This window comes from Streptomyces sp. NPDC006197 (assembly GCF_040613865.1).
GTDB lineage: Bacteria > Actinomycetota > Actinomycetes > Streptomycetales > Streptomycetaceae > Streptomyces.
This window is the reverse complement of record NZ_JBEXSZ010000009.1, coordinates 55966-105565: the sequence shown is the minus strand read 5'-3', so window position 1 is coordinate 105565 and position 49600 is coordinate 55966. Positions and strand designations below refer to the sequence as shown.

53 protein-coding genes and 1 tRNA gene (1 of these 54 cut by a window edge) are annotated in these 49600 nt (G+C 73.5%); 25 read left to right on the top strand and 29 right to left on the bottom strand.

Annotation, left to right across the window (positions count from 1 at the left end; all coding sequences use genetic code 11):
* On the bottom strand, window positions 1-370 hold a 370-nt coding region (locus ABZ318_RS04875), incomplete at its 3' end, for a hypothetical protein (protein ID WP_356901073.1).
* Between the two features lie 344 nt (window positions 371-714).
* Here ABZ318_RS04875 and ABZ318_RS04870 point away from each other — a divergent pair.
* Window positions 715-1449 (top strand): MerR family transcriptional regulator, encoded by a 735-nt coding sequence (locus ABZ318_RS04870; RefSeq protein ID WP_356901072.1) that lies wholly within the window; start codon window positions 715-717, stop codon window positions 1447-1449.
* Here ABZ318_RS04870 and ABZ318_RS04865 read toward each other — a convergent pair.
* The 4 genes from ABZ318_RS04865 to ABZ318_RS04850 are packed head-to-tail and all read right to left on the bottom strand — an operon-like array spanning window position 1436 to window position 7208.
* Window positions 1436-3610, bottom strand: coding sequence for a 3-hydroxyacyl-CoA dehydrogenase NAD-binding domain-containing protein (locus tag ABZ318_RS04865; RefSeq protein ID WP_356901071.1), 2175 nt, complete (start codon window positions 3608-3610; stop codon window positions 1436-1438). The genes ABZ318_RS04870 and ABZ318_RS04865 overlap by 14 nt on opposite strands.
* Before the next feature lie 40 nt (window positions 3611-3650).
* Window positions 3651-4865 carry an acetyl-CoA C-acetyltransferase gene (locus ABZ318_RS04860; RefSeq protein ID WP_356901070.1) on the bottom strand — a complete coding sequence of 405 codons (1215 nt, stop codon included), beginning with the start codon at window positions 4863-4865 and terminating at the stop codon, window positions 3651-3653.
* 46 nt (window positions 4866-4911) lie between these two features.
* Window positions 4912-6063, bottom strand: a complete 1152-nt coding sequence (locus ABZ318_RS04855; protein ID WP_356901069.1) for an acyl-CoA dehydrogenase family protein — start codon at window positions 6061-6063, stop codon at window positions 4912-4914.
* Window positions 6060-7208: a CaiB/BaiF CoA-transferase family protein gene (locus tag ABZ318_RS04850; RefSeq protein WP_356901068.1), complete on the bottom strand. Its 1149-nt coding sequence runs from the start codon at window positions 7206-7208 to the stop codon at window positions 6060-6062. The genes ABZ318_RS04855 and ABZ318_RS04850 overlap by 4 nt, the downstream gene beginning before the upstream one ends.
* 233 nt (window positions 7209-7441) lie before the next feature.
* Between ABZ318_RS04850 and ABZ318_RS04845 the strand changes: the two genes are divergently transcribed.
* On the top strand, window positions 7442-8647 hold the full coding sequence (locus ABZ318_RS04845) for a saccharopine dehydrogenase NADP-binding domain-containing protein (protein ID WP_356901067.1): 1206 nt from the start codon (window positions 7442-7444) through the stop codon (window positions 8645-8647).
* 76 nt (window positions 8648-8723) lie between these two features.
* Here the strand turns inward: ABZ318_RS04845 and ABZ318_RS04840 are convergent, their stop codons facing one another.
* Window positions 8724-9092, bottom strand: coding sequence for a VOC family protein (locus ABZ318_RS04840; RefSeq protein WP_356901066.1), 369 nt, complete (start codon window positions 9090-9092; stop codon window positions 8724-8726).
* A gap of 178 nt (window positions 9093-9270) precedes the next feature.
* On the bottom strand, window positions 9271-9975 hold the full coding sequence (locus tag ABZ318_RS04835; protein WP_356901065.1) for an endonuclease V: 705 nt from the start codon (window positions 9973-9975) through the stop codon (window positions 9271-9273).
* A gap of 89 nt (window positions 9976-10064) precedes the next feature.
* Between ABZ318_RS04835 and ABZ318_RS04830 the strand changes: the two genes are divergently transcribed.
* On the top strand, window positions 10065-10364 hold the full coding sequence (locus ABZ318_RS04830) for a YciI family protein (protein ID WP_356901064.1): 300 nt from the start codon (window positions 10065-10067) through the stop codon (window positions 10362-10364).
* On the opposite strand, the gene ABZ318_RS04825 is transcribed toward ABZ318_RS04830, so the two are convergent.
* The gene (locus tag ABZ318_RS04825) at window positions 10361-11446 is read right to left on the bottom strand and encodes an oxidoreductase (RefSeq protein WP_356901063.1); all 1086 of its coding nucleotides are present in this window, start codon (window positions 11444-11446) and stop codon (window positions 10361-10363) included. The two genes, ABZ318_RS04830 and ABZ318_RS04825, sit on opposite strands and share 4 nt — an antisense overlap.
* Window positions 11447-11522: 76 nt before the next feature.
* Between ABZ318_RS04825 and ABZ318_RS04820 the strand changes: the two genes are divergently transcribed.
* From ABZ318_RS04820 to ABZ318_RS04805, 4 genes are all read left to right on the top strand, one after another.
* Window positions 11523-12029, top strand: coding sequence for a (4Fe-4S)-binding protein (locus tag ABZ318_RS04820; RefSeq protein WP_356901062.1), 507 nt, complete (start codon window positions 11523-11525; stop codon window positions 12027-12029).
* Window positions 12030-12280: 251 nt separating this feature from the next.
* Window positions 12281-12697 (top strand): SsgA family sporulation/cell division regulator, encoded by a 417-nt coding sequence (locus tag ABZ318_RS04815; protein ID WP_093873203.1) that lies wholly within the window; start codon window positions 12281-12283, stop codon window positions 12695-12697.
* 247 nt (window positions 12698-12944) lie between these two features.
* Window positions 12945-14618, top strand: coding sequence for an ABC-F family ATP-binding cassette domain-containing protein (locus ABZ318_RS04810; RefSeq protein WP_356901061.1), 1674 nt, complete (start codon window positions 12945-12947; stop codon window positions 14616-14618).
* A 290-nt stretch (window positions 14619-14908) separates the two neighbouring features.
* The gene (locus ABZ318_RS04805; protein WP_356901060.1) at window positions 14909-15883 is read left to right on the top strand and encodes an acyl-ACP desaturase; all 975 of its coding nucleotides are present in this window, start codon (window positions 14909-14911) and stop codon (window positions 15881-15883) included.
* Between the two features lie 101 nt (window positions 15884-15984).
* Here the strand turns inward: ABZ318_RS04805 and ABZ318_RS04800 are convergent, their stop codons facing one another.
* Window positions 15985-16236 carry a WhiB family transcriptional regulator gene (locus tag ABZ318_RS04800; RefSeq protein WP_356901059.1) on the bottom strand — a complete coding sequence of 84 codons (252 nt, stop codon included), beginning with the start codon at window positions 16234-16236 and terminating at the stop codon, window positions 15985-15987.
* A 225-nt stretch (window positions 16237-16461) separates the two neighbouring features.
* Between ABZ318_RS04800 and ABZ318_RS04795 the strand changes: the two genes are divergently transcribed.
* Both ABZ318_RS04795 and ABZ318_RS04790 read left to right on the top strand, forming a co-directional pair.
* Window positions 16462-17256, top strand: a complete 795-nt coding sequence (locus ABZ318_RS04795; RefSeq protein WP_356901058.1) for an IclR family transcriptional regulator — start codon at window positions 16462-16464, stop codon at window positions 17254-17256.
* Between the two features lie 55 nt (window positions 17257-17311).
* Window positions 17312-17983 (top strand): TetR/AcrR family transcriptional regulator, encoded by a 672-nt coding sequence (locus ABZ318_RS04790; protein WP_356901057.1) that lies wholly within the window; start codon window positions 17312-17314, stop codon window positions 17981-17983.
* 38 nt (window positions 17984-18021) lie between these two features.
* Here the strand turns inward: ABZ318_RS04790 and ABZ318_RS04785 are convergent, their stop codons facing one another.
* Both ABZ318_RS04785 and ligD read right to left on the bottom strand, forming a co-directional pair.
* Window positions 18022-18924: an alpha/beta hydrolase gene (locus ABZ318_RS04785; RefSeq protein WP_356901056.1), complete on the bottom strand. Its 903-nt coding sequence runs from the start codon at window positions 18922-18924 to the stop codon at window positions 18022-18024.
* Window positions 18925-19041: 117 nt separating this feature from the next.
* Window positions 19042-20088 (bottom strand): non-homologous end-joining DNA ligase, encoded by a 1047-nt coding sequence (ligD, locus tag ABZ318_RS04780; protein ID WP_356901055.1) that lies wholly within the window; start codon window positions 20086-20088, stop codon window positions 19042-19044.
* 52 nt (window positions 20089-20140) lie between these two features.
* On the opposite strand from ligD, the gene ABZ318_RS04775 reads away from it, so the two are divergent.
* The 3 genes from ABZ318_RS04775 (at window position 20141) to ABZ318_RS04765 (ending at window position 23931) form a co-directional block, all read left to right on the top strand.
* Window positions 20141-21199 (top strand): ATP-dependent DNA ligase, encoded by a 1059-nt coding sequence (locus tag ABZ318_RS04775; protein ID WP_356901054.1) that lies wholly within the window; start codon window positions 20141-20143, stop codon window positions 21197-21199.
* Between the two features lie 325 nt (window positions 21200-21524).
* Window positions 21525-21773: a hypothetical protein gene (locus tag ABZ318_RS04770; RefSeq protein ID WP_030686640.1), complete on the top strand. Its 249-nt coding sequence runs from the start codon at window positions 21525-21527 to the stop codon at window positions 21771-21773.
* A 64-nt stretch (window positions 21774-21837) separates the two neighbouring features.
* Window positions 21838-23931: an MDR family MFS transporter gene (locus ABZ318_RS04765; protein WP_356901053.1), complete on the top strand. Its 2094-nt coding sequence runs from the start codon at window positions 21838-21840 to the stop codon at window positions 23929-23931.
* Between the two features lie 13 nt (window positions 23932-23944).
* Here ABZ318_RS04765 and ABZ318_RS04760 read toward each other — a convergent pair whose 3' ends face one another.
* On the bottom strand, window positions 23945-24391 hold the full coding sequence (locus tag ABZ318_RS04760) for a YchJ family metal-binding protein (RefSeq protein WP_356901052.1): 447 nt from the start codon (window positions 24389-24391) through the stop codon (window positions 23945-23947).
* Window positions 24392-24505: 114 nt separating this feature from the next.
* Here ABZ318_RS04760 and ABZ318_RS04755 point away from each other — a divergent pair, with 114 nt between their 5' ends.
* Together ABZ318_RS04755 and ABZ318_RS04750 are read left to right on the top strand one after the other, a co-directional pair.
* A complete protein-coding gene (locus ABZ318_RS04755) occupies window positions 24506-25873 on the top strand; it encodes a 6-phospho-beta-glucosidase (protein WP_356901051.1) in 1368 nt (455 codons plus the stop codon).
* A gap of 45 nt (window positions 25874-25918) precedes the next feature.
* Window positions 25919-27808 carry a M64 family metallopeptidase gene (locus tag ABZ318_RS04750; protein ID WP_356901050.1) on the top strand — a complete coding sequence of 630 codons (1890 nt, stop codon included), beginning with the start codon at window positions 25919-25921 and terminating at the stop codon, window positions 27806-27808.
* Between the two features lie 57 nt (window positions 27809-27865).
* On the opposite strand, the gene ABZ318_RS04745 is transcribed toward ABZ318_RS04750, so the two are convergent.
* The 3 genes from ABZ318_RS04745 to ABZ318_RS04735 form a co-directional block, all read right to left on the bottom strand.
* A complete protein-coding gene (locus ABZ318_RS04745) occupies window positions 27866-28672 on the bottom strand; it encodes an SAM-dependent methyltransferase (protein WP_356901049.1) in 807 nt (268 codons plus the stop codon).
* 73 nt (window positions 28673-28745) lie between these two features.
* Window positions 28746-28982 carry a DUF397 domain-containing protein gene (locus ABZ318_RS04740; protein ID WP_015037566.1) on the bottom strand — a complete coding sequence of 79 codons (237 nt, stop codon included), beginning with the start codon at window positions 28980-28982 and terminating at the stop codon, window positions 28746-28748.
* On the bottom strand, window positions 28983-29858 hold the full coding sequence (locus ABZ318_RS04735; protein ID WP_356901048.1) for a helix-turn-helix transcriptional regulator: 876 nt from the start codon (window positions 29856-29858) through the stop codon (window positions 28983-28985).
* Window positions 29859-30129: 271 nt separating this feature from the next.
* Between ABZ318_RS04735 and ABZ318_RS04730 the strand changes: the two genes are divergently transcribed.
* From ABZ318_RS04730 to ABZ318_RS04720, 3 genes are read left to right on the top strand one after another with little or no spacing between them, the layout of a single operon-like run.
* Window positions 30130-30558 (top strand): ATP-binding protein, encoded by a 429-nt coding sequence (locus tag ABZ318_RS04730; RefSeq protein WP_356901047.1) that lies wholly within the window; start codon window positions 30130-30132, stop codon window positions 30556-30558.
* A gap of 5 nt (window positions 30559-30563) precedes the next feature.
* Window positions 30564-31046 carry a hypothetical protein gene (locus tag ABZ318_RS04725; protein WP_356901046.1) on the top strand — a complete coding sequence of 161 codons (483 nt, stop codon included), beginning with the start codon at window positions 30564-30566 and terminating at the stop codon, window positions 31044-31046.
* A gap of 33 nt (window positions 31047-31079) precedes the next feature.
* Window positions 31080-31790, top strand: a complete 711-nt coding sequence (locus ABZ318_RS04720) for a class I SAM-dependent methyltransferase (protein ID WP_356901045.1) — start codon at window positions 31080-31082, stop codon at window positions 31788-31790.
* A gap of 57 nt (window positions 31791-31847) precedes the next feature.
* Here the strand turns inward: ABZ318_RS04720 and ABZ318_RS04715 are convergent.
* The 4 genes from ABZ318_RS04715 to ABZ318_RS04700 all read right to left on the bottom strand — a co-directional run bounded on the left by ABZ318_RS04715 (window position 31848) and on the right by ABZ318_RS04700 (window position 34738).
* A tRNA-Leu gene (locus ABZ318_RS04715) sits at window positions 31848-31935 on the bottom strand.
* A gap of 218 nt (window positions 31936-32153) precedes the next feature.
* Entirely contained in the window at window positions 32154-32810 is a 657-nt protein-coding gene (locus ABZ318_RS04710) for a class F sortase (RefSeq protein WP_356901044.1), read from the bottom strand.
* 301 nt (window positions 32811-33111) lie between these two features.
* A complete protein-coding gene (locus tag ABZ318_RS04705; RefSeq protein WP_356901043.1) occupies window positions 33112-33648 on the bottom strand; it encodes a hypothetical protein in 537 nt (178 codons plus the stop codon).
* A 145-nt stretch (window positions 33649-33793) separates the two neighbouring features.
* Window positions 33794-34738 (bottom strand): beta-ketoacyl-ACP synthase III, encoded by a 945-nt coding sequence (locus ABZ318_RS04700; protein WP_356901042.1) that lies wholly within the window; start codon window positions 34736-34738, stop codon window positions 33794-33796.
* 245 nt (window positions 34739-34983) lie between these two features.
* Between ABZ318_RS04700 and fdhD the strand changes: the two genes are divergently transcribed.
* The gene (gene fdhD / locus ABZ318_RS04695) at window positions 34984-35811 is read left to right on the top strand and encodes a formate dehydrogenase accessory sulfurtransferase FdhD (protein ID WP_356901078.1); all 828 of its coding nucleotides are present in this window, start codon (window positions 34984-34986) and stop codon (window positions 35809-35811) included.
* A gap of 8 nt (window positions 35812-35819) precedes the next feature.
* Here fdhD and ABZ318_RS04690 read toward each other — a convergent pair whose 3' ends face one another.
* The 3 genes from ABZ318_RS04690 to ABZ318_RS04680 all read right to left on the bottom strand — a co-directional run bounded on the left by ABZ318_RS04690 (window position 35820) and on the right by ABZ318_RS04680 (window position 37904).
* On the bottom strand, window positions 35820-36203 hold the full coding sequence (locus ABZ318_RS04690) for a (2Fe-2S) ferredoxin domain-containing protein (protein WP_356901041.1): 384 nt from the start codon (window positions 36201-36203) through the stop codon (window positions 35820-35822).
* Window positions 36200-36721 carry an isochorismatase family protein gene (locus ABZ318_RS04685; RefSeq protein ID WP_356901040.1) on the bottom strand — a complete coding sequence of 174 codons (522 nt, stop codon included), beginning with the start codon at window positions 36719-36721 and terminating at the stop codon, window positions 36200-36202. Before ABZ318_RS04685 ends, ABZ318_RS04690 begins: the two co-directional genes overlap by 4 nt.
* A 109-nt stretch (window positions 36722-36830) precedes the next feature.
* Window positions 36831-37904: a bile acid:sodium symporter family protein gene (locus tag ABZ318_RS04680; RefSeq protein WP_356901039.1), complete on the bottom strand. Its 1074-nt coding sequence runs from the start codon at window positions 37902-37904 to the stop codon at window positions 36831-36833.
* 123 nt (window positions 37905-38027) lie between these two features.
* Here ABZ318_RS04680 and ABZ318_RS04675 point away from each other — a divergent pair, with 123 nt between their 5' ends.
* Window positions 38028-38894 (top strand): LysR substrate-binding domain-containing protein, encoded by an 867-nt coding sequence (locus ABZ318_RS04675; RefSeq protein WP_356901038.1) that lies wholly within the window; start codon window positions 38028-38030, stop codon window positions 38892-38894.
* 534 nt (window positions 38895-39428) lie between these two features.
* A complete protein-coding gene (locus tag ABZ318_RS04670; protein WP_356901037.1) occupies window positions 39429-41252 on the top strand; it encodes a long-chain fatty acid--CoA ligase in 1824 nt (607 codons plus the stop codon).
* A gap of 82 nt (window positions 41253-41334) precedes the next feature.
* Here ABZ318_RS04670 and ABZ318_RS04665 read toward each other — a convergent pair whose 3' ends face one another.
* Window positions 41335-41541, bottom strand: a complete 207-nt coding sequence (locus tag ABZ318_RS04665) for a hypothetical protein (protein ID WP_356901036.1) — start codon at window positions 41539-41541, stop codon at window positions 41335-41337.
* A 74-nt stretch (window positions 41542-41615) separates the two neighbouring features.
* On the opposite strand from ABZ318_RS04665, the gene ABZ318_RS04660 reads away from it, so the two are divergent.
* A complete protein-coding gene (locus ABZ318_RS04660; RefSeq protein WP_356901077.1) occupies window positions 41616-42410 on the top strand; it encodes an aldo/keto reductase in 795 nt (264 codons plus the stop codon).
* A gap of 129 nt (window positions 42411-42539) precedes the next feature.
* Here the strand turns inward: ABZ318_RS04660 and ABZ318_RS04655 are convergent, their stop codons facing one another.
* A complete protein-coding gene (locus tag ABZ318_RS04655; RefSeq protein WP_356901035.1) occupies window positions 42540-43814 on the bottom strand; it encodes an SUKH-4 family immunity protein in 1275 nt (424 codons plus the stop codon).
* A gap of 138 nt (window positions 43815-43952) precedes the next feature.
* Between ABZ318_RS04655 and ABZ318_RS04650 the strand changes: the two genes are divergently transcribed.
* A complete protein-coding gene (locus tag ABZ318_RS04650) occupies window positions 43953-44417 on the top strand; it encodes an RICIN domain-containing protein (protein WP_356901034.1) in 465 nt (154 codons plus the stop codon).
* Window positions 44418-44435: 18 nt separating this feature from the next.
* Here the strand turns inward: ABZ318_RS04650 and ABZ318_RS04645 are convergent, their stop codons facing one another.
* Complete coding sequence (locus tag ABZ318_RS04645; RefSeq protein WP_356901033.1) at window positions 44436-45344, bottom strand: methyltransferase domain-containing protein; 909 nt, start codon at window positions 45342-45344, stop codon at window positions 44436-44438.
* An 82-nt stretch (window positions 45345-45426) separates the two neighbouring features.
* Complete coding sequence (locus ABZ318_RS04640) at window positions 45427-46359, bottom strand: AraC family transcriptional regulator (protein WP_356901032.1); 933 nt, start codon at window positions 46357-46359, stop codon at window positions 45427-45429.
* Between the two features lie 128 nt (window positions 46360-46487).
* Between ABZ318_RS04640 and ABZ318_RS04635 the strand changes: the two genes are divergently transcribed.
* Together ABZ318_RS04635 and ABZ318_RS04630 are read left to right on the top strand one after the other, a co-directional pair.
* Window positions 46488-47333, top strand: coding sequence for an NmrA family transcriptional regulator (locus tag ABZ318_RS04635; RefSeq protein WP_356901031.1), 846 nt, complete (start codon window positions 46488-46490; stop codon window positions 47331-47333).
* A 6-nt stretch (window positions 47334-47339) separates the two neighbouring features.
* The gene (locus ABZ318_RS04630; protein ID WP_356901030.1) at window positions 47340-47555 is read left to right on the top strand and encodes a hypothetical protein; all 216 of its coding nucleotides are present in this window, start codon (window positions 47340-47342) and stop codon (window positions 47553-47555) included.
* Between the two features lie 33 nt (window positions 47556-47588).
* Here the strand turns inward: ABZ318_RS04630 and ABZ318_RS04625 are convergent, their stop codons facing one another.
* Both ABZ318_RS04625 and ABZ318_RS04620 read right to left on the bottom strand, forming a co-directional pair.
* Entirely contained in the window at window positions 47589-48335 is a 747-nt protein-coding gene (locus tag ABZ318_RS04625; protein WP_356901029.1) for a class I SAM-dependent methyltransferase, read from the bottom strand.
* A gap of 21 nt (window positions 48336-48356) precedes the next feature.
* On the bottom strand, window positions 48357-48662 hold the full coding sequence (locus ABZ318_RS04620) for a 4a-hydroxytetrahydrobiopterin dehydratase (RefSeq protein ID WP_356901028.1): 306 nt from the start codon (window positions 48660-48662) through the stop codon (window positions 48357-48359).
* 100 nt (window positions 48663-48762) lie between these two features.
* Between ABZ318_RS04620 and ABZ318_RS04615 the strand changes: the two genes are divergently transcribed.
* Window positions 48763-49578, top strand: coding sequence for a helix-turn-helix transcriptional regulator (locus tag ABZ318_RS04615; protein ID WP_356901027.1), 816 nt, complete (start codon window positions 48763-48765; stop codon window positions 49576-49578).
* Here the strand turns inward: ABZ318_RS04615 and ABZ318_RS04610 are convergent.
* Window positions 49559-49600 carry the end of a hypothetical protein gene (locus tag ABZ318_RS04610; protein WP_356901026.1) on the bottom strand. Its footprint extends 381 nt past the window's final position, so only the last 42 of its 423 coding nucleotides appear in the window; its start codon lies off the right edge, out of view — the gene reads right to left on this strand; the stop codon is at window positions 49559-49561. The genes ABZ318_RS04615 and ABZ318_RS04610 overlap by 20 nt on opposite strands.

The window sequence follows — 49600 nt, the reverse complement described above, 5'->3', positions numbered from 1 at the left end:
ACCAGTGGCAGGCCGACACCGAGAACGGCACCCTCACCGAGGTCTTCGCCTGCGGCACCGCCGCCGTCATCACCCCGGTCGGACTGGTCACCTCGGCGAGCAGCCGGCGGCAGACGGTCGCCAGCTCCGCCGTCCCGGCCGTCAGGTCGACGACCACCTCCGTACGGGCCGGGGCGGTCGTCCCCCCGTCCAGGATCCGCCCGGCCCGCAGCAGGGCCCGGTCCTTCCCCCCGGTCGGGGCGAGGCTGATCCACCGGCGCACGTGCTCGCCCCGGATCACCACACCGCCGCCCCGCTCCCGGTAGACGGTGTGCTCCCGCCACAGGACTCCGGCCAACTCGTCGGCGGTCTCCCTGAGTTGCGCGTACATCTGACTCCCCCTGCTCCCGATCCCCCGATTCGAACAGCCGCCGACTCTAGCCCGCCCGGCCGAACACTCCCACGACGCCCCGCCCCGACGCCCGTTACCCACCGAAGTCGTACACACTGACCGGTATCCCCCGCTCCACGAGCCGCCGCGCCCCCATTGTGGGCAGTCGTTCCGCTGGGGCGAGGGGGGTCCCCCCTGCTCGAGCGGGACGATTGCCCACACGGCGTGCGGTCGCGTCCCCCCCGGACGTACGTGATCCCGTTCATGACGATCACGCTACGACCTCCCACTGACAGTCGCGCGGCTCTTTTACACCAGTGGTGAGACAGCAATACTGTTGAACCATGGAGCAGGGGAGCGACGCGCAGGAGCCCGTGTACACCGTGGACGAGTTGGCCGCGCGGGCCGGGGTCACGGTGCGGACCGTGCGGTTCTACGGGACCCGGGGGCTGCTGCCGCCGCCCGTCATCGGGGCCCGGCGGGTCGGGCACTACGGGGCCGATCATCTGTCGCGGCTCGCGCTGATCGAGGAGCTCCAGCGGCAGGGCATGACGCTGGCCGCCATCGAGCGGTACCTGGAGCAGCTGCCGGCCGACCTGAGCGCGCAGGACCTCGCCATCCACCGGGCCCTCGTGGCCTCGTGGGCGCCCGAGTCCGCCGAGACGATCACCCGGCGCGAGCTGGAGCGGCGGGCCGGGCGGGCGCTGACCGGGCGGGACGTGGACCGGCTGGCCGCGATGGGCGTGCTCGACCGGACCGACGAGGACGACACGTACCGCCTCGACGGGGCGCTGCTTCGGCTCGGGGTCGAGCTGCTCGACGTGCCCATCGAGCACGAGACGATCCTCGCCTCCCGGACCGTGCTCCTGGAGCACGCGCGCGCGGCCGCCCAGGAGCTCTCCCGGCTCTTCCGGGACGAGGTGTGGAGCCCGTACCGGGAGAGCGGGGAGGACCCGGACCACCTGAGCGCGATGAAGTCGCTCTCGGCGCACATGCAGCCGATGGTGGTCCAGGCCCTCCTCACCGCCTTTCAGCGGTCGCTGAGCGAGGAGTTGCGGACCGCGTTCAGGCGTCCGTGAAGGTCTCGCCCCGCTCCGCCTTCTCCACCAGGAGCGCCGGCGGGGCGAACCGCTCGCCGTACGTCTGTGCCAGCTCGCGCGCGCGGGCGACGAAGCCGGCCACACCGCCCTCGTAGCCGTTGATGTACTGGAGGATGCCGCCGGTCCAGGCCGGGAAGCCGATGCCCATGATCGAGCCGATGTTGGCGTCGGCGACGGAGGTCAGGACGCCCTCCTCCAGGAGCCGGACGGTGTCCAGGGCCTCGGAGAACAGCATCCGCTCCTGCATGTCGCGGAAGGGGATCTCGTACCCCGGCTTCGTGAAGTGCTCGCGCAGCCCCGGCCAGAGCTTCCCGCGCTTGCCGTCCTCCCCGTACTCGTAGAAGCCCGCGCCGCCGCTGCGGCCGGGGCGGCCGAACTCGTCGACCATGCGGTCGATGACGGCCTCGCCCGGGTGGGTGACCCAGGTGCCGCCCTCCTCCTCGACCGCCTTCTTCGTCTCGTTGCGGATCTTGCGCGGGAGGGTGAGGGTCAGCTCGTCCATGAGGGAGAGGACCTTCGCCGGGTAGCCGGCCTGGGCGGCGGCCTGCTCGATCGAGGCGGGCTCGATGCCCTCGCCGACCATGGCGACGCCCTCGTTGATGAAGTGGCCGATCACCCGCGAGGTGAAGAAGCCGCGCGAGTCGTTGACGACGATCGGCGTCTTGTTGATCTGGCGGACCAGGTCGAAGGCGCGGGCCAGCGCCTCGTCGCCGGTCCGCTCGCCCTTGATGATCTCGACGAGCGGCATCTTGTCGACGGGCGAGAAGAAGTGCAGGCCGATGAAGTCGGCCTGGCGCTCGACGCCCTCGGCGAGGACCGAGATGGGGAGGGTGGAGGTGTTGGAGCAGAGCAGCGCGTCGGGGGCCACCACGTGCTCGATCTCCTGGAAGACCTTGTGCTTGAGCGCGGTGTCCTCGAAGACCGCCTCGATGACCGCGTCGCAGCCGGCCAGGTCCGCCACGTCGGCGGTGGGCGTGATGCGGGCGAGGAGGGCGTCGGCCTTCTCCTGGGTGGTGCGGCCCCGGGAGACGGCCTTGGCGCAGAGCTTCTCGGAGTAGCCCTTGCCCTTGGCGGCGGACTCGGCGGAGACGTCCTTGAGGACGACCTCGATACCGGCGCGGGCGCAGGAGTACGCGATACCGGCGCCCATCATGCCGGCGCCGAGGACGGCGACCTTGCGGACCTGCCGCCTCTCCACGTCCTTCGGGCGGCTCGCGCCCGAGTTCACCGCCTGGAGGTCGAAGAAGAACGCCTGGATCATGTTCTTCGCGGTCTGGCCGATGACCAGCTCGGTGAAGTAGCGGCTCTCGATGGTCAGGGCGGTCTCGAAGTCGACCTGGGAGCCCTCGACGGCGGCGGCCATGATGGCCTTCGGCGCCGGGTAGGGGGCGCCGTTCAGCTGCTTGCGCAGGTTGGCCGGGAAGGCCGGCAGGTTGGCGGCGAACTTCGGGTTCGACGGGGTGCCGCCGGGGATGCGGTGGCCGGGGACGTCCCAGGGCTGGTGGGACTCCGGGTGGGCGTCGATGAAGGCGATGGCCTTGGCCATCATCTCCTCGGCGGTGGCGGCCACCTCGTGCACGAGGCCGTTGTCCAGGGCGCGCTTCGGGTTGTACTGGGTGCCCTGGAGCAGCACCTTGAGGAGGGCGTCGGTGATGCCCATGAGGCGCACGGTGCGGGCGACGCCACCACCGCCCGGCAGCAGGCCGAGGGTGACCTCGGGCAGGCCGATCTTGGAGCCGGGCGCGTCGAGGGCGACGCGGTGGTGGGAGGCGAGGGCGATCTCGTAGCCGCCGCCGAGCGCGGCGCCGTTGATCGCGGCGACGACCGGCTTGCCGAGGGTCTCGATGCGGCGCAGCGCGTTCTTGATCTCGATGGCGGTGTCGAAGATGTCCTGGGCGTGCTCGGGGCCCGCCTGGACCATGTCCTTGAGGTCGCCGCCGGCGAAGAAGGTCTTCTTCGCGGAGGTGTAGATGATGCCGCGGATGGAGTCCTTCTCGGCCTCCACGCGGTCGGCGATCGCGGTGATCGAGGCCCGGAAGGCCTGGTTCATGGTGTTGGCGGACTGGTTGGGGTCGTCGAGGACGAGGGTGACGATCCCGGTCTCGTCCTGCTCCCAGCGGATGGTGGTGCTCTCGCTCATGTCTGCTGCTTCTCCGTGAGTAAGGGGTGCGGACGGGACGTCAGACGCGCTCGACGACGGTGGCGATGCCCATGCCGCCGCCCACGCAGAGGGTGGCGAGGCCGTAGCGCTTGTCCTGGCGCTCCAGCTCGTCGACGAGGGTGCCGAGGATCATCGCGCCGGTGGCGCCGAGCGGGTGGCCGAGCGCGATGGCGCCGCCGTTGACGTTGACCTTGTCCAGGGAGATGCCCATGTCCTTGACGAAGCGCAGGACGACGGCCGCGAAGGCCTCGTTGATCTCGACGAGGTCGATGTCGTCGATGGTGAGGCCCGCCTTGGCGAGGGCCTTGCGGGTGGCCGGGGCGGGGCCGGTGAGCATGATGGTCGGCTCGGAGCCGGAGACGGCGGCCGAGACGATCCGGGCGCGCGGCCTCAGACCGTACCGCTCGCCGACCTCCTTGGAGCCGACGGCGACGAGGGACGCGCCGTCGACGATGCCGGAGGAGTTGCCCGCGTGGTGGACGTGGTCGATCTCCTCGACCCAGTGGTACTTCTGCAGGGCGACCGCGTCGAAGCCGCCGAGTTCGCCGATGTCCTTGAAGGAGGGCTTGAGACGGGCGAGGGAGTCGGCGGTGGTGCCGGGGCGCAGGAACTCGTCGTGGTCGAGGACGGTGAGTCCGGCGCGGTCCTTGACGGGGACGATCGAGCGGGCGAAGCGGCCGTCCTTGACGGCGGCCGCGGCGCGCTCCTGGGAGAGGGCGGCGTACTCGTCGACGTCGCGGCGGCTGAAGCCCTCGATGGTGGCGATGAGGTCGGCGCCGATGCCCTGGGGGACGAAGTTGGTCGCCAGGTTGGTCATCGGGTCGGCGAACCAGGCGCCGCCGTCGGAGGCCATCGGCACCCGGGACATGGACTCGACGCCGCCGGCGAGGACGAGGTCCTCCCAGCCGGAGCGGACCTTCATCGCGGCCATGTTGACCGCTTCGAGGCCGGAGGCGCAGAAGCGGTTCTCCTGGACGCCGGCGACGGTGTCGGGCAGGCCGGCGGCGATGGCGGCGATCCGGGCGATGTCGGAGCCCTGGTCGCCGACCGGGCCGACGACTCCGAGGACGATGTCGTCGACGGCGGCCGGGTCGAGCCCGGGGTTGCGGGCCTGGATCTCCCGGATGAGGCCGACGACCAGGTCGATGGGCTTGGTGCCGTGCAGGGAGCCGTTGGCCTTGCCGCGTCCGCGCGGGGTGCGGATCGCGTCGTACACGTACGCTTCGGTGCTCACGGGAAGCCTTTCGCGATGAGGGTTCTTCGAGGGGTGCGGGACGGGGTCAGCCAAGGAGGGAACGGCCGATGATCTCCTTCATGATCTCCGTCGTACCGCCGTAGATGGTCTGGATCCGGCCGTCGGTGTAGGCGCGTGCGACCGGGAATTCGCTCATGTAGCCGTATCCCCCGTGCAGTTGCAGGCAGCGGTCGGCGACCCGCTTCTGGAGTTCGGTCGCCCACCACTTGGCCATGGAGGCGTTGACGGGGTCGAGCCCGAGGCCGGTCGGGTCGGCGTGCTCCGCGATGCACCGGTCGACGAACGTGCGGGTGACCGCGCACTCGGTGGCCATCTCCGCGATCTCGAAGCGCACGTGCTGGAGCTTGGCGAGCGGCCGGCCGAAGGCCTCGCGCTCCTTCACGTACCGCGTCGTGAGCTCCAGGAGGTGCTCGGCGCCGGCGATGCCGGCGACGGCGATGGCGAGGCGCTCCTGGGCGAGGTTGGTCATGAGGTGGACGAAGGCGCCGTTGAGCTCGCCGAGCAGGTTCTCCTTCGGGACGCGGACGTCGGTGAAGAAGAGTTCGGCGGTGTCCTGGGACTTCTGGCCGATCTTGTCGAGGTTGCGGCCGCGCTCGAAGCCCTCCGTGCCCCGCTCGACGACGAGGAGCGAGAGTCCGTGCGCACCGCCCTCGGGCGTGGTCCGGGCGACGACGATCACCAGGTCGGCGAGGATGCCGTTGGAGATGAAGGTCTTGGAGCCGTTGAGGATCCAGTGGTCGCCGTGGTCCTCGGCGGTGGTGCGGATGCCCTGGAGGTCGGAGCCGGCGCCGGGTTCCGTCATGGCGATGGCGCTGATGAGCTCGCCGGAGCAGAAGCCGGGCAGCCAGCGCCGCTTCTGCTCGTCGGTGGCGAGCTTGGTGAGGTACGGGCCGATGATGTCGTTGTGCAGGCCGATGGCGAGGCCGGGGGCCGCCGCCTTGGTGAACTCCTCGGCGAGGACGGAGGCGTACCGGAAGTCGGGGTTGCCGCCGCCCCCGTACTCCTCCTCGACCGCGAGCCCGAGGAGGCCCTGCCGGCCGGCGGCGAGCCAGGCCTCGCGGGAGACGATGCCGTCCTTCTCCCACTGCGCGTAGTGCGGCAGCACCTCCTTCTCCAGGAAGGTGCGGACGGTGGCCCGGAAGGCCTCGTGGTCCTCGGTGTAGAGGGTGCGCTTCATGCGGTCTTCGACTCCTGGGTGTGCAGGGCGGGTACGGCCCAGTCGCGGGCGACCTCGGCGGTGTCGGCACCGGGCAGGGCGGGGCTCGTGCGGAGGGTGCCGGGGGTGGCGGAGAAGCGGGGCGCGGGGGCGGGCTGGGCGATGCCGTCCCGCTCGGTGAAGGTGGCGCGGGCCTTGAGGTGCGGGTGAGCCGGTGCCTCACGAAGGGAGAGGACGGGAGCGACACAGGCGTCGGTGCCCTCGAAGACGGACGTCCACTCCTCGCGGGTACGGCTCCGGAAGCGGTCGGCGACGGCCTTGCGCAGTTCGGGCCAGCGGGCGAGGTCGTGGCGGGCGGCCGCGACGTCCTCGACGCCGAGGAGGCGGACGAACTCGGCGTAGAACCGCTCCTCCAGGGCGCCGACCGCCATGTGTCCGCCGTCGGAGGTCTCGTACACGCCGTAGAAGGGGCAGCCGCCGTCGAGCAGGTTGACGCCCCTGCGGTCCTGCCAGCCGCCGGCCGCGAGCATGCCGTGGATCATGGTGGTGAGGTGCGCGGTGCCGTCGACGATGGCGGCGTCGACGACCTGTCCCTCGCCGTGCGTCCGGGCGTGCTGGAGGGCGGCGAGGACGCCGATGACGAGGTAGAGGGAGCCGCCCGCGTAGTCGCCGACGAGGTTGGCGGGGATGGTGGGCGGGCCGTCCGGGTCGGGGCCGAACATGCCGAGGGCACCGGTGATCGCGATGTACCCGATGTCGTGTCCGGCGGTCGGGGCGAGCGGACCGTCCTGGCCCCAGCCGGTCATCCGGCCGTAGACGAGGCGCGGGTTGCGGGCGAGGCAGGCCTCGGGGCCGACGCCGAGGCGTTCGGCGACGCCGGGCCGGTAGCCCTCGACGAGGACGTCGGCCCGCTCGACGAGGTCGAGCACGGTGGCGGGGCCGTCCTCGGCCTTGAGGTCGACAAGGACGGAGCGCTTGTTGCGGTTGGTGAGGTCGCGGGCGGGGTCGATGCCGATGCCGGCGCCGCCGGGGCGGTCGACGCGGACGACGTCGGCGCCGAGGTCGGCGAGGAGCATGGCGGCGAAGGGGCCGGGCCCGATCCCGGCGAGTTCGACCACGCGCACGCCCGAGAGCGGGCCGTTGCGGGCGGTGTGCGGCGTGCTCATCGAGCCCCCAGGAGTGTGTGACACCAATGATGTAACACCGGAGATGCTAGGAACGTGTTCCACTCGGCACAAGCCCCCGGGCCGAGCAAGCGCTTGGAAATTCCGGAGGCGCGCGGTCCGGGGTCCGTCTTCCGGATCGGGCCGGATCCGGGCGTGGGGACCCGCCCCCGGTTCCGCTATCCTCCGCCGACGACAACCGCGCGGCGGCGCGGTACGGCCGAGATGAGGGCTTGATGGAGACAGGGGCGGGCGTGGGGCGCGAGACCGGAACCAGGCCGTACGACGTGGTCCTCTTCGGGGCGACCGGCTTCGTGGGCGAGCTCACCGCGGAGTATCTGGCCGAGCACGCCCCCGCGGACTGCCGCTGGGCGCTCGCCGGGCGCAGCCTCGGCAAGCTGGAGGCCCTGCGGGACCGGCTGGCCGCCGGACGCCCGCGGCTCGCCGCCCTGCCGCTGGTCGTCGCCGACTCCGCCGATCCCGGCTCGCTGCGCGGACTCGCCGAGTCCGCGCGGGTGGTGGCGACCACGGTCGGCCCGTACGTCTGGCACGGGGAGGGGCTGGTCGCGGCCTGCGCGGAGGCGGGCACCGACTATCTGGACCTGACGGGCGAGGCCGAGTTCGTGGACCTCATGTTCGTACGGCACGACGCGCGCGCCCGGGAGACCGGCGCCCGGATCGTGCACGCCTGCGGCTTCGACTCCGTCCCGCACGACCTGGGCGTGTACTTCACCGTCCGGCAGCTGCCGGAGGACGTACCGCTGCGCGTCGACGGCTTCGTCCGGGCGGGGGCCGCCTTCTCCGGCGGCACCTTCGCCTCGGCGCTGACCGCGTTCGGCCGGGGCCGGCAGATCCTGCGGGCCGCGCACGAGCGGCGGCTGCACGAACCGCGCCTCGTGGGCCGCCGGGCCCGTGCGCCCCTCGGCGGGCCGAGGTTCAGCCGGGAGACGGGCACCTGGGCACTGCCGCTGCCGACGCTCGACCCGCAGGTGGTGGCCCGCTCGGCCGCCGCCCTCGACCGCTACGGACCGGACTTCCGCTACCGGCACTACGCCTCCGTGAAGACCCTCCCGATGGCCCTGGGCGGTACCGCCGCCATCGGCGCGAGCGTCGCCGCCGCCCAACTGCCGCCGGTCCGCTCGTGGCTGATGGGGCGTTACTCGTCGGGTCAGGGCCCGTCGGCCGAGCGCCGCGCCCGCAGCTGGTTCTCGGTGCGGTTCGTCGGCGAGGGCGGCGGACGGCGGGTCTTCACCGAGGTCTCGGGCGGCGACCCGGGCTACGACGAGACGGCGAGGATGCTCGCCGAGGCGGCCCTCTGCCTCGCCTTCGACCCCCTGCCGAAGACCGCCGGCCAGGTGACGACGGCGGTGGCGATGGGCGACGCCCTCACGGACCGGCTCCAGGCGGCGGGCATCCGCTTCCGGGTGGCGCACCGGGGCTGAGGTCCGTCGCCGCCGGGCCGGACCACGGCGGTCCCCGCGCCCGTACGGGGTGGTTTCCGTCCCGCGGTGCGCGGGGTCAGGGGCGGACGAGGCGGAAGGGGTGGCCCGCCGGGTCCGCGTAGACGCGCCAGGAGAATGCCTCGCCCCCGTCGAGCGGGGTGGCCCCGAGCGCGAGCACGGCCGCGTGGGCGGCGGCCGGGTCCTCGACCCGTACGTCCAGGTGGAACTGCTGCTCGGGCGCGCCCCAGACGGGCGGACGGTGGTCGGCCACGCTCTGGAAGGCGAGCACCGGGCCGCCCTCGTCGCACAGCACGGCGGAGCCCTCGCCGACGGCGAGCGCCGGGTCGGGGCACTCGACCTCGCCGCCCAGCAACCCCTGGTAGAACAAGGCCAGTTCGCGGGCGTCCGGGCAGTCGAGCACGGCGCAGCGCAGGCGACCGATCATCCGAGCGTCCAGTCCGCGATGACGTACAGGACGGCGCAGGCCCAGGCGAGGGCACAGGCCCCGGCGACGGCGAGGGCGGCGGTGAGGCCGCGGGGTACGGGAATGCGAGCTGTCATGGACCCCACTCTGCCGTGGGGGTCCGACGACGGGCATCCGTACGGGTACTCACCCGGGATACTCAGACGGACCCGAGTGAGTCCTGTGCCTCCTTGAGCGCCTTGCGGCAGAGGGAGTCGGCGTGACGGGTGGTCTCGGGCACGCGGTAGCGCGGGGAGAGGCGCAGGGTGTGGGCGCAGGCGTTGTCGAGGGAGACGCGGTGGCCCACGGAGACGTAGACGGGTTTGACGCCGGCCTGGGTGCGCAGGGCCCTGCCGACCTCCTCCCCGTCGGCGAGGAGGGGGGCGAAGTCGCCGCGCGCTCCGCCTGGTTGGTCGTACGTGAAGGTGAAGGGGTTCTTGGCGACGCCGACGGACGGACGCCCGGTGAGCACCCCGAGGTGGCTGGCGAGGCCGAAGCGGCGGGGGTGGGCGAGGCCGTAGCCGTCGCAGACCAGCAGGCCGGGATCGGCGGTCAGGGCGTCGAGCGCGGCGAGCACGGTCGGGATCTCGCGGAAGGCGAGGAGGCCGGGGACGTACGGGAAGGAGACCCGGCCGACCGCCGTGGCCTCCTCCACCACGTCGAGGGTGCGCGCGTCGAGCACGACGGCCGCGGCGGCGACGAGGTCGCGCTCGTCGTCGTAGGCCACGTCGAGGCCGGTGACGTGCCCCTCCCCCGGCGGCGGCCCGCTCTCCCCGAGCACGAGCCGCCCCCGCAACTCCCGCTGCACGTCCCGCGCGGCGTCCTCGTCGGCGGGCCAGCCCGCCGGAATCTCGATGATCGTCATGATGGGCCCACCCTAGGGTGCCCCGTGGAGCGTACGCGGGACCGGCACCGGGCCGAAGGGTCGTTGGGGGCACCGGTAGCCTGGCGGTCATGTTCGTACTCGAATTGACCTACACCGCACCCGTCGAGCGGGTGGACGCGCTGCTCGACGCGCACGTCGAGTGGCTCGACGCGTACTACGCCGACGGCGTCTTCCTGGCCTCGGGGCGGAAGAACCCCCGGGACGGCGGGGTGATCCTGGCCGCCGGGGTCGACCGCGCGGAGGTCGAGAAGATCGCGGCGGCCGACCCCTTCGTCGTCGGGGGCGTGTGCACGTACCGGATCACGGAGTTCTACGCGACCAAGACGGCCGACGGGATCGCCGCGTACCGGGAGGAGCTGCCCTCCTAGTCCTTCGTGGCCAGGCGGGCGATGCGGCCCTTCTCGCCGGAGGCCCAGCAGGAGCCGTCCGGGGTGCAGTCGACCGTGTCGTACGAGCCGGTGTCGACCGTGCGCCAGGTGCGGCCGCCGTCGGTGGTGAGGTCGGTGCCGGTCGGGCCGACGGCGAGCGCGGCCGCCTTGCCGTGCGGGAGCCAGGCGACGCCGGAGCGGTAGGCGGGCGGCGGCGTGGCCGAGCTGTGCCAGGTGCGGCCCCCGTCGGTGCTGGCCGCGCCGGCCCGCGACGACGGCTGGTCCTTGCGGTAGTCGCCGCCGACGGCGATGCCGTGCGTGCGGTCGCGGAAGGCGAGTCCGAAGACGCCGCGGGCCGGGTCGCCGGCCGGGATAGGCGTGTCCGTGGCGGTCCAGGTCAGTCCCCGGTCGGCGGAGTGGAGCACGCGCGCGGTGGCGCCGCCGCCCGTCGCGAGCCACACGTCCCGGGGGCCGGCCGACACCAGGCACTGGCCGCTCGCGGCGAAGCCCGCCTCGCCGGGGAGCGCGTCCGGCATCCCGGCGCTCGGCAGGACCTGCCAGGAGCGGCCGCCGTCGCGGGTGGAGAGGATGCGGTACTTCCCGTCGACCGGGTCGCTCATGGCGAGTCCGTGCCGGTGGTCGAAGAAGGTCATGCAGTCGTAGAAGGCCCGCGCGTCGGTGTTCCGGAAGGACTCGGTCCAGGTGGCGCCGCCGTCCTCGGTGCGCAGGACCCGGGAGGCCTCGCCCTCGCCGATGGCGAGGACGACGGCCCGGCGGGCGTCGAAGGCCTCGACGTCGCGGAACTCCAGGTCGCCCGCACCGGCCGGCGATACGTTTCGCCAGCTCCGGCCGCCGTCGGTGGTGCGCAGCACCGTCCCCTTCGAACCCGCGGCCCAGGCGGTCCGGCGGTCGACCGGCGCGAGCCCCCGGAAGCGGGCGTCGGTGCCGGTCGGTGTCAGCTGCCAGCCGGCCGCTGCCGTGGGGGTCTCCCCGGCCCGCGCCGGGGCGGCCAGGGTCAGCGCGAGCGCCGCCCCGATCAGCCCCACCGACATCGTTCGTCTCGTCTTCCCCATGGACGTCATGGCGCCGGAAGCTAGTGCCCCGGGCCGGTCCGCGTCCAGGGTGCGTCCTCGGCCGGGCGTTCCTAGGCTGGGTCGCATGACCGACCGGGCAGGCGACCGTACGGGCGAGCGGGCGGGCGACCAGAAGCCGCGGCCCAAGGAGGACGAGAAGCCGAGGCTCAAGGAGTACGAGGGCGAGGGCATCACCGTCACCTTCGAGCCCCGCCGCTGTCTGCACGCGGCCGAGTGCGTCCACGGCCTGCCGGAGGTCTTCGACCTCTCCCGGCGCCCGTGGGTGCTGCCCGACGCCGCCGAGCCCGCCCGGGTCTCGGAGGTCGTCCGGCGCTGCCCCTCCGGCGCGCTCCAGTACCACCACCGCCCCGAGGACGCCGTCGCCGAGCCCCCGGACTCCCCCACCACGATCCGGCGCACGCCCGCCGGGCAGCTGGTGGTGCGGGGCGACCTCGTCGTGACCGGCGCCCACGGCGACCGGCACGAGACGCGGGTGGTGCTCTGCGGCTGCGGAGCCTCCGGGAGCCAGCCGTACTGCGACCACTCCGGCCCCTGCGCCGAACCGTCCGGCGACGTGCCCGAGGAACGCTGACGGCCGGCCCGGCCACGTGCGCGCGTCCAGGCCCGTCCGAGCCGGGGGCTCCCACCCGCCCCGGCCGTACGCGCACTCCCGACGGCGCCGCCCCGTCCCGCCCTCGCGCCGGGCGCCCCGGAGGACCGGTGACGCAGCTCACGTAGGACCTGAGTGCACTTTCCGGCCGTACCGCTCGTCTTGAGGGGTGTCAGGTGCCCTGGTGTCGGGGAGACGCACAGCACCCGAAGCCCGTGTGAGAGGAGCCGGTCTTGTCCGCCGTCATCGAGCAGGCCGTGCAGGCCCGTCTGGTCGCGTCCGCTCCCCGGATGGAGACCGTCCCCGCCACGCTGCGGTACGACCGGGAGGATCCGTACGCCGTGAGCATGGCCTTCCCGCCGCCGGCGACCCTGGAGGGCGTCGAGGTCTCCTGGGCCTTCGCCCGCGAACTGCTCGTGCAGGGGGTCGAACGCCCGGCCGGGGTCGGGGACGTGCGGCTGCGTCCGTACGGCTACGACCGCACGGTGGTCGAGTTCCACGCCCCGGAGGGGGTGGCCATGGTCCATGTGCGGACCTCCGAGCTGCGCCGCTTCCTGGAGCGCTCGCAGCACCTGGTGCCGGCGGGGCGCGAGCACCAGTACCTGGACTGGGACCAGGACCTCGCGGAGCTGCTCCGCGAGCACCCCTGAGGACCCGACCGCGTAAATCGTTTGCGGGTCTCCCGGCCCGGGTCGTACGGTCCGTACTGACCTTGTCGTCGCCCGATCGGAGAAGGACGTTGCTCGTCTGAGGTTGCGAGACACCGAGCCGCGCGTGCCCCCTGTGCCGCGTCGTGCCGTTCTCGACCTCGGCGTACGAGCCGTTCTCCACACTGCCCGCGCCCCGGTGTCTCCTCGCGTTGCCCCATTTCCACGCTCGCGCGACCGGGAGGCCTCCATGGCGCATCACCCCACTTTCATCACCTGTTCCGCCCTCTCCTTCTCCTGGCCCGACGGCACCGAGGTCCTCGACGACTTCCGGCTCTCGATCGGCCCCGGCCGCACCGGGCTCGTCGGGCTCAACGGCTCCGGCAAGTCCACGCTCCTGAAGCTGATCGCGGGCGAACTGGCCCCGCTGGACGGCACGGTCAAGGTCACCGGTGAGCTCGGTTACCTCCCGCAGAACCTGGTCCTGGACACCTCGCGGCGGGTGGACGAGATCCTCGGCATCGCCGGCAAGCGGGCCGCCCTGCACGCCATCGAGGCGGGCGACGCCGCGGAGGAGCACTTCGCCGCCCTCGGCGACGACTGGGACGTCGAGGAGCGGGCCCGGGCCGTCCTCGACCAGCTCGGACTCGACCAGGTCGGCCTGGACCGGACCGTGGGCGAGATCTCGGGAGGCGAGTCCGTGCTGCTGCGCCTCGCCGCGCTGCTGCTCGCCCGGCCCGACGTGCTGCTGCTCGACGAGCCCACCAACAACCTGGACCTGCACGCCCGCGCCCGGCTGTACGAGGCGGTGGAGAAGTGGTCGGGGGTCCTGGTCGTGGTCAGCCACGACCGGGAACTCCTGGAGCGGGTCGACCAGATCGCCGATCTGCGCGACGGCGAGGTCGCCTGGTACGGCGGCAACTGGACCGCGTACGAGACGGCGCTCGCCGCCGAACAGGAGGCGGCGGAGCGGATGGTGCGGGTCGCCGAGGCCGACGTGCAGCGCCAGAAGCGCGAACTCGCCGATACCCACATGAAGTTGGCCCGCCGCAGGCGGTACGGGCAGAAGAGCTTCGAGAACAGGGTCGCCTCCAAGATCATGGCGAACGGGAACAAGCGCGACGCGCAGGTCACTGCCGGCAAGCAGCGCACCCTGCACGCCGAGCGCCTCTCGGAGGCGCGGGAGCGGCTCGACGCGGCGGTGGAAGCGGTACGGGACGACGACGAGATCCGCGTCGAGCTGCCCCGCACCTCGGTGCCGCCGGGCCGCGAGGTGCTGCACCTGCGGGACCTGGAGCTGCGCCACGGGGCCCGGGTCGACGGCGCGTTCGAGCTGCGCGGCCCGGAGCGGATCGCCCTGGTCGGCCGGAACGGCGCCGGGAAGACGACGCTGCTCCGGACGATCGCCGGGGAGCTGGAGCCGCTGGCGGGCGAGACGGACGCGCGGGTGCCGCTGCGCTTCCTGCCTCAGCGGCTCGACGTGCTCGACGACGGGCTGAGCGTGGTGGAGAACGTGGCGCGCTTCGCACCCGCGGCGACGGCGAACACGATCAGGGCGCGCCTCGCCCGGTTCCTGTTCCGCGGGGCGCGGGCGGACCAGCCCGTCGGCACCCTGTCGGGCGGGGAGCGGTTCCGGGCGACGCTCGCCGCGCTGCTCCTCGCGGAGCCGGCTCCGCAGCTGCTGATGCTGGACGAGCCGACGAACAACCTGGACATGGCGTCGGTGCGGAAGCTGACGGCGGCCCTGGAGGCCTACGAGGGGGCGCTGATCGTGGCGAGCCACGACGTGGCGTTCCTCGAGTCGCTGGGGATCACCCGCTGGCTGCTGCTCGACGGCGGGCTGCGGCCGACGACGGCGGAGGAGATCAGGGGGACGACCCCGAGCCCTCGCCGGAGCGAGGTCCAGGGCCTGACGGCGGGGTGAGACCCGGTCCCGGGGGTAGGAGGGGGTGGAGCGGGCGGTGTGGCGACCGCCTGCTCTGAGGCGTCGGTCATCTGCGCTGTGTAGTCGGCCGCTTGGCCTCCGGCGGCCGACCAGGACGTGACCTGCGTCTCCGGCGCCCCGCCGGAGCTGCGCGCATAACGGAACGTAACCGGACATCGCCGGGACGGGCTTGGCCGACGCCTTACGGAGGCTTAACCTACGGTCTCGTAACCTACGAATCCGTAGGTATACCCGTATGCCCTCCCCGTCCCCCACCCCCAGGAGTTCCCGTGACGCTCACCTCCCCCTCTCTCGGCAGCTCGGCAGAGTGGACCGACGCACGGCTGCTCTACGCGCTGGAAGAGGTCGTGGAGAAGGAGCTCAACCGGCACCTGAAGGTCACCAAGGACTGGATGCCGCACGAGTACGTGCCATGGTCCGACGGCCGGAACTTCCCCGGCCTCTTCGAGGACGGCGAGGCCTGGGAGCCGTCGCAGTCCAAGGTCACCGAGATCGGCAAGATCGCGCTCGTCGTCAACCTGCTCACCGAGGACAACCTCCCGAGCTACCACCACGAGATCGCCAGCCTCTTCGGCCGCAACGGCGCCTGGGGCACCTGGGTGCACCGCTGGACCGCCGAGGAGGGCCGGCACGGCATCGTGATGCGCGACTACCTGCTCGCGTCGCGGGCCGTCGACCCGGACAAGCTGGAGCAGTTCCGGATGGCGCACATGAGCGAGGGCTTCGAGTCCGACAACAGCCACTCGATGCTGCACTCCGTGGCGTACGTGGCCTTCCAGGAGCTCGCCACCCGCATCTCGCACCGCAACACCGGCCACCAGTCCGGCGACCCGGTCTGCGACCGGATGCTGGCGCGCATCGCGCTCGACGAGAACCTGCACATGATCTTCTACCGCAACCTGCTGGGCGCGGCCTTCGAGATCGCCCCCGACCTGACCATGCAGGCCGTACGGGACGTCGTGGTCAACTTCCGGATGCCCGGACACGGCATGCCGGGCTTCGAGCGGGCGGCCGCGCAGATGGCGATCGGCGAGATCTACAACATGCGCATCCACCACGACGACGTCCTCCAGCCCGTCCTGCGCTTCCTCAAGGTCCTCCAGATCGAGGGCCTCGGCCCGGACGGCCTGCGCGCCCAGGAGGAGCTGGGGCTCTACATGGACGGGCTGGACAGCGAGGCGAGCAAGTTCGACGAGAAGCTCGCGGCCCGCAAGGCGCGGATGGCCGCGCGCGCGGCCGGCTGAGCCGACCGCACCTCAGAAGCCGCCGGGCGGCTCGGCGGCTCCCTCGTTCAGAAATCGCCGGGCGGCTCGGCGGCTCTGTCGCTCAGAAACCGCCCGGCGGCTCAGCGGCTCCGTCGCTTGAGACGCCCGCGCTCCTTCTCGGAGAGCCCGCCCCACACCCCGAACCGCTCGTCGTGGGCGAGGGCGTACTCCAGGCACGCCAGGCGCCCCTCGCACGCCCCGCACAGCTGCTTCGCCTCGCGCGTCGAGGAGCCGGGGGCCGGGAAGAAGAACTCCGGGCCGGCCTGGGCGCACAGGGCGTTCTCGCGCCAGGAGAGGTCGGGGGCGGTCAGCACGTCGGTATCCGTCTGCATGACCGACAGCTTGCCCAAGGGCCGTAAACGCGCCATCAACGTTCGATCAATGGCGGATACCCGGCGCCGGGACCCGCGGGGAGTTCGTCGATCGGCCGCCCCCGACCCGGCTCCCATGGCGCGGGACCGCGCATGAACGGAACGTTTCCGACCTCGTCCGGAGCCTGATCCGGCTCCCGCCATGTGGGAGCGTGGGAGCCCGATCACCCACGGGGAGCGAACCCTATGACGACCGAGGCCGGCATCGTCCGACCCCCGGCGGGCGCCCAGGCGGTCCGCCGCGCACTGGACGTGCTGCACTGCTTCCACGACAACGGGCCCGACCTGAGCGCCTCCGACCTCGCGCGCCGGCTCGGGCTCTCCACCTCGACGGCGCACCGGCTGGCCCGCGCCCTGCTCGGCGCGGGCTTCCTGGAGCAGGACGCCCGGACCGCGCGCTACCGGCTCGGTCCGGCGGTGACCGAGCTGGGCCGGCTCGCGTACCACCAGCGGGGGCTGCACCGGGCCGCGCCCGAGCTGTCCGATCTCGCCGAGCGGACGGGGGCGACGGCCGATCTGGCGCTGCGCAGCGGCCCGCACGCGGTGGTCGTGGCGGGCGGCTCGGTGACCCCGAAGGTGGGGCTGCGCCGGCCGCTGCACTCGACGGCGCTCGGGAAGGTGCTGCTCGCGTGGCCCCGGGCGGGTGGGGGCGGCCGGAGCTCGCTGCCGTCGCCGCACGCGTCCACGGAGCGGTCCGTCGTCGAACCGCCCGCCCTGGCGGCCGAGTTGGCACGCGTACGGGAAGCGGGGTACGCCCTCCACGACGACGAGTCGGCCCATGGGGTCCGGACGGTGGCCGTGCCGGTCCTGGAGCGCGCGGGGCACGCCCGGTTCGCGCTCTCGGTGCGCGGGGCCCCCGACCTGATCACCGACGCGCGGCTCGACTGGTACCTGGCGCAGGCGCGGGCCTGCGCACGGGCCCTGGAGGTGCTGTTGCTCGCCCCGGCGGAGCGGCGGGAGCCGGGAGGGCGGGCCGGGTAGCGCCCGGGGCCGCGCGGAAATATCCGCACGGTCGTGCGTTCAGTACGATGGGGCCATGAGCGGCAGCGCCGGGAGCGGCACCGGGACCAAGACGGACGGACGCGTCGAGCGGGGCAACCAGACACGGCGCCTCGTCCTCGGCCGGACGATGGACATCGCCTCGGTCGAGGGGCTCGAAGGCCTGTCCCTGGGACGGATCGCGACCGAGCTGGAGCTGAGCAAGAGCGGCGTCTTCGCCCTCTTCGGCTCCAAGGAGGAGCTCCAGCTCGCCACCGTCAGGGCCGCCGTCGCCGTCTTCGCCGGCCGCGTCGTCACTCCGCTGGAGGACCTGCCGCCGGGCGCGCGGCGGGTGCGCGAGCTGTGCCGGAACTGGCTCGCGTACTCCGCGGAGCGGGTCTTCGCGGGCGGCTGCTTCTTCTACGCGGTCTCGGCCGAGTTCGACGCCCGTACGGGCCCGGTGCACGACGCCGTCGCCGGGACCCGCCGCGACTGGACCGCGTACGTGGAAGAGGCCCTGACGGAGGCGCGTGCCGTCGGGGAGTTCGTCGAGGACCTGGACGTGGAGCAGCTGGCCTTCGAGGTGATCGCCCTCATGGAGGCGGCCAACGCCCAGTCCGTGCTGTTCGGCGACCCCGGCCCGTACGCCCGCGCCGAGCGGGGCATCACGGCCCGCCTGCTCGCCTCGGCCACGGACGAGGGCCGGGCGGCGCTCGCCGATCCGGCCTGACCGGACGCCCCGAAGGCCCCGCGGCGGGCGCCGCCCCCTCACGGCGCCGTCGAGCCGGCGCCCTCGCGCGTGCGGGCCGGCCGCTCCGCGGGGGTGCCCGCCGTGGCGAACTCCACCGCCTCGGCCACGACGTCGGGGTCCGTGAGGATGCGGCGGTGGCCGAGGCCCCGGGTGACGACGAGCCGGGCCCGCCCACCGTGGGCCCCGGCGAGGAACCGCGCCTGGGCCAGAGGCACCATGTCGTCGCCCTCGTCGTGGAACAGCAGGACGGGCGCGCCGAGTTCGTCCGGCGCGTGGTCGGCGCCGAAGCGCTCCCAGACGCCGGGCTCGCCGGGGACGAGCCGCCGCTCGACGTACGCGCGCATGGCCCGCATCACCCGGTCGTCCAGGCCGAGTCCCGCCCGGAAGCCCTCCAGGACCAGGTCGAAGGAGCCGACGCCGCCGAGGCCCACGAAGCGGGAGGTGCGGACGCCGTCGCGGAGGGCGAAGAGGGAGGCGAGGACGCCGAACGAGTGGGCGACGACGGCCTCGAAGTCGCCGTGCCGGGCGTGCAACTCCCGGATGATCTCGCGGTATTCGACGATGTTGCTCGCCCTGCCGGAGGAGTCGCCGTGGCCGGGCGCGTCGAAGGCGACCGGGCTGTATCCCCGCGCGAGGAGCTCCTCGGCGAAGGCGCCGAGCCGCGAGGCGCGGGAGGACCAGCCGTGGACGAGCAGGACGGGCCGCCGGCCGTCGCCCCAGGCGTATGTGACGACCTCCTTGCCGCGGACGCGGAGGCGGTCGGTGCGCGCGCCCGCGAGGAGCGCGGCCTCGCCGGGCCGGAGCCGGGCCCTGCCGAGCGGCCGGACGAAGAGGTGGAAGGCCCAGCGGCCGGCCGGGCCCGAGGCGAGGCGCGCGGTGGCGTTCAGGGCGGTGCGGATGAGCGGAGCCATCGGGTACATGCCGGATCTCCTCGGTCGTCCTGGGTATGAAAAAATGCTAGCACGACCGTTCGTGTTGTTTTAGAGTGGACCATGAGGGCCGGGACGCCCACCCGGAAGCGCCCCGGCCCTCCACTCTTACTCCCCCTCGACCCCCGCCTCCCCCTCGGACCCCTTCTTCGCCCGGCTCGGCTGCACCCGCTTCGGCTCGCCCGGCATCTTCGGGTACTCCGGCGGGTACGGCAGGTCGCCGAGACCGTGTTCCGCCTCGTCCCGCCGGGCCAGTTCGAGCAGCGACTCCAGGCCGAACCGCTCCTCGTCTATGCCGGCGTGGACGTCGCCGACCTCCGCGTACCGGGCCGGCATCGTCCTGATGTCGAAGTCCTGCGGCACGACCTCGCCGATCTCCTCCCACCTCAGCGGCGCCGAGACGGGGGCGTTCGGCCGGGGGCGTACGGAGTAGGCGGAGGCCATCGTGCGGTCCCGGGCCATCTGGTTGTAGTCGACGAAGATCCGCTCACCCCGCTCCTCCTTCCACCACCTCATCGTGACCCGGTCCGGCATCCGCCGCTCCAGCTCCCGGCCACAGGCGATCGCCGCCCGTCTGACCTGGGTGAACGTCCACTCGGGAAGGATGGGCACGAAGACGTGGAGACCCCGGCCGCCGGAGGTCTTCGGCCAGCCGCGCAGTCCGTGCTCGTCGAGGACCGCGCGCAGCTCGTGGGCGGCGCGGACGGCGTCGGCGTAGTCCGTGCCCGGCTGGGGGTCGAGGTCGATGCGGAGCTCGTCGGGGTGGTCGGTGTCGTCCCGGCGCACCGGCCAGGGGTGGAAGGTGACGGCGCCGAGGTTGGCCGCCCAGAGCACGGCCGCCGGCTCGGTGGGGCACATCTCGTCGGCCGTCCGGCCGCTGGGGAAGGTGATGCGGGCCGTCGGGATCCAGTCCGGGAGGTTCTTCGGGGCGCGCTTCTGGAAGAAGGACTCGCCGGCCACCCCGTCGGGGTAGCGCTCCAGGGTGGTGGGGCGGTTCCGCAGGGCGCGGGTGACGCCGTCGCCCACGGCCAGGTAGTACCGGACCAGGTCCAGCTTGGTGTAGCCGGGTTCCGGGAAGTACACCTTGTCAGGGCTGGAGATCCGTACGGTCCGGCCGCCGACTTCGAGTTCCACCGCTGCCGCCTTGCCTGCCATGCCGGTCAGCCTAGGGCTCGCCGACAAGTACCGCATACCAGACAATCTCCCCATGGATCTTCCGGTGATGCCGCCCGTGAAACCGATGCTGGCCAAGTCCGTGCAGCGGATCCCGCCCGGGATGCTCTACGAGGCGAAGTGGGACGGCTTCCGTGCGATCGTGCACCGGGACGGGCCGGAGCTCGTCATCGGCAGCCGGACGGGCAGGCCGCTCACCCGCTACTTCCCCGAGCTGGTCGAGGCGCTGACGGCCCGGCTGCCGGAGCGCTGCGTCGTCGACGGGGAGATCGTCGTCGAGCACGACGGCCGCCTCGACTTCGACCGGCTCGCGGAGCGGATCCATCCGGCCGCCTCCCGGATCCGCCTGCTCGCCGGGACCACCCCGGCCCGGTTCATCGCCTTCGACCTGCTCGCCCTCGGGGACGAGGCGCTGCTCGACGCCCCGCTGAGCGAGCGCCGAGCGGCCCTGGAGCGGGCCCTCGCCGGAGTCGACGCGCCCGTCCACCTGGCCCCCGCGACCCGGGACCCCGCACTCGCGGCGCGCTGGTTCGAGCAGTACGAGGGCGCCGGCCTCGACGGGGTGATCGCCAAGCCCCTCGACCTGGCGTACCAGCCGGACGCCCGCCTCATGTACAAGATCAAGCACGAGCGGACGGCCGACGTCGTCGTGGCCGGATACCGCTTCCACAAGAGCGGGCCGGTCGTCGGCTCGCTGCTGCTCGGACTGTACGACGAGCAGGGCGTCCTCCAGCACGTCGGCGTGTGCGCGGCCTTCACCGCCGCCCGCCGCGCCGAGCTCGTCGAGGAGCTGGAGCCGCTCCGGACGGACCCCCGGGACGGGCACCCGTGGGCGGCGTGGACGGACGAGGCGGCGCACGAGAGTGCCCGGCTGCCGGGCGCCCCCAGCCGCTGGTCGGGCAAGAAGGACCTGTCGTGGGTGGCGCTGCGGCCGGAGCGGGTCTGCGAGGTCGGCTACGACCACATGGAGGGGGACCGCTTCCGCCACACCGCGCAGTTCAAGCGGTGGCGCCCGGACCGGACGCCGGAGTCCTGCGGCTACGGACAGCTGAAGGAGCCCGTCTCGTACGACCTGGCGGAGATCTTCACGTAGGCGCCGCCCGCCCGGGAGAGCCGGCCGAGCGCAACGTGAGATGCCACACATTCGGCATGCCCGAATCGCCCGCGTCCGCGTCGGCCTCCGAGCGACGCGCGGAGCCGGTGAACGACACGGCGGCCGCCGCCCGGCCCCGTACCTGCGGGAACGCCCCGGCCGCCGGCCGCCGGCGCCGCCCGGTCCGCCCCGTCCGCTCCCCCGGTGGGCCGCCCCGCCGTCGCCCGGCCGTGACACCGCGGTGCCGGAACCCGTACGGCCATCCGGTACGTATGGAGAGGAAACCCTTCCGTACCCTCCCCGGACCGACTAGGACTGACCCGTGATCACCTCGCCCTCGCGCCTCGTTCCCGTTCCCATCCCCGACAGCGTGGCCGCGATGATCGGCGCCTGCCTGCCGCTGCACGTCCTCCAGGCCGAGGTCGACGCGGACTGCGCGGCGCGCGAGGTGTACCGCTTCCGGGGACCGCTCTGCGCGGAGGACCGGGCGGACCGCGAGCACGCGCTCGCCGCCCTGGCGCGGGCCAACAAGATCCTCGCCAAGCACCACCCCCGACTGCCCGTCACCCCCTGACGGGGTACACCCCTCCGGTCGCCCCCCGCATGCGTGAGGGCGGTGGCGGTGTGACGCTGCGAGAGTGACCACGACCAGCGACGCAGCGCCCGCGCCCCCGGCCGCCACCGAGCCGCCCGTGCTCGACAGCCGCCGCCGCAACATCGTCTTCGGCACGATCATGCTGGGCGTCCTCCTCGCCGCCCTCGACCAGACGATCGTCGGCACCGCCCTGCCCACGATCGTCTCGGACCTCGGCGGCGCCGCCCACATGTCCTGGGTGGTCACCTCGTACCTGCTGGCGGAGACGGTCGCGACCGTCCTCGTCGGCAAGTTCGGCGACCTCTTCGGCCGCAAGGTGATCTTCCAGATCTCCGCGGTCGTCTTCATCACCGGCTCGTTCCTCTGCGGACTCGCCACCAACATGACGCTGCTGATCGTCTGGCGCGGCCTCCAGGGCGTCGGCGCCGGCGGTCTGATGGTCACCTCGATGGCGCTGATCGCCGATGTGATCCCCCTGCGCGACCGCGGCAAGTACCAGGGCGCGATCGGAGCCGTGTTCGGCGTCTCGACCGTCATCGGCCCGCTCCTCGGCGGTCTGTTCACCGACCACCTCAGCTGGCGCTGGGCCTTCTACGTGAACGTCCCCATCGCGATCCTCGTCGTCATCGCCGCCGCCCGCTCGATCCCCTCGGTACGCTCGGCCAGCCGCCCCGTCATCGACTACGCCGGCATCGCCTTCGTCGCCGTCGGCTCCAGCGCCCTGATCCTGGCGACCAGTTGGGGCGGCAACGAGTACGCCTGGGGCTCCGGCGTCATCATCGGACTCTTCGCGGGCGGTCTCGTCGCCCTGGCCCTGTTCTGCTGGGTCGAGACCCGGGCGGTCCAGCCCATGCTGCCCATGCGGCTGTTCCGGAACCCGGTCTTCACCGTCTGCTCCGTGCTCAGTTTCGTGGTCGGCTTCGCCATGCTCGGCGCGATGACCTTCCTGCCGACCTATCTGCAGTACGTCGACGGGGAGTCGGCGACCATGTCCGGCATCCGCACCCTGCCCATGGTCGTCGGCCTGCTCATCGCCTCGATCTTCAGCGGCAACGTCGTCAGCAAGACCGGCCACTACCGGGCCTTCCCGATCGTCGGGTGCCTGGTGATGGGCGTCGGCCTCTTCCTGCTCTCCCTCATGGGGCCGGACACCGGCACCTGGCTGGAATCGCTGTACATGTTCGTCCTCGGCACCGGCATCGGCCTGTGCATGCAGGTCCTGACCATCGCCGTGCAGAACACCGTCGACTACGCCGACCTCGGCACCGCCACCTCCGGCGTCACCTTCTTCCGCACCCTCGGCAGCTCCTTCGGCACGGCCGTCTTCGGCACGATCTACGCCAACTCCCTCCGCCCCCGCCTCACCACCGGCGTCAGCGAGGCCACGGCCGTCGCCGGGAGCCTCGGCGTCGACCCGGGCGGCGTCGCACAGGCCGCGCAGAGCCCGGCGGGGCTCCACGGACTGCCCCCGCGGGTCGCCGAGCCGATCGTCCAGGCGTACGCGGACACCCTCCAGACCGTCTTCCTCTGGACCGTGCCGGTCGCGGCCGTCGGCTTCGTCGTCGCCCTCTTCCTCAAGCAGGTCGAGCTGCGCGACTCGGCCCGCTCCGCCGCCCCCGACATGGGCGAGGGCTTCGGCTCCCCCACCATGTCCGGCGACTCGGAGAAGCTCCTCGAACTGGTCGTCGGCCGGATCCTGCGACGGCAGGACATGGACACCGCCCGCCGGATCGTCGGCGACTCCGACACCCGGCTCGACTTCGCCGGGGCCTGGGCGGTCATGCAGGTCGAGCTCTACACCCGGACCGTCGGGCACGCCAGCCTGGGCCTGATCTCGGCCGGGCGGCGCGTGCCGCCGGAGGTGCTGCTGCCGGTCTTCGACCGGATGGTCGACGAGGGCTTCCTGACGCGGGACGGCAACCTGCTCTCCCACACCCCGGCGGGCAGGCGCGAGGCGGACGTCATCACGCACGCCTGGGGCGACTGGCTGGCGGACCGGGTCGAGCAGGAGCGCGGCCGGCCCAGCGGGCCCGAGCTGCGGGTGGCGACGGACGCCATCGCCAAGAGGATCGTGGCCGAGGACCTCGCGAGCGGCCTGCCGAGGGAACGGGTGGCGGTGGGGGCGGGCGCGCGCTGAGCCCGGGCCCGGCTCAGTCCGGGAAGTCGCCGTCCACGTACACCCACGCGCCCTCGTGACGGGCGAAACGGCTCCGCTCGTGGAGGGAGCCGGCCTCACCGCCGTGGACGTAGCGGGCCGTGAAGGTGACGGTGCCGTGCCGGTGGAAGGCGGTGCCCTCGGTGGTCCCCTCGATCTCCAGGCCGGCCCAGCGCGTCCCCGGGTCGAAGTCGACCTCGCCCGGCCGTGTCTCCGGCGCCCAGGTACGCAGCAGATAGGCCTCGTCGCGGACGACGAAGGCGCTGTAGCGGGAGCGCATGAGGAGCTCGGCGGTGGGCGCCGTGCCGCCGGTGCCCGAGTGGAACCGGCCGCAGCACGCGCCGTACGCGGCGTCGAGACCGCAGGGGCAGGGCGAGGTCGCGGTCACGGCGGGCGCGGCGGCGGCCGGGGACGTGCGGGGGCGGGTCTTGCGTCGGGACATGGCGTCATTGTCCCCCACCCGGAGGGCCGCGGAGGCGCCCGGCATGCGGACGGCCCCGTGGACGGCGGCCCGGAATCCCGCTGCTCGGAGGGCTCGCCCGAGTAGCGTACGGGCATGAAACTGACGATTCTCGGAGGCGGCGGATTCCGGGTGCCGCTGGTGTACGGCGCCCTGCTCGGCGACCACGCCGAGGGGCGGGTCACCCACGTCACCCTGTACGACCTCGACGAGGGGCGGCTGTCGGCCATCGCGCGGGTCCTCGCGGACCAGGCGGAGGGGGTGCCGGCCGCGCCGGCGGTGACGGCGACGACGGACCTGGACGAGGCGCTGCGCGGGGCGGACTTCGTGTTCTCGGCGATCCGGGTCGGCGGTCTGGAGGGGCGGGCGGCCGACGAGCGGATCGCGCTCGCCGAGGGCGTGCTCGGCCAGGAGACGGTGGGGGCGGGCGGCATCGCGTACGGGCTGCGGACCGTGCCCGTGGCGGTCCGCATCGCCCGGAGGATCGCCGAACTCGCCCCCGACGCCTGGGTCATCAACTTCACCAACCCGGCCGGGCTGGTCACGGAGGCGATGTCCCGGGTGCTCGGCGACCGGGTCATCGGCATCTGCGACTCCCCCGTGGGCCTCGGCCGCCGGGTCGCCCGCGTCCTGGGCGCGAACCCGGACGAGGCCTGGATCGACTACGCGGGCCTCAACCACCTGGGCTGGCTGCGGGGACTGCGGGTGGGCGGCCGGGACGTGCTGCCGCGGCTGCTCGCCGACGAGGAGGCGCTCGGCTCCTTCGAGGAGGGCCGGCTCTTCGGCCCGGAGTGGCTGCGCTCGCTCGGCGCGATCCCCAACGAGTACCTGCACTACTACTACTTCAACCGGGAGGCGGTCCACGCCTACCGGACGGCCGAGCGGACGCGCGGAGCGTACCTGCGGGACCAACAGGGCTGCTTCTACGAGGAGATGGGCAAGCCCGACACCCCGGCCCTCACCGCCTGGCACCGTACGCTCGCCGACCGCGAGGCCACCTACATGGCCGCCAACCGGGAGGCCGCCGGGATCGGGGAGCGCGACGAGGAGGACCTGGAGTCGGGCGGCTACGAGAAGGTGGCGCTCGCGCTCATGCGGGCGATCGCCCGGGACGAGCGGTCCACGCTGATCCTCAACGTGCGCAACGGCTCGACGCTCTCGGTGCTCGACGCGGACGCGGTGATCGAGGTGCCGTGCCTCGTGGACGCGAACGGCGCCCACCCGGTGTCGGTGGCCCCGCTGCCGTACCACGCCGTCGGTCTGGTGACCGCCGTGAAGGCGGTGGAGCGCGAGGTGCTCGCCGCCGTGGAGAGCGGCTCGCGGGCGACGGCCGTCAAGGCCTTCGCGCTGCACCCGCTGGTGGACTCGGTGGCGGTGGCCCGCCGTCTCGTGGAGGGCTACACGGCGGAGCACCCGGGGCTGGCCTGGCTGCGAAGCCGAGACGGCCGGGCAGCGGACGGCTGACGAACACCTTTACGAGGCAGGGGGCGCGGCCTAGGCTCGCGCCCCATGACCTCACAGCGCAAGGGAGTTCGACGTGCGGCGGCCCGCCTCGCCGCGGTCTGTCTGCTGGCCGCCGGCCTGGTGGGAACCACGCCGGCGGCCGCCGGGACGCCCACGCCGGGCGAGGGGCCGGCCGTCGTCCCCGTGCAGACCACCGGGCCCGCCGACCGGCGGTTCAACCTGGTGTTCATGGGCGACGGCTACACCGCGGCGGAGATGCCGGCGTTCCGGGCGGACCTGGAGCGGCACCTCAACACCCTGTGGTCCATCGAGCCCTTCGCCTCGTACCGCTCGTACGTCAACGTGTGGGCGGTGGAGGTCCCCTCGGCGGAGTCCGGGGTGGACTGCGACCCGGGTCTCACCGCCCCCGCCCGCGACACGGCGCTCGACATGGGCTTCTGGGGCGGCTGCGATCCGGACAGCGTGCAGCGGCTGCTCACCGTCGACAGCCGGAAGGCCGGCGCGCTCGCCGACCTCGTCCCCGGCACGAGCCGAGCCAACCGGCAGATCGTCGCCCTCGCCCACAGCGACACCTACGGTGGCGCGGGCGGGAGTTACGCCACGGCCTCCGGCGGCAACGCGCTCTCCTCGCTCATCACCCCGCACGAGATAGGGCATTCGCTCGGCGGCCTCCAGGACGAGTACGACTACTACGCGCGCGGCGTCCCGGGCGGGGCCTACGAGGGACCCGAGCCGTCCTCCGCCCACCACACGCTCCTGACGGAGGAGCAGATGCGGGAGCAGCGGGCCAAGTGGTGGCGCTGGCTCGGCGAGGAGAGCGAGTCCGGCGGGGTCGTCGGCCGCCACGAGGGCGGGATGTACAGCACGAAGGGCGTCTGGCGCCCGAGCCGGCACTCCCTCATGAAGACCCTCGGCTACGCCTTCGACCAGGTGGAGCGCGAGGTGATGGTCCGGGCGATCTCGGCGAAGGTGGACCTGGTCCAGGACCACACCCCGGACACGGCGCCGATCGGGGCGGACCGCACGGTGTGGGTGGACACCCTGCACCCGGTGGGCGGCGCGCTCTCCGTGACCTGGAAGCTGGACGGCCGGACCCTCGACACCCGCGGCGCCCGCACCGTCGACCTGAGGAGGCTGCGGGTCTCCCCCGGCACGCACGCCCTGACGGCGACGGTCACCGACCCGACGCCCTTCGTCCGCGACCCGGCGGTCCGCGCCTCGGCGGCGCTCACCCGGACCGTCGGCTGGACGGTGGACCCCTCGCTGACCACCGTACGGAGTCCGGAGCCTCCCCGCTTCACCGGGCACACCCCGACCGGGTCCCCCGTGGGCGCCCGGAGCGTCGTCCACGCGGAGACCACCCACGCGGTGGACGCCACCCCCGCCGTGCGCTGGCGGCTGGACGGCCGTCCGGTCGCGACGGCCGGCCTCAACGACCGTGACCTGGACCTGCGTTCGCTGCGGATCGCACCGGGCGCCCACACCCTCACGGCCCGTCTCGCGGGCACGGAGAAGGAGTTGAGCTGGACGGTGGACGCCCGCCCGGCCACGGCCGCGTACGAACTGTCCGAGCCGCTGCGGACGGTACGGCGTCCCGGGCGCCCCGTGGAGTACGTCTACGACGACGCGTTCACGATGCGGCTGACCGCGCGCGACGACCAGGAGGGTGCCGTGGTGAGCCAGTTCCGGGTCGACGGCGACGGCTGGTACACGTACTACGGCTGGCCGACGGACGCCTCCGCGCCCTTCCGCTTCTCGCCGGGCGGCACGGTGATCGACGACCTGGTGTACGGGAAGCTGGGCCGGAGCCGGGCGGTGCCGTGGGACGACGCGACCCCGGACTACGGCACGCACACCGTCGAGTACCGGACGATCGACGCGGCCGGCAACATCGGCCGGGCACGGAGCTTCCTGGTGACGCTGGTGAAGCCGTAGCGGGACGAAGGGGGCCCGCCGACGATGCCGGCGGGCCCCCTTCGCGTACGGATCGGGTCAGGGCTTGCGGGCCACCGCGGCCCACCCCGGGATGGGGTCGTCGCCCTGGACCGGGACGGGCTCGCCCAGCTCCGGGTGCCACTCGGCGGTGAGCGAGACCCCGGGCTCGACGAACTCGAGGCCGTCGAAGAACGCGGCCAGCTCGTCGCGCGAGCGGGGCCGCAGGGTCAGCCCGCGCGCCTTGTACATGGCGGCGGCCTGCGCCGCGCCCTCGGGGTTGAAGTCCCCGGTGACGTGCGAGAGCACCAGGTAGCTGCCCGGCGCGAGCTTCTCGACGATCTTGGAGACCAGTTCGTACGCGCCGTCCTCGTCCCCCACGAAGTGCAGCAGGGCGAGCATCGACAGCGCGATGGGCTGGTCGAAATCAAGGACCTTTCCGGCCCTTTCGAGGATGATCTCGGGCTCGCGGGCGTCCGCCTGGATGTACTCGGTGGCCCCCTCCGGGGTCGAGCGCAGCAGGGCGGCCGCGTGCGCGAGCACGATCGGGTCGTTGTCGCAGTAGACGATGCGGGACTCCGGCGCGGCCTCCTGCGCGATCTGGTGCAGGTTGGGCTCGGTCGGGATGCCCGTGCCGACGTCCAGGTACTGGCGGACGCCGTGGGCGCTGAGCCAGCGGATGGCGCGGTGCATGAAGGCCCGGTTGACGCGGGCCATGTCCCGGCCCCGGGCGTCGACGGTGAGCAGCTGGCGCGCCATCGCCTCGTCGACCGGGTAGTTGTCCTTGCCACCCAGGAACCAGTCGTACATGCGCGCCGGATGCGGCTTGCTGGTGTCGATCCGTACGGCTGCGGGTTCCTGGGTCATCGGCTCTCCTGGTCGGGTTGAACGGGTGGCGCTGCTACAAGAGTTACGCGATGGTAGGGCTGGGGCGGAAGGTTCAGGTGAGCAGAAAGTCAGCCTGACCGGATTTGGCACCCTGGATGAAAGCGGCGATCTCCCCGTGGGTGTAGATGAGCGCTGGTCCTTCAGGGTCTGCGGACTGTCGCACGGCGACCCTGCCGTCGGCCAGCTTCATGGCCTCCACGCAGTTGCCCCCGTTCCCACCGCTCCAGGGCTTGTGCCAACCCTCGGCACCGAGCTCCGCGGCGGGCATGCCGTTGTATATGCGATCCATTCACAGCTCCTTGCGGAGATTCCGGAGAATCTCCTTCGTGCGTTGTGCAGTCGCGGCCTGCGCCGCCATGCGGTCCATGACCTCCAGGTGGGATGCCACCTCGGGACGCGCGTCGAGATAGACCGCGCCGGTCAGGTACTCGCTGTAGACCATGTCCGGGAGTTCGGGCATGGCGAAGCGGAAGAGGACGAACGGTCCGTAGGTGCCGGGGTGGTGGCCGGACGCGAACTCCGCGATCTGCAGGGTGACGTTCGGCAGCTCGGACGCTTCGAGCAGCCGGTCGAGCTGGTCGCGCATCACTTCGGGCCCGTCACCGACCGGTCGGCGGAACACCGTCTCGTCCATGATCACCCAGAGCTTCGGGGCGTCGTCCCTGGCCAGCAGGGACTGGCGCTCCATCCGCAGGGCTACATGGCGCTCGGTGTCCTCGTCCTTGCCGGCATCGCTGCCGCCACCGACCGCCCCGCTGCGCAGAATGGCGCGGGCGTACTCCTCGGTCTGGAGCAGACCGGGGACGAACTGGGGTTCATAGGCCCGGATGAGACTGGCCGCCCCCTCCAGGCTGACGTACATGGAGAACCAGCCGGGCAGCACGTCGTGGAACCGCTGCCACCAGCCGGGGAGGTTGGCCTCCTCCGCGAGGGCGACGAAGCCCTCCGCCTCGGAGTCCGTGATCCCGTACTCCTTCAACAGGAGCTGCACGTAAGGGATCTTCAGCGCGACCTCGGCGGTCTCCATCCGCCGGACGGTGGCCGGGGCCACTCGGAGGATCTTCGCGGCCTCTTCCCGCTTCATGCCGGCCCGCTCGCGCAGGTCCTGCAGACGCTTTCCGAGGACGACCTGTCCCACCGTGGGGGCGGACCGCGGCTCGCTCACTCTCAGACCTCCCCGACGCGCTGTTTCGATGAGTGTGCCACGAAGCCCGGCCAGAGAGAACACAGCACTCTGCAATTTTCAGAGTGCCACTTGCCAAGTGTCCGACTCAGGAGGACAGTGTTCCGGTGAACCAGTACACGCTGCCGCCGTGCGCCACCGCGCCACGGCGACAGCGCCGTACGGCAGTCCTGCCCACTGTTGTGAGGAACCGGTCGTGGCTTCTGGTAACGCGCAGCCCTCAGGTCTCATGAGCCCTCGAGCCCCTCGGGTCATGGCCCAGCGCCCCCACCACACCGATCCCGTCCGCCGCTTCGCCTTCGAGCTCCCGGCCCTCACCGGCTCCGTCGCCCGGGCCCGCCGGCTCGCGGAGGAGCGGCTCATCCTCTGGGGCTGCGGCCCCGAGATACGCGACACGGTCGCCCTCGTCGTCTCCGAACTCGTCACCAACGCCGTCGTGCACACCGCGAGCGACCGCGTCGTCTGCGAGCTCCGCGAAGGAGAGGACACCCTGCGGATAGCCGTACGGGACGAGGGCGGCCCCGCCGGACCCCGGATACGCGACTGCGGCGAGGAGGAACGCGGCCGCGGACTCCTCATCGTCGACGCGCTCTGCACCGCCTGGGGCGCCGACCGCACCGGCCTCGGCACGGCACAGATCGTCTGGGCGGAACTCGCCCACGGCATGGGGGAACCGTGCTGAGGTCGATGGCGATCCGCATGCTCCCGCGGTCCTTCAGGACCCCCGAGGCCGCCTCCGTGACGGTCCCGCGCCGCTCACCGGAATCCCTCCTCGGCCCCGGCGACCGCCTCCGGGGCGCGCACGAGCTCGGCGCCACCCTCCTCTCCGTGCCCGTCGGACTCCACACCGGGCTCGGCTGCGACGCCGTCGGCGTCCCCGCCCGCTTCGGCTTCAAGATCCTCTCCCGGCTCCCCGCCAAGGGCTGTGTCTACGCCGACTCCGACTGGTGGTGGTGGCTCGTCCCCGCCGGCTCCGACCACGACCTCACCTGGCCGCTGCCCGCCTGCTACGCGCCCGGCGCCGAGATCCCGGACCGCGGCCCGCGCCTCATCCACCGCCCCGACGGCACCTCCCCCTACACCCCGCCGATCCCCCTCTACCTCCTCGTCTGCCAGCTGACGGGCACCACCCCGTCCTGGCCGGCACCCCCGGTGGGCAGCACGCTCTGACACGCGGGGCCTGTGGCCCCTAGGCTCGGTGCCATGTTCACCCCGCAGGGCCCCAGTCTCCGCGAGCTGGCCGTTCAGGCCCTCTCCTCGGTCGAGCACGGCTACGACCTGCTCGCGGGCACGTTCGACGCGACTCCCTTCCGCACCTCCGACCGCCTCCTCGACGCGGTCGCCGAGACCCTGGAGAGCCTCGGCCCCTTCGGCTCGGGCCTCGACGTCTGCTGCGGCACCGGCGCCGGCCTCGGCGTGCTCCGCTCGGTCTGCGCGGACCGGATCACCGGCGTCGACTTCAGTACGGGCATGCTGGCCCGGGCCCGGGACGCCCACCCGGACGCCGACCTGGTCCGCGCCGACGCCCTGGCCCTCCCCTTCGCCCCGGCCTTCGACCTGGCGGTCAGCTTCGGCGCCTTCGGCCACTTCCTCCCGGCCGCCCAGCGCGCCCTCTTCGCCCAGGTCCACACGGCCCTGCGCCCCGGCGGCACCTTCGCCTTCCCGCTCCCCGCGCCCCCGCCGGTCGGATCCCGCCTCTACTGGGCCCTGTGGGGCTTCGACGCGGCGATGCGCGTCAGAAACGCCCTCTGGCGGCCGCCGTTCGTCATGTACTACCGCACCTTCCGCCTCGCGGACGTCCGCACCCGACTGGAGGAGGCGGGCTTCGAGGTCACCCTCGTCCCGATCGAATCCCTGGGCCGCCGCGAGGACGGCAGCCCGCGGTGCAGGCTGGTGGTGGCGCGGAAGGCGTAGGGCGCGGCGGGGAAACGGAAAGTGCCGGTCGACATGAGATCGACCGGCACTTCCACGTGGTGTCCGAGGGGGGACTTGAACCCCCACGCCCGATAAAGGGCACTAGCACCTCAAGCTAGCGCGTCTGCCATTCCGCCACCCGGACCGGGTGATTGTCGTTCCGGGGGTTTCCCCCGCGGCGACAGAGATAACTCTACCAGGGGTTCGCGGCGCCTTTCACCAGCGTTTCCCATGGTCAACCGGTACCGGGTGGGAGCCCGGCGCCCCCCGACGCCGGCTCCGTGGAGGCCACACTGACGACCGGGACGCGGTCCAGGCCAATCCTTCGGCGGGAGTCCGTCAGGTCGGTTGACCTGAAAGAGGTCAACGGACCTCGACCAGGCGGGCCGAGACCACCACGTTGCCCGCGTAGCCGCTCTCCTCGGTGAAGGTGCCGCCGCAGGTGATCAGCCGCAGTTCGGGGACGCCCGCGTCCCCGTAGACCCGCTCGGCGGGGAAGCCCTCCTTGGGGACGACCTCCACCCCGTACACGGCGAAGACGGCGGTCCTGCCGTCACGCCGGACGACCTCCACGCGGTGGCCCTTGCCGAGGGCGCCGAGGTCGTAGAAGACGGCCCGGCCGTTCGGGGTGTCGACGTGGCCGACGACGACGGCGGTGCCGCGCTCGCCGGGGGTGACCGCCCCGGTGAACCAGCCCGCGAGCCGGTCCTCCTCGGGCGGCGGCGCCTCGATCCAGCCGTCGGCGTCGAGCCCGACCGCGGTGACGGGCGCGTCGATGCGGACGGCGGGGACGCGGACCCGGACGGGGGGCGAGGCGGGCAGCGGGGCGGGGACGGACACGGGCGCGAGGGCGGCGAGGCCGGCCCGTGTCCCGTCGGGCGCGGCCGCGGCGAGGGGCTGCGGCGGGCCGAGGGCCGTGGGCTCCCCCGTACCGCCGCGCACGAGGTGCACCCCGACGAGGAGGACGACGGCGACGACGCCCCAGGCGCCGCGTCCTCCCGTACCGTCCGAACGCCCCACTTCGGCCCTCCTCCACCTTCCGCGCGTAGGGCCTGTCCGACCATTCGCGTCGGATCAGGCCGGGTCGTCCGGTGCGTGCGATCGGCGTGCGGCCGGGGCACCCTTGGATGGGGTCTCCCCTGCTCGAGCGAAGCCGAGAGCTCGGGGAAGGAGCTACTTGGGTGTTTCGGCCGTGCGGCGAGCGTGCGTGCCGGGCGGGCCGGACCCGACGGGAATGGTCGGACAGGCCCTGGCGCCCCTCCGTCCCGGACCTCGTCACACCGGGTCGGAGGGGCTGTTTCGGGTCCCCCGGGTCGGGCCGTCAGGCGCGGCCGTCGGCGTGGCGGCGGGTCAGGACGACGGCGGCGCCGAGCGCTCCGGCGATGAGCAGGACGCCGGTGACCAGTTCGGTGGCGCCGAGCCCGTCGGCGTCCGCACCGGAGGCGGCGGTGCCGTAGCCGGCCTTCACGCCCTTGTGGGCTCCGGTGTCGTGCCCGGTGGTCCCGCCGGTGTCGTCCTGGGCGATGGTGAGCTTGGTGGTGCCCCGCTCGCCCTTGCAGTCGAAGGTGATCTCGTACTGGGTGCCGGCCTTGGCGTCGACGTCCACCGTCGCGGTGCCCGGGCGGCCCTCGCTGAGGGTCACGGTCTCGAACACGGTGGAGGTGACGGTCACGGAGGGCACTTCGCAGCCGTCCGACGTGAGGGTGACGGTGCCGCCGGGGGCGATCGTCGCCGGGGTGACGGAGAAACCGAACGACGTGATGTCTTCGCTGCCGTCGCCGGCCGCGGCCAGGGGCGCGACCGTCACGACGGCGACGGCGCCCAGCAGGGCGGCGGAAGCGGCACGTATCACGCGCATGACGGTCCTCCAGATCACGGGAGGGCCCGGGGGCGGATCGATTCCGCGGCCGGAAGGGGACGACCCTCACCGCGATCGAAGCTAGGTCCGCCCCCGGCGCTCCGCCACCGGGCTCCGCCGAACGGGGCACGGCGGCCGGGAGGAGCTACGGGACGCGGACGACCTGCCCGGCGTAGGAGAGGTTGCCGCCGAAGCCGAAGAGGAGCACCCTCCCGCCGGAGGGGAGCTCGCCGCGCTCGACCAGCTTGGCGAGGGCGAGCGGGATGGAGGCGGCCGAGGTGTTGCCGGAGTCGACGACGTCACGGGCGACGACGGCGTTGACGGCGCCGATCTTCGCGGCGAGCGGCTCGATGATCCGCAGGTTGGCCTGGTGCAGGACGACGCCCGCGAGCTCCTCGGGGGTGACGCCGGAACGCTCGCAGGTCTGCCGGGCGAGGGCGGGCAGCTGCTGGGTGGCCCAGCGGTAGACGGACTGGCCCTCCTGGGCGAAGCGGGGCGGGGTGCCCTCGATGCGGACGGCGTGGCCCATCTCCGGGACCGAGCCCCACAGGACCGGTCCGATGGCGCCGGTGTCGGTCTCGGTGGCCTCGACGATCGCGGCGCCGGCCCCGTCGCCGGTGAGGACGCAGGTGGTGCGGTCGGTCCAGTCGGTGATCTCGGTCATCTTGTCGGCGCCGATGACGAGGGCGCGGCGGGCCGCCCCGGCCCGGACCGCGTGGTCGGCGGTGGCGAGGGCGTGGGTGAAGCCGGCGCAGACCACGTTGAGGTCCATGGTGGCGGGCGAGCCCATGCCGAGGCGGGCGGCGACGCGGGCGGCCGTGTTGGGCGAGCGGTCGATCGCGGTGGAGGTGGCGACGAGGACGAGGTCGATGTCGCCGGCGGTGAGGCCGGCGGCGGCGAGGGCCTTGCCGGCCGCGTGGGCGGCGAGCTCGTCGACGGGCTCGTCGGGGCCCGCGACGTGCCGGGTGCGGATGCCGACCCGGCTGAGGATCCACTCGTCGCTCGTGTCGACCAGCTCGGCGAGGTCGTGGTTGGTCAGCACCTTGGCGGGCTGGTAGTGCCCGAGCGCGGCGATGCGAGTGCCCGTCATTCTCGGGACCCCCTAGGTGGTTCGTTCGTGGGCAGGATTCCCCAGTGTTGCCAGCGACTGATCAGTAACAGGTGACGTAACCCACCAACATTCCCCCGCACCGCTTGGCCGACCGTGACAAGGCCCCGGGCCCGGTACGGCTCCCCACCCGACTCCGGACATGCGTTCGACGGAGGAGCATGGCGGAGAATGGGGCCGTCAGGGCCTTCCCGGCCTTCCCCGCGGAGAGAATCGAGTGCGTCACGATGGGACGGGTCACCGAGCGACGGCGTGTCCTGCGGATCCGGGGCGGTGCGGTCAACACGCGGCCCGACACCCTGGTGGCGGAGGAGCCGCTGGAGATCCGGCTGAACGGACGCCCGATCGCGATCACCATGCGCACGCCGGGCGACGACTTCGCGCTCGCGGCCGGTTTCCTGGTGAGCGAGGGGGTCCTGGCGGCGGCGTCGGACGTGCGGAACATCGTGTACTGCGCGGGCGCCACGGACGACGGCCGGAACACGTACAACGTGGTGGACGTGCAGCTCGCCCCCGGCGTGGCGGTCCCGGACATCTCGCTGGAGCGGAACGTCTACACGACGTCCTCGTGCGGACTGTGCGGCAAGGCCAGCCTGGACGCGGTCCGCACCACGGCCCGCTTCCCGATCGCCGACGCTCCCCCGCTCCGGATCGCCCCCGAGCTGCTTTCCCTGCTCCCGGAGCGGCTGCGGGCGGCGCAGCGGGTCTTCGACTCGACCGGCGGGCTGCACGCGGCGGCGCTGTTCGCGGAGGACGGCGAGCTGCTCGACGTACGGGAGGACGTGGGCCGGCACAACGCCGTGGACAAGCTGGTCGGACGGGCGCTGCGGGAGGGGCTGCTGCCGCTGGAGCGGGCCGTGCTGCTGGTGTCGGGACGGGCCTCGTTCGAGCTGGCGCAGAAGGCCGTGATGGCGGGGATCCCGGTGCTCGCCGCGGTGTCCGCGCCGTCCTCGCTCGCCGTGGACCTGGCCGCCGAGACGGGCCTGACCCTGGTCGGCTTCCTGCGCGGACCGGACATGAACGTGTACGCGGGCGAGCACCGGATCGCGCTCTGAGGTCCCCGTCAGTTCTTCGGCGGGTCGATCATCTGGAGGGCGAGGGCGGCCGGGGGCGGGGCGATGCCGGGGCCGCCGGCCTCGGTCCAGGCGAGGACCTCGTCGAGGCAGTCGTCGTCCGCGCTCCAGCCGATCCAAGCGGCCCGGCCGCCCCGGCGCCGTCCCTCGGTGGAGGGCTGGACGACGAGGACGTTCGCCTGGGCGCAGGGACCGAGGCAGTCACTGGTACGGACGACCAGACGGCCCCCGGAGGCCGCGGCGGCCGCCCGGAGGCGGGCCAGTTGGCCCGCGTGGTCCATGCCCGGGTTCTTGCGGGCGTCGCCGCAGCAGCAGCCGCGGCAGACGACCAGGGAGCAGGGGCGGGCCCCGTACCGTATCGGCACCGGGGTCACTCGGGGCCGTCCAGGGTGATCGCGGAGACCGGGGCGACCGTGCCGAGGCGCGGGAAGTCGAGGTCGACGGAGGCGCGGTGCTCGTCGGCGGTGAGGGCGGCCATGGCGTCCTCCGCGAAGACGAGGTCGTAGCCCAGGTCGCAGGCGGCGCGCGCGGTGGACTCGACGCCGAGGTTGGTGGCGACGCCGCCGAGGACCAGGGTGGTGGCGCCGAATCCGGCGAGCAGCTCGTGGAGTCCGGTGTCCTGGAAGCCGCCGATGGTGCGCTTGACGACGACGGGGTCGCCGTCCCGGACGAGGTCGGGGACGAGCTCGCTGCCGGGCGGCTGGAAGTCGACGTTCGGCCGTTCGACGCGGATGTGGACGACGGGCGCGCCGGCGGCCCGGAAGGCGTCGGCGAGCCGGGCGGAGGCGGCGAGGACGTCGGTGCCGGGGCGGGGGGCGAGGGGCAGCGCGACGATGCGTTCCATCAGGTCGACGAGGACGAGCGCGGTGCTGCCGGGATCGAGTGCGGGCATGGGAGCACCGTAGCGGCCCGGATGATCATCCCGGGCGGGGCGTGGGTGTGATCCGGCCGACGGGGGCGCACGGGCGCGGGGCCGCGGCCTCCGGGGCGCGGGGCGGGGGTCACGCGCCCGGTGTCGGGGCCTCGGATGCCCGTACGGCTCGTGCCGGGCGGCCCGGCACGTCGGCGGGCTCCGGCTCCGGGTCCTGGGAGCGGCGCTTCGCGATGACCGCGCAGACCATCAGCTGCATCTGGTGGAAGAGCATCAGCGGCAGCACGGCGAGGGAGGCCTGCGGGCCGAAGAGGACGCTCGCCATCGGCAGCCCGGCCGCGAGGCTCTTCTTGGAGCCGGCGAACTGGATCGCGATCCGGTCGGCCCGGTCGAAGCCGAGGCGCCCGGCCCCGTACCAGGTCAGGGCCAACATCACCGCGAGGAGCACGGCCTCGGCGGCGAGCAGCGCGCCGAGCCGCGCGGGGGTCACCAGGTGCCAGATGCCGGCGACCATGCCCTGGCTGAAGGCGGTGTACACGACGAGGAGGATCGAGCCCCGGTCGACGTGTCCGAGGACCTTCTTGTGGCGGGCGAGGAAGCCTCCCACCCAGCGGCGCAGGAACTGCCCGGCCAGGAACGGCACGAGGAGCTGGAGCACGATCTTCAGGAGCGCGTCGGCGGAGAGCCCGCCCGCGCCGTCGCCGAGGAGCAGCGCCGCGAGCAGCGGGGTGAGGACGATGCCGGCGAGCGAGGAGAAGGAGCCGGCGCAGATCGCGGCGGGCACGTTGCCCCGGGCGATCGAGGTGAACGCGATGGAGGACTGGATGGTGGACGGCACCAGGCAGAGGAAGAGGAATCCGCCGTAGAGCTGCGGGGTGAGGACGCCGGGGACGAGACCGCGCGCGGCGAGGCCGAGGAGCGGGAAGACCAGGAAGGTGGAGCCGAGGACGGTGAGGTGGAGCCGCCAGTGCCTCAGGCCGTCGAGGGCCTCGCGGGTGGAGAGCCGGGCCCCGTAGAGGAAGAAGAGCAGGGCGACGGCCCCGGTCGACGTGCCTTTCATGACGCTCGCGGTGGCGCCCGAGGCGGGGAGGAGCACGGCGAGGACGACCGTGCCGAGCAGGGCGAGGACGTACCCGTCGACGGGCAGCCAGGACGGCAGGCGGAGGGGACGGCGTGCGGTACGGGCGGGCGTGCGGGGGGTCATGGGCTCCACTGCTCTGTGCACTGCTGGGGTGGGTCGCGCCCGTCCATCCTGCTCCACGGCCCGGTGATCGGGAATCCCGTACAGCGCTCTGACTGTCATCACGGTTCGCGATAACGTCGCGGGATGTACGAGCCCACCCAGCTGCGCACCTTCCTCGCCGTGGCCCAGACGCTGAGCTTCACGCGGGCCGCGGACCGGCTCGGGCTGCGCCAGTCGACCGTCAGCCAGCACGTACGGCGCCTGGAGGAGGCGACGGGGCGGCCGCTGTTCGCCCGGGACACGCACCGCGTGGAGCTGACGGAGGACGGCGAGGCGATGCTCGGTTTCGCGCGCACGATCCTCCAGGCGCACGAGCGGGCGGCGGCCTTCTTCGGCGGGACGCGGCTGCGCGGGCGGCTGCGGTTCGGCGCCTCGGAGGACTTCGTGACGACCCGGCTGCCGGAGATCCTGGAGTCCTTCCGGCGCGAGCACCCCGAGGTCGACCTGGAGCTGACGGTCGAACTGTCCGGGACGCTCCAGGCCCGGCTCGCGGCCGGCCGGCTCGATCTGATCCTGGCCAAGCGGCGCGGGGCCGAGAGCGAGGGCCGGCTCGTCTGGGAGGACGCGCTCGTCTGGATCGGGGCGCCGGGGCTGCGGCTGGATCCGGACCGTCCGGTGCCGCTGATCCTGTACCCGCCGCCGGGGATCACCCGGGCGCGGGCCCTGGAGGCCCTGGAGGCGCAGGGCCGGGCGTGGCGGATCGCGTGCACGAGCTCCAGCCTGAGCGCGAACGTGGCGGCGGCCCGCGCGGGGCTCGGGGTGATGGCGCACACGCGGGGTCTGGTGCCGCCGGGGCTCGTCCCGGTGCCGGCCCGCGCGGGGCTCCCGGAGCTCGGGGACGTGGGTTTCGTACTGCGCAAGGGGCGCCGGGGCGGGGAGGCCCAGGAGGCGGCGGATGCCCTCGCGGAGGCGATCCTGGCGGGCGGCGACCGCCTGCACCGGCCGCGCTGAGCGGGGAGGGGCGGCCGACCGCACCGGCCGCACCGAGCGGGGGGCGACCGACCGCACCGGCCGCGCTGAGCGGGGGGCGACCGACCCGCACCGGCCGCGCTGAGCGGGGGGGGCGACCGACCGCACCGGCCGCGCTGAGCGGGCGACGACCGACCGCACCGAGCGGGGGCGGCTCGCGGCGCCGACCGCGTCGGCGGAGGGCGCCCCCACCGCGCCCGGCTCGCCGAGCGGGGGCCGCTCGGCGTGCCCGGTGAGCGGCGAGAAGGCGCCACGGGGGTGCTTCGGGGGGCGGGGCGTGAGCGGCCGGTACAGATTCCGTGGAGATTCGCACCCGGAGGGCGTACCGTCTGGTCGGTAACCACCCCGAGCCGCCCTCGACTTGGCCGCCTCACCTGCCCTGACCTGTGAGAACGCGGAATGTCCCGGCTTGGTGAAGCTCCTCCCGCCGACCGGTCGGGTGGGGTACCGTCACCCGCGCCGTACGGAGCGCGACAACAGGCTTTTCCAGCCACCGAGCCGTCGAGGAGCAGGTCAGTGCGCGAGTTCACCGTGCCGCCCGTCGAGGCGGCGCCTCAGGTCGGCGGTCTGGCGGACGCCGTGTTCGAGCACGCCCTCGCCGACCCCCACCGGGTCGCCTTCGGCCGGAAGGGCCCGGACGGCGCCTGGTACGACGTGACGGCCGAGCGGTTCCGGGACGAGGTGGTGGGCCTCGCGAAGGGGCTGATCGCACAGGGCGTGCGGTTCGGCGACCGGGTCGCGATCATGGCCCGGACCCGGTACGAGTGGACGCTCTTCGACTTCGCGCTGTGGACGCTGGGCGCGCAGCCCGTGCCGGTCTATCCGACCTCCTCCGCCGAGCAGGTCTTCTGGATGCTGCACGACGCCGAGGTCACGGCCTGCGTGGTGGAGCACGAGGACCACGCGATGACGATCGGTTCGGTGATCGACCGGCTGCCCCGGCTCCAGCGGCTGTGGCAGCTGGACGCGGACGCGGTGGGCGAGCTGACGGCGGCGGGCGCGGACATCGACGAGGAGGTCGTGCACCGGCACCGGCGGGCGGTGACCCCGGAGACGATCGCGACCGTCATCTACACCTCGGGGACGACGGGCCGCCCCAAGGGCTGTGTGATCACCCACGCGAACCTGATGTTCGAGACGGACATGGTGATGGGCCGCTGGGAGCCGGTGTTCCGCTCCCGGCCCGACGAGCAGGCCTCGACCCTGCTGTTCCTGCCGCTCGCGCACGTCTTCGGGCGGATGGTGGAGGTCGCGGCGGTCCGCGGCGGGGTGAAGCTGGGGCACCAGCCGGTGATGGCCGCGGCCGAGCTGCTCCCCGACCTGGTCGCGTTCCGGCCGAGCTTCGTCCTGGCCGTGCCGTACGTCTTCGAGAAGGTCTTCCGCGCGGCCCGCCGCAAGGCGGAGAGCGAGGGGAAGGCCGGCCCCTTCGACAAGGCCGTCGAGGTGGCCGTCGCCTACGCGGAGGCGCTGGAGCAGAAGACCTTCGGGACCGGCCCGGGGCCGTCGGCGGCGCTGCGCGTGCAGCACCAGTTCTTCGAGAAGACGGTGTACGTCAAGGTGCGCGCGGCCCTGGGCGGGCGGGTGCGGCACGCGATGTCGGGCGGTTCGGCCATGGACCGCAGGCAGGGGCTGTTCTTCGCGGGCGCGGGGATCACGATCTTCGAGGGGTACGGCCTCACCGAGTCCTCGGCCGCCGCCACGGCGAACCCGCCCGGACGGATCAAGTACGGCACCGTGGGCCAGCCGGTCCCGGGGACGACGGTCCACATCGCGGAGGACGGCGAGGTGTGGCTGCACGGCGGCCAGGTCTTCTCCGGCTATCTGAACGCCCCGGAGGCGACGGCCGCCGTCCTCAACGACGGCTGGCTGGCCACCGGGGACATCGGCGCCCTCGACGCGGACGGCTATCTGACGATCACCGGGCGGAAGAAGGAGATCCTGGTGACCTCGGGCGGCAAGAGCGTCTCCCCCACCGCGCTCGAGGAGCGGGTGCGGGCGCATCCGCTGATCGCCCAGTGCATCGTGGTCGGCAACGACCGGCCGTACATCGCCGCTCTCGTGACGGTCGACCAGGAGGCGGTGGACCACTGGCTCGCGATGCAGGGGCGGGCGCCGCTTCCCCCCGCCGAGCTGGTGCGCGATCCGGCCCTGGAGACGGAGATCCGGCGCGGGGTGGTGGCGGCGAACACGCTGGTCTCGCAGGCGGAGTCGATCCGGACGTTCCGGATCCTGGCGCATCCGTTCAGCGAGGAGCACGGGCTGCTCACGCCCTCGTTGAAGCTGAAGCGGAAGGCGATCGAGCGGGCGTACGCGGCGGAGGTCGCCGCGCTGTACGGCTGAGCGCGCCGCCCGCCGACGACCGGCGCACGCCGGGACCGGCACCTGCTCCAACCGGCGCACGCCCTGATCTGCGCACGCCCGGTCAGGGCAGGTCGGCGAGCGGCTCCACCGTCTCCCACCAACTGGGGTACTCGGTGGCACCGTGCGGGTCGGAGTTCCGGTTCGTGACCCGCCGGGTGCGCTCCGGCACCGCTTCGTCGTCCGGGAGGAGCTTGCGCAGCCGCGAGCGGACCGGTCCCTTCTGGAATGCGTACGGCCGCTCGCCCGTTGACCATGGGAGTACGACCACGACGACGTAAGGATCCATCCCACGTGAGCAAGGACAGCAACGTTCCCTCGGTCACCCTGAACAACGGCGTGGAGATGCCGCAGTTGGGCTTCGGCGTCTGGCAGGTGCCGGACGACGAGGCGACGGCCGCCGTGGCGACGGCCCTGGAGGCCGGGTACCGCTCCATCGACACCGCCGCGATCTACGGCAACGAGCGGGGCACCGGCCGCGCCGTCGCCGAGTCGGGCATCGCCCGCGAGGAGCTGTTCGTCACCACGAAGCTGTGGAACAGCGAGCAGGGCTACGACTCGACGCTGCGCGCCTTCGACACGTCCCTCGACAGGCTGGGGCTCGACTACGTCGACCTCTACCTGATCCACTGGCCGGTGCCGTCGAAGGACGCGTACGTCGACACGTACCGGGCGTTCGAGAAGATCCACGCGGACGGACGCGCGAAGGCGATCGGCGTCTCGAACTTCCTGCCGGAGCACCTGGAGCGGCTGATCGGCGAGACCTCGGTCGTGCCCGCCGTCAACCAGATCGAGCTGCACCCGCAGCTCGCCCAGCGGGAGTCGCGCGACGCGCACGCGCGGCACGGCATCGCGACCGAGGCGTGGTCGCCGCTCGGCTCCGGCAAGGGCCTCCTGGAGGTCCCGGCGATCGTGGCGATCGGCCGCAAGCACGGGCGGACGCCGGCCCAGGTGGTGCTGCGCTGGCACCTCCAGCTGGGGAACGTGGTGATCCCGAAGTCGGTCACCCCCTCGCGCATCCGCGAGAACATCGACGTCTTCGGCTTCGAGCTGGACGCCGAGGACCTGGCGGCGATCGCCGCCCTCGACGAGAACCGCCGACTCGGCCCGGACCCGGCGGAGTTCGACGCCGGCGCCTGAAGGAGTCGGAGGGGGTGGGGGCGGCGCGCCGCGTCGGCGGCGCGCCGTCTCGGCAGCCGGGTACGGCGTCGCCCCGGCGGCGTTCCGCCTCGGTAGCCGTGTACCGCGCCGCCCCGGCGGCGCTCCGCCTCAGTAGCCGTCCACGCCGAGCTCGGTGATCGAGGCGAAGAGGTGCTCCCACACCCCGGCGCCGGGCGCGCCGTCGGCCAGCGCCCCGGCGTCCACCTGCCCCATCGCCCGGAGGAAGGTCTCCACGCCGTCCTCCCCGGGGTACGGATCCCAGCAGACGCCCATGTGACGGCGGACGCCCTCCAGGAACCGGACGAAGGAGTCCAGGTCGCGGACGAGCGGGAAGACGGCCTCGCCGCCGGGGCCGTGGCTGCCGTCCGGCTGGCGCAGGCCGACGGCGCCGGTCGCGGGGTGGACGAAGACCTCCCCCGGGTCGCAGTACCCGAGGTCGAACTCGCCGACGTGCAGCAGCCCTTCGGGGCCCGGGGCCAGCAGCTCGTCCGCGAGGGCGAAGGACGTGACGCCGGCCCCCCAGTGGCGGGGCAGTCCGGCCTCGGCGAGCAGCGTCCGGGTCGGCGCGTGCGTGAGGGCGGCGGGGAGACCGGCCGGCGGGACGCGGACGACCAGGGAGGGGCCGAAGACCCCGTCGAGCCGGGCGGCGGTGAGCGGACCGTCGGCGTTCCTCGTGCCGGGCCGGAACCACGGCCCGCCGTCCGTCGGCGTCGGGCGGGAGGAATCGGCCCCGCCCGTCGGCCAGTCGGCGAGGGCGGTGTCGTTCTGCTCCACGACGGCCACTCCGCGCGCGTCGTGGAAGACGTAGCGGCCGCCGTCCAGCGGGATCGGCTCCTCCCAGGAGTCGGGGTGGCGCAGCGCCCAGGACTCGTCGTCGCCGTCGAACAGCCAGGGCTCGTCCGGTTCGGTCTCCTCGTACGGTTCGGCCGTGCCCTCGGCGGGCGCGGGCCGGGGGCTGCCGGTGGCCAGGTCGAACCAGGTGTCCTCGCACCACGGGGCCCAGACCTTCAGGAGCGGGGCGCCGCCGGCCTCGTACACCTCGGCGGAGCGGTCGCCGCTGAGGTTCGGCGCGGCCTCGTGGGCGCCGACCGGCCGCCACCAGGCCCACACCGTCCGCCACGGCAGCCCGGGTTCGGCGGCCGCCACGCGCTCGGCGTACTCCCGGTGGCCGAGGACGGTCGCCGCGAAGTGCAGCCAGGAGGCGAACTCGGCGGACGTCACCGGGGCGCTCCCGAAGACCGCCTCGGCCTGGGTGAACACCTCGCGGCCGACGCCGCCGTGCTCCTCCGGCAGGGCGTCGAGACGGGCGCGGAGCTCGGCGCGGTCGTGGCGCAGGACCCGGGCGGGGTCGTCGAGCAGGGTACGGAGATCGGGATCGGTCACCGTCACATCGTGCCGGACGGGCGGTGGCCGGGGTCGTTGTCGTACCCGGGACGTAGGGTCGGAGACGGCCCCGAGGGGTGCGCGCGGCGGTGTCGGCCGCGTGGTCCAACTGCCTGGCGAGAAGAAGGAGTCGGTACGGTGAGCGGTGCCCCGGAGCCCGTCGTGGAGGGCCTCTACCGGGTGCGGAACGTGGCCAGCGGGCTGCTCCTGGAGGTGTACCAGGGATCGGGCCGCAGCGGCGCGAAGGTGCAGCAGGGCACCGGGAACGGAACTCCCGGGCAGCACTGGCACATCAGACCCGTGCCGAACGGCGGCGGGCTCTACCACCTGGTCAACGCGGCCAGCGGCAAGCGGCTCGACGTCGCGAACGCGTCCACGGAGAACGGCGCCCGCATCCAGCAGTGGAGGGCCAACAACTTCGGCGCGCAGGAGTGGGTCATCGAGCAGGACCTCCAGTCGCCGGGGACGGTGGCCCTGGCGAGCTTCGTCAGCGGCCTGTTCCTGGAGGTCGCCGACGAGTCGAAGGAGGACGGGGGGAGCGTCCGGCAGTGGGAGGACACCGACTCGCCGTTCCAGTGGTGGCGGCTGGAGCCGGTGTCCTGACCCGGGCCCGGTACGGGCTCAGCCCTTGCGGGCGGTGTGCACGGTGTGGGCGGTGAGGTGGAACAGGTCCGTGCGGTGGTGCAGGGACAGCGCGTCGGCCGGGTCGAGCAGCCGGTCGAGCGTCTCCTTGTCGTCGGCGTCGAGCCGGGCGGCCAGGCCGTCCCGGAGGCGCTCGTAGTGGGCGAGGACCAGCTCACGGACGGCCGGGGAGACGGGCGCGGGGACGTCGACGAGGAACGTGCGGGTGCCGGCCGGGGTGAGGCCGGCGCCGGCGAGCAGCGCCCGCCAGTCGTCCGGCTCGTCCTTGGAGCCGGGGAGCTCGGCGCGCATCTCGCCGAACCATTCGGTGTGGGCGGCGTCGAGCCGGGCCTCCAGGCCGGGCCTGCCGATCCCGATGTTCTGGGGCAGGTGCCGCCGGGGCAGGCCGCCCTCGACGAGGGCGACGAGGCCACCGGCGTTCAGGATGCCGGCGAACTCCGCGAGCGCGGCGCTCTGGTCGCCCATGTGGTGCAGGGAGTTGCCCGCCCAGACGAGGTCGGCCTGCCCCAGGGCGGCGATCCCTTCGGGGAGTTCGGCGTGGCGGGTGGAGACCCGGGCACCGAGGCCGCGCGCCTCGGCCCGGGCCCGGGCCCGGGTGAGGAGTTCGGGGGCGCCGTCGACGGCGACCGCCTCGGCGGCCGGGAAGGCCTCGGCTAGCAGGCTGGTCACCACACCGGGGCCGCTGCCGACGTCGAGGATCCGGCGGACGCCCTGCACCGGCGCGAGGGTGCCCAGCCAGGCGGCGGCCTCCGCGTACGCGGGGCTCGCGATCTCGGCCTGCCGCTCCAGGAGCGACGCCATCTCGCTCCAGTCGAGGTGGGTGCTGTCGTGGTGGCCGTGGCCGTGACTGTGCTGGTGTCCGGGGTGGGAGGCGCGATGCTGGCTCATGGCTCCAGGGTGCGACGGGACGGCTGCGGGCGCGAGAAATGTTGCCGGTCCGGCAACAGGGATCCTGTCGGCGCCGGGCCGGTCAGCCGCGGCTCCGGTGCTCCTGCGGGCTGATGCCCCGTACGCGCTTGAAGGCGGCGCTCAGGGCGAACGCTCCGCTGTAACCGACCTGCCGGGCGACGGACTCGACCGTGGCGTCCGTCCGGCGGAGCAGGTCGGCGGCGAGCGCGAGCCGCCAGCCGGTGAGGTACGCCATCGGGGGCTCCCCGACGAGTTCGGTGAACCGGCGGGCGAGCGCGGCCCTGGACGCTCCCGACCCGGTGGCGAGCGAGGCGACGGTCCACGGCCGGGCGGGGTCGTTCTGGAGCAGCCGGAGCGCCCGGCCGACCACCGGGTCGGCCATCGCGCGGTACCAGGCCGGGGCCTCGGCTCCCGGCCGGGAGAACCAGGCGCGGACGGCGGCGATGAGCAGCAGGTCGAGGAGCCGGTCGAGGACGACGCTCTGGCCGGGCTCGTCGCGGGAGATCTCCTCGTCGAGGAAGGGCATGAGGGGGCAGTTCCACACGTCGGCGGGCAGGTGCGCCAGGCCGGGCAGGGCGTCGAGGAGCCTGCGGCCGACCTCGCCGTCCATCAGGTAGGTGCCGACGAGGACGGTGGTGCCGCCGTCCGGGGCGTTGCCCCAGGTGCGGACGCCGAGGCGCATGGACTGGGCGAGCGGCTCCCCGGAGAGGGTGGTGCAGCCGCCGTCGGGGCCGATCCTGGCGCGGGGCGGGGCGTCGGGGGCGTGGGCGACGGTGTACGGCTCGGGGCCGCGGGCGATGGCGATGTCCCCGGGGCGCAGCAGGACGGCGTCGCCGGTGTCGGGGACGAGCCAGGCCTCGCCCCCGGTGACGCACATGAGGCAGATCGGGGCTTCGTCCTCGATGCGCACGGACCACGGCGGCTCCATGATCATGCGCAGCAGGAAGGCGCCCTTGGCGCGTGGCCCGTCGAGGAGTCCGGCGAGTGCGTCCATGGGGCGCAAGCGTAGGTCGTCGGCGGGACGGGCCGAGACCCGCCCTTCGGATCGGCCCGAGACGGAGGCGTAGGCGGATGAGACCGCGGAGCATGGGCGGGCGGGACGCCGGGCGGGAGTCTTGAGCCATGACGACACACACGAACGACGTCCGGAACACGACGATCCTGGTGACGAGCGCCACCGGCAAGACCGGGCGGCGCGTGGCCGAACGGCTGGCCGCCCGCGGCGCGACGGTCCGTGCCGGGTCCCGGAGCGGGGCGACGGTCTTCGACTGGGAGGCCCCGGAGACCTGGGCCCCGGCGCTGCGGGGCGCGGACGCCGCATACGTGGCCTACTACCCGGACCTGGCCGCCCCCGGGGCGGTCGAGGCGATGGAGACCTTCGGCCGGCTGGCCGCGGAGAACGGCGTACGGCGGCTGACCCTTCTCTCCGGGCGCGGGGAGCCGGCGGCGGTCCTGGCGGAGGAGGCCCTGCGTGCGGCCGCCTCCGGGGCCGAACTCACCGTCGTGCGGGCCTCGTTCTTCGCGCAGAACTTCTCCGAGGGTCTGCTCGCGGAGGGAGTCGCCGAGGGCGCGGTCGTCTTTCCCGCCGGGGACACGGCCGAGCCGTTCATCGACGCGGACGACCTGGCGGACGTCGTCGTGGAGACGCTGACGGCGGACGGGCACGCGGGACGGGTGCACGAGGTGACGGGCCCCCGGCCGGTCGGCTTCGCGGAGGTGGCGGCGGAGATCTCCCGCGCCTCGGGCCGCCCGGTGGTCTATCGTCCGGTGCCGCAGGCCGAGTACGCCGGGCTGCTCGCCGGGTTCGGGCTCCCGGCCCCCGAGGCGGAGTGGCTCGCGGCGCTGTTCGCGACGCTCCTCGACGGCCACAACTCCTCGGCGACGGACGGCGTGAAGCGGGTCCTGGGCCGCGAGCCGCGCGCCTTCGCCGACTTCGCGGCGGAGGTCTGGGGCGGGCCGGGGGCCTGAGGCCGCGTGGCGGCCGGCCGGCCCGCCCCGGGCCGCCCCGACACCGATCCGGCGCGCTTCGTCCGCGTCGACCGGCCGTGGATCGGCTGTGTGCGGGAGCCGGCGCCGCTCGGGCACGAACGGGACGTCCGGGTACGGCACATGCCGGTGTCGGCCGTCCCGGACCTCACCGGCTGTCTCGGGGGCGTGCTGCCCTCCGGTGCGACGGGAGACCGGGCGTGAGCGTCGCCGGGGCGACCGACCGGCCGGCGGGGTTCAGCCGCGCCTGACGAAGCTCGCGAGCCGGTAGCGGGGGTCGGGGCGGCGGCGGTCCTGGTCCGGGAGGGCGGCCAGGGCGGCGGCGAGCGTCCCGGTGGTCGCCGGGTCTCCGGTGAACCAGGAGGCGAAGTACCCGGCGCGCAGCTTCCGGGCGGTGTCGCGCGGGGTGTTGCCCTGCCCGTGGCCGGTGAAGCGGGTGCCGGGGGCCGGGTCGAGGCCGTGGGCGGCCGCGTACCCGGTGATCAGGTCGGCGCGGTCGAAGGCCGCGTCGGCCGCGCGGTACGGGCGCAGGACGGCGTCGATGTCGCTGCCGACGTCGTGGGCGGCGTCCTTGTCGACGGTGACGACGAGGACGCCGCCGGGGCGCAGCACCCGGGCCGCCTCGGCGACGACGTCCGCCGCGAAGGGGACGAGGTGCAGCAGCCAGACGGCCGCGACGGCGTCCAGGGAGGCGTCGGGCAGCGGCAGCCGCCGGGCGTCGGCGCGTACGGCGCGGCCGGGCGTCCGGCCCGCGGCGACCCTCACCATGGCGTGGGCGGCGTCGGCCCCGTAGACGCGCAGGCCGGGCCGGGCGAGGCGTTCGGTGACGAGTCCGGTGCCGCAGGCGAGGTCGAGCAGGGTGCGGGCGCCGGGCGGGACGAGTCGCAGGACGGCCTCGGCGGCCGCCTCGGCCCGGGGCACCCCGCCGCGGGTCCGGTCGTAGTGCGCTGCCTCTGTCTCGTAGTCGAGCACGGTCTCCGCCATGCCCGCGATCCTAACGAGGGGTCAGTTCGCGCCGTGGCCGGGGGCGATCCGGTCGACGCGCTCGGCGAGTTCGAAGTCCTTCTCGGTGAGGGCGCCGCCTGCGGAGTGGGTGCTGACGGCGACGGCCACCGTGTTGTAGCCGAGGGTGAGGTCGGAGTGGTGGTCGAGCTCCTGCTGGATCTGGGCCACGTGGACGACGAGCGCGGTCGCCGCGAAGTGGTCGCCGAGCCGGTAGGTCCGGGTGAGCCGGTCGGCGTCGACGGACCAGCCGGGAAGCTCCCTGAGGCGGTCCTCGATCTCCTTCTGCGACAGCGGCTGTGTGGGCACGGCGGTGCTCCCTCCGGTCGGGTGGTGCGGGTGACGGGGTGACGGACAGGGGCCCCGGGGGGAAACTACCCGGGGTCCCCCTCTGGGATACCGTCTGGCCATGACGACTGTCGCGACCGACACGGGGGTGGGGCCGCTGCTGCGCGGGTGGCGTGAGCAGCGGAGGCTGAGCCAGCTGGAGCTGGCGCTGCGCGCCGACTCCTCGGCACGGCACATCTCGTTCGTGGAGACGGGCCGCTCCCGGCCGAGCGAGGAGATGGTCCTGAAGCTCGCCGAGCACCTGGAGGTGCCGGTGCGGGAGCGGAACGCGCTGCTGCTGGCGGCGGGATACGCGCCCCGGTACGCGGAGTCGCCGCTGGACGCGCCGCGCCTGGAGACGCTGCGCTGGGGGATCCAACAGCTGCTCGACGGCTACGAGCCGTACCCGGCCCTGGTGGTGGACGGCACGTACACGGTGGTGGCGGCCAACCGGGGGATCGGGCTGCTGCTCGACGGGCTTCCGGAGCACCTGCTGTCCCCGCCGATGAACGCGATGCGGCTCACCCTGCACCCGGAGGGCCTGGCGCCCCGGATCCGGAACCTGCGGGAGTGGCGGGGCCACCTCCTGGCCCAGATGGAGCGTCAGATCGCGCTGGCCCGCTCGGAGCCGCTGCGGAAGCTGTACGAGGAGGTGGCGGCCTATCCGCTGCCCGAGCGGATCGACCCGGAGGACCGGCCGGACGCGGAGCCGTACCCGTACTTCGCGCTGCCGCTGCGGATCGAGCACGACGGCCGGGTGCTGTCGTTCGTGTCGTCGATCTCGACGTTCAACACGCCGATGGACGTGACCGTCGCCGAGCTGGCCATCGAGACGTTCCTCCCGGCCGACCCGGAGACGGTCGCGTACCTGCGCTCGCTCAGCGCGCGGCTGCCCTGAGGGCCGCCCACTGGAGTCCGGC

What these genes read in the sequence shown, in the direction of transcription:
- ABZ318_RS04615 (WP_356901027.1), top strand. Translation starts at nt 48,763, where the DNA reads ATGACGACTGTCGCGACCGACACGGGGGTGGGGCCGCTGCTGCGCGGG.
- ABZ318_RS04775 (WP_356901054.1), top strand. Translation starts at nt 20,141, where the DNA reads ATGGATCTTCCGGTGATGCCGCCCGTGAAACCGATGCTGGCCAAGTCC.
- ligD (WP_356901055.1), bottom strand. Translation starts at nt 20,088, where the DNA reads ATGGCAGGCAAGGCGGCAGCGGTGGAACTCGAAGTCGGCGGCCGGACC.
- ABZ318_RS04800 (WP_356901059.1), bottom strand. Translation starts at nt 16,236, where the DNA reads ATGCAGACGGATACCGACGTGCTGACCGCCCCCGACCTCTCCTGGCGC.
- ABZ318_RS04850 (WP_356901068.1), bottom strand. Translation starts at nt 7,208, where the DNA reads ATGAGCACGCCGCACACCGCCCGCAACGGCCCGCTCTCGGGCGTGCGC.
- ABZ318_RS04820 (WP_356901062.1), top strand. Translation starts at nt 11,523, where the DNA reads ATGACCGACCGGGCAGGCGACCGTACGGGCGAGCGGGCGGGCGACCAG.
- ABZ318_RS04755 (WP_356901051.1), top strand. Translation starts at nt 24,506, where the DNA reads ATGAAACTGACGATTCTCGGAGGCGGCGGATTCCGGGTGCCGCTGGTG.
- ABZ318_RS04745 (WP_356901049.1), bottom strand. Translation starts at nt 28,672, where the DNA reads ATGACCCAGGAACCCGCAGCCGTACGGATCGACACCAGCAAGCCGCAT.
- ABZ318_RS04795 (WP_356901058.1), top strand. Translation starts at nt 16,462, where the DNA reads ATGACGACCGAGGCCGGCATCGTCCGACCCCCGGCGGGCGCCCAGGCG.
- ABZ318_RS04635 (WP_356901031.1), top strand. Translation starts at nt 46,488, where the DNA reads ATGACGACACACACGAACGACGTCCGGAACACGACGATCCTGGTGACG.
- ABZ318_RS04645 (WP_356901033.1), bottom strand. Translation starts at nt 45,344, where the DNA reads ATGAGCCAGCATCGCGCCTCCCACCCCGGACACCAGCACAGTCACGGC.
- ABZ318_RS04660 (WP_356901077.1), top strand. Translation starts at nt 41,616, where the DNA reads ATGCCGCAGTTGGGCTTCGGCGTCTGGCAGGTGCCGGACGACGAGGCG.
- ABZ318_RS04700 (WP_356901042.1), bottom strand. Translation starts at nt 34,738, where the DNA reads ATGACGGGCACTCGCATCGCCGCGCTCGGGCACTACCAGCCCGCCAAG.
- ABZ318_RS04865 (WP_356901071.1), bottom strand. Translation starts at nt 3,610, where the DNA reads ATGAGCGAGAGCACCACCATCCGCTGGGAGCAGGACGAGACCGGGATC.
- ABZ318_RS04835 (WP_356901065.1), bottom strand. Translation starts at nt 9,975, where the DNA reads ATGACGATCATCGAGATTCCGGCGGGCTGGCCCGCCGACGAGGACGCC.
- ABZ318_RS04730 (WP_356901047.1), top strand. Translation starts at nt 30,130, where the DNA reads ATGGCCCAGCGCCCCCACCACACCGATCCCGTCCGCCGCTTCGCCTTC.
- ABZ318_RS04675 (WP_356901038.1), top strand. Translation starts at nt 38,028, where the DNA reads ATGTACGAGCCCACCCAGCTGCGCACCTTCCTCGCCGTGGCCCAGACG.
- ABZ318_RS04680 (WP_356901039.1), bottom strand. Translation starts at nt 37,904, where the DNA reads ATGACCCCCCGCACGCCCGCCCGTACCGCACGCCGTCCCCTCCGCCTG.
- ABZ318_RS04725 (WP_356901046.1), top strand. Translation starts at nt 30,564, where the DNA reads ATGGCGATCCGCATGCTCCCGCGGTCCTTCAGGACCCCCGAGGCCGCC.
- ABZ318_RS04625 (WP_356901029.1), bottom strand. Translation starts at nt 48,335, where the DNA reads ATGGCGGAGACCGTGCTCGACTACGAGACAGAGGCAGCGCACTACGAC.
- ABZ318_RS04830 (WP_356901064.1), top strand. Translation starts at nt 10,065, where the DNA reads ATGTTCGTACTCGAATTGACCTACACCGCACCCGTCGAGCGGGTGGAC.
- fdhD (WP_356901078.1), top strand. Translation starts at nt 34,984, where the DNA reads ATGGGACGGGTCACCGAGCGACGGCGTGTCCTGCGGATCCGGGGCGGT.
- ABZ318_RS04720 (WP_356901045.1), top strand. Translation starts at nt 31,080, where the DNA reads ATGTTCACCCCGCAGGGCCCCAGTCTCCGCGAGCTGGCCGTTCAGGCC.
- ABZ318_RS04870 (WP_356901072.1), top strand. Translation starts at nt 715, where the DNA reads ATGGAGCAGGGGAGCGACGCGCAGGAGCCCGTGTACACCGTGGACGAG.
- ABZ318_RS04705 (WP_356901043.1), bottom strand. Translation starts at nt 33,648, where the DNA reads ATGCGCGTGATACGTGCCGCTTCCGCCGCCCTGCTGGGCGCCGTCGCC.
- ABZ318_RS04790 (WP_356901057.1), top strand. Translation starts at nt 17,312, where the DNA reads ATGAGCGGCAGCGCCGGGAGCGGCACCGGGACCAAGACGGACGGACGC.
- ABZ318_RS04760 (WP_356901052.1), bottom strand. Translation starts at nt 24,391, where the DNA reads ATGTCCCGACGCAAGACCCGCCCCCGCACGTCCCCGGCCGCCGCCGCG.
- ABZ318_RS04640 (WP_356901032.1), bottom strand. Translation starts at nt 46,359, where the DNA reads ATGGACGCACTCGCCGGACTCCTCGACGGGCCACGCGCCAAGGGCGCC.
- ABZ318_RS04825 (WP_356901063.1), bottom strand. Translation starts at nt 11,446, where the DNA reads ATGACGTCCATGGGGAAGACGAGACGAACGATGTCGGTGGGGCTGATC.
- ABZ318_RS04685 (WP_356901040.1), bottom strand. Translation starts at nt 36,721, where the DNA reads ATGCCCGCACTCGATCCCGGCAGCACCGCGCTCGTCCTCGTCGACCTG.
- ABZ318_RS04785 (WP_356901056.1), bottom strand. Translation starts at nt 18,924, where the DNA reads ATGTACCCGATGGCTCCGCTCATCCGCACCGCCCTGAACGCCACCGCG.
- ABZ318_RS04845 (WP_356901067.1), top strand. Translation starts at nt 7,442, where the DNA reads ATGGAGACAGGGGCGGGCGTGGGGCGCGAGACCGGAACCAGGCCGTAC.
- ABZ318_RS04810 (WP_356901061.1), top strand. Translation starts at nt 12,945, where the DNA reads ATGGCGCATCACCCCACTTTCATCACCTGTTCCGCCCTCTCCTTCTCC.
- ABZ318_RS04855 (WP_356901069.1), bottom strand. Translation starts at nt 6,063, where the DNA reads ATGAAGCGCACCCTCTACACCGAGGACCACGAGGCCTTCCGGGCCACC.
- ABZ318_RS04840 (WP_356901066.1), bottom strand. Translation starts at nt 9,092, where the DNA reads ATGATCGGTCGCCTGCGCTGCGCCGTGCTCGACTGCCCGGACGCCCGC.
- ABZ318_RS04740 (WP_015037566.1), bottom strand. Translation starts at nt 28,982, where the DNA reads ATGGATCGCATATACAACGGCATGCCCGCCGCGGAGCTCGGTGCCGAG.
- ABZ318_RS04750 (WP_356901050.1), top strand. Translation starts at nt 25,919, where the DNA reads ATGACCTCACAGCGCAAGGGAGTTCGACGTGCGGCGGCCCGCCTCGCC.